The 57671-nt window shown below is 42.8% G+C and carries 42 protein-coding genes (1 of these 42 only partly in view); 29 read left to right on the top strand and 13 right to left on the bottom strand.

Going from position 1 to position 57671, the window contains the following annotated elements; genetic code table 11:
* Positions 1 to 32: 32 nt before the first annotated feature.
* The 4 genes from FAM09_RS18000 to FAM09_RS18015 all read right to left on the bottom strand — a co-directional run bounded on the left by FAM09_RS18000 (position 33) and on the right by FAM09_RS18015 (position 3612).
* A complete protein-coding gene (locus FAM09_RS18000; protein ID WP_136578534.1) occupies positions 33 to 788 on the bottom strand; it encodes a DUF6089 family protein in 756 nt (251 codons plus the stop codon).
* 501 nt (positions 789 to 1289) lie between these two features.
* A complete protein-coding gene (locus FAM09_RS18005; RefSeq protein WP_136578535.1) occupies positions 1290 to 1643 on the bottom strand; it encodes a hypothetical protein in 354 nt (117 codons plus the stop codon).
* A 239-nt stretch (positions 1644 to 1882) separates the two neighbouring features.
* Positions 1883 to 2581, bottom strand: a complete 699-nt coding sequence (locus FAM09_RS18010) for a LytR/AlgR family response regulator transcription factor (protein ID WP_136578536.1) — start codon at positions 2579 to 2581, stop codon at positions 1883 to 1885.
* An 11-nt stretch (positions 2582 to 2592) separates the two neighbouring features.
* Positions 2593 to 3612 carry a sensor histidine kinase gene (locus FAM09_RS18015; RefSeq protein ID WP_166437195.1) on the bottom strand — a complete coding sequence of 340 codons (1020 nt, stop codon included), beginning with the start codon at positions 3610 to 3612 and terminating at the stop codon, positions 2593 to 2595.
* Positions 3613 to 3986: 374 nt separating this feature from the next.
* On the opposite strand from FAM09_RS18015, the gene FAM09_RS18020 reads away from it, so the two are divergent.
* The 7 genes from FAM09_RS18020 to FAM09_RS18050 all read left to right on the top strand — a co-directional run bounded on the left by FAM09_RS18020 (position 3987) and on the right by FAM09_RS18050 (position 12340).
* Entirely contained in the window at positions 3987 to 4379 is a 393-nt protein-coding gene (locus FAM09_RS18020; RefSeq protein WP_136578538.1) for an HYC_CC_PP family protein, read from the top strand.
* 185 nt (positions 4380 to 4564) lie between these two features.
* Positions 4565 to 5176: a DUF3347 domain-containing protein gene (locus FAM09_RS18025; RefSeq protein WP_136578539.1), complete on the top strand. Its 612-nt coding sequence runs from the start codon at positions 4565 to 4567 to the stop codon at positions 5174 to 5176.
* A gap of 57 nt (positions 5177 to 5233) precedes the next feature.
* Positions 5234 to 6514: an efflux RND transporter permease subunit gene (locus FAM09_RS31425; RefSeq protein ID WP_136578540.1), complete on the top strand. Its 1281-nt coding sequence runs from the start codon at positions 5234 to 5236 to the stop codon at positions 6512 to 6514.
* 4 nt (positions 6515 to 6518) lie between these two features.
* The gene (locus tag FAM09_RS31430) at positions 6519 to 8456 is read left to right on the top strand and encodes an efflux RND transporter permease subunit (protein WP_136578541.1); all 1938 of its coding nucleotides are present in this window, start codon (positions 6519 to 6521) and stop codon (positions 8454 to 8456) included.
* A gap of 76 nt (positions 8457 to 8532) precedes the next feature.
* Entirely contained in the window at positions 8533 to 9792 is a 1260-nt protein-coding gene (locus tag FAM09_RS18040) for a TolC family protein (RefSeq protein WP_136578542.1), read from the top strand.
* 8 nt (positions 9793 to 9800) lie between these two features.
* Positions 9801 to 11060, top strand: coding sequence for an efflux RND transporter periplasmic adaptor subunit (locus FAM09_RS18045; RefSeq protein ID WP_243751709.1), 1260 nt, complete (start codon positions 9801 to 9803; stop codon positions 11058 to 11060).
* An 8-nt stretch (positions 11061 to 11068) separates the two neighbouring features.
* Positions 11069 to 12340, top strand: coding sequence for an efflux RND transporter periplasmic adaptor subunit (locus FAM09_RS18050; RefSeq protein ID WP_136578544.1), 1272 nt, complete (start codon positions 11069 to 11071; stop codon positions 12338 to 12340).
* Between the two features lie 125 nt (positions 12341 to 12465).
* Here FAM09_RS18050 and FAM09_RS18055 read toward each other — a convergent pair whose 3' ends face one another.
* Positions 12466 to 12873, bottom strand: a complete 408-nt coding sequence (locus FAM09_RS18055; protein ID WP_243751710.1) for a hypothetical protein — start codon at positions 12871 to 12873, stop codon at positions 12466 to 12468.
* A 434-nt stretch (positions 12874 to 13307) separates the two neighbouring features.
* On the opposite strand from FAM09_RS18055, the gene paaA reads away from it, so the two are divergent.
* The 6 genes from paaA to paaI all read left to right on the top strand — a co-directional run bounded on the left by paaA (position 13308) and on the right by paaI (position 17485).
* Positions 13308 to 14279 (top strand): 1,2-phenylacetyl-CoA epoxidase subunit PaaA, encoded by a 972-nt coding sequence (paaA, locus tag FAM09_RS18060; protein WP_243751711.1) that lies wholly within the window; start codon positions 13308 to 13310, stop codon positions 14277 to 14279.
* Positions 14280 to 14385: 106 nt separating this feature from the next.
* Entirely contained in the window at positions 14386 to 14781 is a 396-nt protein-coding gene (gene paaB, locus FAM09_RS18065) for a 1,2-phenylacetyl-CoA epoxidase subunit PaaB (RefSeq protein WP_136578545.1), read from the top strand.
* 32 nt (positions 14782 to 14813) lie between these two features.
* Positions 14814 to 15605, top strand: a complete 792-nt coding sequence (paaC, locus tag FAM09_RS18070; RefSeq protein ID WP_136578546.1) for a 1,2-phenylacetyl-CoA epoxidase subunit PaaC — start codon at positions 14814 to 14816, stop codon at positions 15603 to 15605.
* A gap of 37 nt (positions 15606 to 15642) precedes the next feature.
* The gene (gene paaD / locus FAM09_RS18075; protein ID WP_136578547.1) at positions 15643 to 16158 is read left to right on the top strand and encodes a 1,2-phenylacetyl-CoA epoxidase subunit PaaD; all 516 of its coding nucleotides are present in this window, start codon (positions 15643 to 15645) and stop codon (positions 16156 to 16158) included.
* Positions 16159 to 16202: 44 nt separating this feature from the next.
* The gene (locus tag FAM09_RS18080; RefSeq protein WP_136578548.1) at positions 16203 to 16979 is read left to right on the top strand and encodes an enoyl-CoA hydratase-related protein; all 777 of its coding nucleotides are present in this window, start codon (positions 16203 to 16205) and stop codon (positions 16977 to 16979) included.
* Between the two features lie 83 nt (positions 16980 to 17062).
* A complete protein-coding gene (gene paaI, locus FAM09_RS18085) occupies positions 17063 to 17485 on the top strand; it encodes a hydroxyphenylacetyl-CoA thioesterase PaaI (RefSeq protein WP_166437196.1) in 423 nt (140 codons plus the stop codon).
* A gap of 22 nt (positions 17486 to 17507) precedes the next feature.
* Here paaI and FAM09_RS18090 read toward each other — a convergent pair whose 3' ends face one another.
* Positions 17508 to 18515: an aldo/keto reductase gene (locus FAM09_RS18090; RefSeq protein ID WP_136578550.1), complete on the bottom strand. Its 1008-nt coding sequence runs from the start codon at positions 18513 to 18515 to the stop codon at positions 17508 to 17510.
* A gap of 189 nt (positions 18516 to 18704) precedes the next feature.
* Between FAM09_RS18090 and FAM09_RS18095 the strand changes: the two genes are divergently transcribed.
* From FAM09_RS18095 to FAM09_RS18115, 5 genes are all read left to right on the top strand, one after another.
* Entirely contained in the window at positions 18705 to 19304 is a 600-nt protein-coding gene (locus FAM09_RS18095; protein ID WP_136578551.1) for an acyltransferase, read from the top strand.
* Between the two features lie 57 nt (positions 19305 to 19361).
* Positions 19362 to 20375, top strand: a complete 1014-nt coding sequence (gene obgE, locus FAM09_RS18100; protein WP_136578552.1) for a GTPase ObgE — start codon at positions 19362 to 19364, stop codon at positions 20373 to 20375.
* A gap of 136 nt (positions 20376 to 20511) precedes the next feature.
* Positions 20512 to 22788, top strand: coding sequence for a patatin-like phospholipase family protein (locus FAM09_RS18105; protein WP_136578553.1), 2277 nt, complete (start codon positions 20512 to 20514; stop codon positions 22786 to 22788).
* Between the two features lie 149 nt (positions 22789 to 22937).
* Positions 22938 to 25103, top strand: coding sequence for a S46 family peptidase (locus FAM09_RS18110; protein ID WP_136578554.1), 2166 nt, complete (start codon positions 22938 to 22940; stop codon positions 25101 to 25103).
* A gap of 148 nt (positions 25104 to 25251) precedes the next feature.
* Positions 25252 to 25728 (top strand): RDD family protein, encoded by a 477-nt coding sequence (locus FAM09_RS18115; RefSeq protein WP_136578555.1) that lies wholly within the window; start codon positions 25252 to 25254, stop codon positions 25726 to 25728.
* 127 nt (positions 25729 to 25855) lie between these two features.
* Here the strand turns inward: FAM09_RS18115 and FAM09_RS18120 are convergent, their stop codons facing one another.
* The 4 genes from FAM09_RS18120 to FAM09_RS18135 all read right to left on the bottom strand — a co-directional run bounded on the left by FAM09_RS18120 (position 25856) and on the right by FAM09_RS18135 (position 32662).
* Entirely contained in the window at positions 25856 to 27130 is a 1275-nt protein-coding gene (locus tag FAM09_RS18120; RefSeq protein ID WP_136578556.1) for an NAD(P)/FAD-dependent oxidoreductase, read from the bottom strand.
* Positions 27131 to 27348: 218 nt separating this feature from the next.
* On the bottom strand, positions 27349 to 30399 hold the full coding sequence (locus tag FAM09_RS18125) for a PAS domain S-box protein (RefSeq protein ID WP_136578557.1): 3051 nt from the start codon (positions 30397 to 30399) through the stop codon (positions 27349 to 27351).
* Positions 30400 to 30406: 7 nt separating this feature from the next.
* Positions 30407 to 31546 (bottom strand): FIST signal transduction protein, encoded by a 1140-nt coding sequence (locus tag FAM09_RS18130; RefSeq protein ID WP_136578558.1) that lies wholly within the window; start codon positions 31544 to 31546, stop codon positions 30407 to 30409.
* Between the two features lie 348 nt (positions 31547 to 31894).
* Positions 31895 to 32662, bottom strand: coding sequence for a patatin-like phospholipase family protein (locus tag FAM09_RS18135; RefSeq protein ID WP_243751734.1), 768 nt, complete (start codon positions 32660 to 32662; stop codon positions 31895 to 31897).
* 1101 nt (positions 32663 to 33763) lie between these two features.
* Here FAM09_RS18135 and FAM09_RS18140 point away from each other — a divergent pair.
* From FAM09_RS18140 to FAM09_RS18170, 7 genes are all read left to right on the top strand, one after another.
* A complete protein-coding gene (locus FAM09_RS18140; protein WP_136578560.1) occupies positions 33764 to 34861 on the top strand; it encodes a pectate lyase family protein in 1098 nt (365 codons plus the stop codon).
* A 104-nt stretch (positions 34862 to 34965) separates the two neighbouring features.
* Positions 34966 to 35772, top strand: a complete 807-nt coding sequence (locus tag FAM09_RS18145) for a polysaccharide deacetylase family protein (RefSeq protein ID WP_136578561.1) — start codon at positions 34966 to 34968, stop codon at positions 35770 to 35772.
* 104 nt (positions 35773 to 35876) lie between these two features.
* Positions 35877 to 37718: a type I restriction-modification system subunit M gene (locus FAM09_RS18150; protein WP_208025601.1), complete on the top strand. Its 1842-nt coding sequence runs from the start codon at positions 35877 to 35879 to the stop codon at positions 37716 to 37718.
* Positions 37718 to 38998: a restriction endonuclease subunit S gene (locus FAM09_RS18155; protein WP_136578562.1), complete on the top strand. Its 1281-nt coding sequence runs from the start codon at positions 37718 to 37720 to the stop codon at positions 38996 to 38998. Before FAM09_RS18150 ends, FAM09_RS18155 begins: the two co-directional genes overlap by 1 nt.
* A gap of 132 nt (positions 38999 to 39130) precedes the next feature.
* Entirely contained in the window at positions 39131 to 39382 is a 252-nt protein-coding gene (locus FAM09_RS18160) for a hypothetical protein (RefSeq protein WP_136578563.1), read from the top strand.
* A gap of 343 nt (positions 39383 to 39725) precedes the next feature.
* Positions 39726 to 42854, top strand: a complete 3129-nt coding sequence (locus FAM09_RS18165) for a SusC/RagA family TonB-linked outer membrane protein (protein ID WP_136578564.1) — start codon at positions 39726 to 39728, stop codon at positions 42852 to 42854.
* A gap of 19 nt (positions 42855 to 42873) precedes the next feature.
* Complete coding sequence (locus tag FAM09_RS18170; RefSeq protein WP_136578565.1) at positions 42874 to 44421, top strand: RagB/SusD family nutrient uptake outer membrane protein; 1548 nt, start codon at positions 42874 to 42876, stop codon at positions 44419 to 44421.
* Positions 44422 to 44557: 136 nt separating this feature from the next.
* On the opposite strand, the gene FAM09_RS18175 is transcribed toward FAM09_RS18170, so the two are convergent.
* Complete coding sequence (locus tag FAM09_RS18175) at positions 44558 to 47509, bottom strand: ligand-binding sensor domain-containing protein (RefSeq protein ID WP_136578566.1); 2952 nt, start codon at positions 47507 to 47509, stop codon at positions 44558 to 44560.
* 349 nt (positions 47510 to 47858) lie between these two features.
* Here FAM09_RS18175 and FAM09_RS18180 point away from each other — a divergent pair, with 349 nt between their 5' ends.
* From FAM09_RS18180 to FAM09_RS18195, 4 genes are all read left to right on the top strand, one after another.
* Positions 47859 to 49604: a cellulase family glycosylhydrolase gene (locus tag FAM09_RS18180; RefSeq protein ID WP_136578567.1), complete on the top strand. Its 1746-nt coding sequence runs from the start codon at positions 47859 to 47861 to the stop codon at positions 49602 to 49604.
* Positions 49605 to 49860: 256 nt separating this feature from the next.
* Positions 49861 to 52983, top strand: a complete 3123-nt coding sequence (locus FAM09_RS18185; RefSeq protein WP_136578568.1) for a SusC/RagA family TonB-linked outer membrane protein — start codon at positions 49861 to 49863, stop codon at positions 52981 to 52983.
* A gap of 25 nt (positions 52984 to 53008) precedes the next feature.
* Positions 53009 to 54523, top strand: coding sequence for a RagB/SusD family nutrient uptake outer membrane protein (locus FAM09_RS18190; protein ID WP_136578569.1), 1515 nt, complete (start codon positions 53009 to 53011; stop codon positions 54521 to 54523).
* A gap of 28 nt (positions 54524 to 54551) precedes the next feature.
* Positions 54552 to 56015 carry a glycoside hydrolase family 30 protein gene (locus FAM09_RS18195; protein ID WP_136578570.1) on the top strand — a complete coding sequence of 488 codons (1464 nt, stop codon included), beginning with the start codon at positions 54552 to 54554 and terminating at the stop codon, positions 56013 to 56015.
* 250 nt (positions 56016 to 56265) lie between these two features.
* Here FAM09_RS18195 and FAM09_RS18200 read toward each other — a convergent pair whose 3' ends face one another.
* Positions 56266 to 56550: a hypothetical protein gene (locus FAM09_RS18200; RefSeq protein WP_136578571.1), complete on the bottom strand. Its 285-nt coding sequence runs from the start codon at positions 56548 to 56550 to the stop codon at positions 56266 to 56268.
* A 338-nt stretch (positions 56551 to 56888) separates the two neighbouring features.
* A protein-coding gene (locus FAM09_RS18205) for an XRE family transcriptional regulator (protein WP_136578572.1) crosses the window boundary here: on the bottom strand, positions 56889 to 57671 show its 3' portion. It continues 117 nt past the right edge of the window; 783 of the gene's 900 nt are visible here — the last part of the coding sequence; its start codon lies off the right edge, out of view; it ends in the stop codon at positions 56889 to 56891.

The raw sequence follows: 57671 nt of genomic DNA on the forward strand, positions 1-57671 counted from the left end.
AGTGTATGGTTCTCATCACTAACAATATCTTATCAATAGCGCATAGGCGGGCAGTCGAGTGTGTTCTTTCTTCCAAAGGTGTATATTAAGCCAATAGAATAATTTGTATAGTAATCGTTTTTATCCGGATTGGATGCCTTGCTGAATCCATCAATATAATCGTTGAAGGTGAACCGGTGCGAAGCTTCGGCCATGATGGAGAGTTTACTTGAAATAGCATATCGTACGCCAACACCTACTGGAATAACAGCTATGGTACCGGGTATGGAATGCGCTGTATCTGCGGCTAATCCTTCAAGCGTTTTGGTTTCGCTGGCAAAATAATCATAGTTGAACTGGCTCCAGTCGCGCGTTATACGCAATGAACTAAGTCCTACCCCGCTAAAAATGTAAGGAGAAATTATTTTCCTGTTGCCATAGTTATTACCTAAAATATTCCAAACCAGTAGTTCAGAAATTTCTGTATTCCGCGCAGCAAACCTGAAATTGCGCTGTTGGCGCCAGGCGGGATTATCATAATTGCCATCATCGGCTCTTAGTTTGCCATAGGCCAGGTTAGTTCGTAATGAAAAAAAGCGGGAAAGAATGCGGTTGTAAAATACATTGATCGCAATGCCGGGTGATTTAAATGCACCTGCGGCTTCAGGTGTTAAATCGCCCTGGTAAACAAATAGGCCTGCGCTAAATCCTATTTCATGTTTAGGAACAGTTAACTGTGCGCGTGCCGAACTAAAATAGCTGCATAATACAAACGAAATTGCAATGGCCTTTCCGGGATTCACTTTCATGTAAAGGATGTTTAATCAAGTAGAAAGAGGCCATGCGATTGGTTTTTGCTTTGGGTTTTGTAAATGTTGACTTAAGTGGAAGTGGTATTCTATAGCTTATATTTTAACGTAAAGAAGTAAATAGTATGTGAATAAGAATTGTTAAAAAATATCAGTTCCGGCATCAATAAAATATCATCAGATAAAAATCCGGTTTGCAGGTTTGATCAGCAATTGTTTGGTTTCGCTGTTTCGCCTTGTAATTATGTAGGAAGGAGTTTGTAGGTTAAAGTTTAATAGAAGAGCAAAATTTAGGGCCTGTTTTTTTGTGTTCTGAAACTGAATGGACATGAAAAAAGCCCTGTAGAAACAGAGCTTTGCACTTTAAAAGTAACACCCATGAAAAACGAGTTATGATAATATCTTTATTCTGATTGGACGATGTTTGGCAGCGAATATTGTGCTTGTCGGTATTTTTTACTATTTCACTCACACCATACGATGCCGTATTGCACCTGTTTATTAGTTATTAGGCGCACCAGCATCGATCCAGCAGGTAATAATGGCTTTTTGGTTTGCGGAAAAAGTTGCGTCCTGTGGCATTTGCCCACTTGCTACAACTGTTCGGATTTGTGCCCGCGCATTAAAGATCTGTGTGTAATTGGTTAGCGCACCCGGACCATTGGTACTTCCGGATGCATGACAATCGGGTTTTGCACAACTCGACGCCATCAAAGGTCTTACAGTGCCCGAAAACGTTGTAGTAATGGTGCTGCAATCTACAGGCGGAGTGTCATTTTCGCTGTCTTTTTTACAAGCATTTACCAACACTACAAGTAATAGGACACAGGCTGACAGACTAAGCATTTTCTTCATGCAGGAAATTTTTATTGGATGTATTTTTGACCTAACTTCTACTACGATACAACGGGTAATCAGGTTGCCGGATCTTACATGTCGTTGCTACCGAAAAGAAGATTTTATAAAATTAATCCATAGAACTACTCTGTATAAACAAAAATTGCTTGAGACCTAAAATTAGGTCCAATATTAGTGAATGCAATAATGTTATAGACGAAACCGGCAAATGTATCGGGGAAATGGCCTTTTTGATGTCAATTCTTCTTCCAGGTGTTAATGAAACTAACATAGCTATCGCTGATGGGCAGTTCTACGCTAGCGGCTAATTGTACTTTTCTATTTTGAATAGCGTTTACTTTGGCCACAGATACAATATAACTGCGATGTATTCTTTGAAATTTATCAGCGGGCAATTTCTCCAACACTTTTTTCATCGACATCAGGGTTAATACAGGCTTTGCCCCGGCTATATGTATTTTAATATAATCTTCCAGGCTCTCGATATATTCAATATCATTCAACTGTATTTTCACCAATCTGTATTCGGCATGTACAAACAGGCAGTCGTTTTCTTCCTGAGCGGGCGTGGTTTTATACTTATAATAATCGATTGCTTTATGTACCGCCCTGGTAAACCGGTCGATATTGATTGGCTTCAGGAGGTAATCCACGGCATTCAGTTCAAACCCTTCAATGGCAAATTGTTTATGCGCTGTGGTGAAGATGATCAGTGGCTTTTCTTGCAAAGAGCGTACCAGATCAATGCCTGTAATATCAGGCATATTGATGTCAATAAACAGCAGATCTACCTTTGTATTTCGTAATAGTTCAACGGCCGAAATAGCATCATCAAACGTATGCATCAATTTTAACTGCGGAAATCGCGAGATGTATTCCTGTAAAAGTTCTAATGCCAAAGGTTCATCGTCGATGGCAACGCATTTCAATTGCATAACGAAACTGTTTAAGCCAGTAAGATCAGTTCTACGGAAAAGTAACCGTTTTCGTTGGTAATATTCAATAAATGTTTGTTAGGATACAAATGATCGAGTCTTTTTTTGGCATTGGCAATGCCAATACCGGTACGTTGTGGATTGCCGGCCGCCTTGAAGATCTTATTGTGACAGTAAAAAGTAATGCTTCGTTCGTCGGCGGTTAATAGAATGGTGATCGTAGCGTTTTCATGATTGCTGATCCCATACTTAAATACATTCTCCACAAAAGTGATCAGCAATAAAGGTACAATGGTTTTATTTTCCAGTTTGCCTTTTACGGTAAAATCCACTTTTACCTTTTTACTCAGTCGCAGGCGCTGCAATTCAATAAAATCATTGATACACTCAACTTCCAACTGTAATGGAACAAAATGCTGCATTACATCATCTGTAACATACCGCATAATGTTCGATAGCGTCATAATACTGTCGGCCGTTTTTTCATTTTTGGTAACGGCGAGCGAGTAAATATTGTTCAGGGTATTGAATAAGAAATGCGGATTGATCTGTGCTTTTAAAAAGGATAATTCAGCCTGTGCTTTGTCTGCCTCGGCACGGGCAATCTGCTGCAGGGACGTGCGCCACTGGCGGGTAACCTGTAACGCCATGCCCAGTGCAATGGTCATGATGTATAAAAATATGCTTACAATATCGATGCGCATGTTTCTTGGCCCGGGATCCTGTGGCGGGCCGCCGTTACCAGGTTCATCATATACCCCGCGTTCAGGCATAAACATTTCAGAGGGAGGCGGTGCATGATTTGGGCCGTGGTTTTGCAAAAGCAATTCAAATGGCCTGCCATAAGAAACCAGGGCAAACAATACCAGCACAATGGCGATATAGAATAAATATTTCCGCTTAAAGTACAGTTGAGGGATCAGTACATAAGTATTCAAATAGAAAATGAAGATATAGGTGAGGCAAAATACCCAGTACCCGATCGACAACACAATGGTGATGATCCCATAGTTGCCAGTTTGGCCGCTCATAAAAAGCAAGGGCAGGGTCAAAAAGGTCAACCCCGCAAACAGATGTATAAATACGTCGGATATCCTTGAATAAGGCATTGTACAAAGAAATAAAGTGGAATTTACATATTCTTCATTGTATCGGCAGGCGAACAGAATGTATAGACGGGGGAGCGGAACCGGAATGGATATGGGCTATTGAGAAGGCGGATATTAATAAACATCAAGATAAGCCTGAGGTTGCCGGATGATTTGCTACAAGCGCAATCTTATTAAAAACAATTGATATTTAATGAATTAGCCGCTGAATATGCAAGGGTTTTCCTTGAATTCTGTAATCTTTTTTCGGAATTTTATAAATCTCTTTCCGAAAAAACGGTATATTTTTACAGCGAATGAAAAAGTTCCTGGTTTCCATATTAGCCATCTTTTACCTGGGCACCTCGGTTGGCGCCACGGTAAACCTGCATTATTGCATGGGCAAGCTGGTAAATTGGGATTTTTCCGTAAAAGAAACGCATACCTGTGGCGAGTGCGGCATGGAAAAGTTGAAAACCAAAAAGAACGGCTGCTGCGAAGATAAACACCAGGTGCTGCAGGTAGAAAAAGATCAAAAAGGCGAAAAACGGTATCAGCCCGAAGCGCCGGTTAGTATAGCCGTTGTCACTACTTATCCTTCTTTTATAACTCCGGTTGCCGCAGCTATCAGCGAAGCATATCCTGTATCGAATGGGCCACCGCGAAGTTTGGTCCCGCTCCGTATTCGCCATTGTATTTTCCGTATTTGATTTACTTTCTTTTCGTGAAGCCCGGCAACCTGTTGGGCCAGGGGCATATTCTATATTGATGCCACCTTATTTTCCATTTAGTATTTATTATAAAAATTTATAGCATAGAAAAGCGCCCTGTTGTACGCAATAGCCTGCTTTTCTATATACCGGTATTAAAAATCAACACAACAAAAATTACGCAAATGAAACACCTATTTCTCGGGTTATTGACAACCTTATCAGTTATTATTTATTCTTGTGGCGATAACGCTTCAACTGCAAAAAAAGAAGAAACCTCACATGCTGATCATGCTGAGGCTGAAGAAAATACCGAAGTGAAAGTAGTGAAAGCTTCGTTCAGCAATGTAGATGCAGCGGTGGCTGCCCATACCAAAAAGATAACTGATAATTACCTGCAGATAAAGAACGCGCTTACCAGTGGGAATGCCAATGAAGCTGGCAGCGCTGCTAAAAATATGTTTGAAGCCTTAAAGGGTTTTGACAAGTCATTGCTTAGCGCCGATCAGAAAAAAGTATACGATCAGCAGGAAGCCGGGTTAAAAGAAAATGCCGAACATATTTCAAAAAGTACCGGTGATATTGAACACCAGCGGGAACATTTTTCATCGATTAGTGAAGGCATGTATGCATTGGTGAAAGCCTTTGGTGGCGGCAAAACACTGTACCACGATCATTGCCCAATGGCTAATGACAATAAAGGTGCTATGTGGTTAAGCGAAACCAAAGAAATAAAGAACCCTTACTTCGGCGATAAAATGATGACGTGCGGCAGTGTGGAAGAAGAGTTACAATAATAATGAATATCGAATGATGGCCCCCCGCATTCAATATTCTACATTCAATATTTATCCATGATTTCATCATTAATAACCTGGTCGTTAAAGAACCGGTACATTGTATTGGCGATGGCAGCGGCGTTGTTGGTATGGGGTTTTATCAATGTGCAGAAGAACCCCATTGATGCCATTCCCGATCTTTCAGAAAACCAGGTGATCGTTTTTACCGAATGGATGGGCCGCAGTCCGCAAATTATAGAAGACCAGGTCACCTATCCACTGGTAAGCAATCTGCAGGGAATTCCCAAGGTGAAGAACGTGCGGGCCACCTCCATGTTCGGGATGAGTTTTGTGTACGTGATCTTCGAAGATAATACCGACATCTATTGGGCGCGCACCCGGGTGCTGGAGCGCCTGAACTATGCGCAACGATTATTGCCCGAAGGCATCACCCCAACGTTGGGCCCCGATGGTACCGGCGTAGGGCATGTTTTCTGGTATACGCTCGATGCCAAACAAATGGACCTGGGTGAACAGCGTGCTTTGCAGGACTGGTACATTAAACTGGCCTTGCAAACCGTGCCCGGCGTGGCTGAAGTGTCTTCCTTTGGCGGGTTTGAAAAACAATATCAACTGGTGCTCGACCCTGTTAAGCTGCAGTTTTACAATGTTTCGTTGATGGATGTAATGAACAAAGTAAAAGCAGCCAATAATGATGTAGGCGGTCGCAAGTTCGAAATGAGCGATATGGCTTATATCATTCGGGGACTGGGATATATCAAAAACAAGGAAGACCTCGAAAGCATTGCCGTAGGCAATTACAATGGCATTCCTGTTCGGGTTAAAGATATTGGCGCTGTTCAAATGGGTGGCGATCTTCGGTTAGGCATCTTTGATGAAAACGGACAGGGCGAAGTAGTGGGCGGCATTGTAGTAATGCGCTATGGTGAAAACGCCGATAAAGTTATCACCGGTATAAAAGAAAAAATGAAAGAGGTGGAGAAAGGCTTACCCAATGGCGTAACCTTTAAAACCGGGTACGATCGCAGCGAGCTGATACAAGCCGCTATCGGAAATGTGAAGAATAAGCTCATAGAAGAAATGGCGGTGGTATGTGTGATCGTGATCATTTTCCTGTTCCACTGGCGAAGCGCTTTAAGCATCATCATACAAATACCCATCACCATTGCTGTAAGTTTTATTTTATTAAATGCTATTGGTCTGTCATCAAATATCATGTCGTTAACCGGTATTGCGCTGGCAATCGGGGTTATTGTTGACAACGGTATTATTATGAGTGAGAATGCGTATCGACACCTGGCCGAATACCAGCAGCAGCAAAGCGAAAAATCATGATCCAATGACGAAACTATTTAACAAAATAACCGGAAAGGATAAATACAGGATCCCTGAACTGGTGCGGATGCAGATAATAGAAAAAGCTTGTAAGCAGGTTTCACGGGGCGTTTTCTTTTCAACCATCATTATCATTACGTCGTTCTTGCCGGTGTTCTTGCTAACGGGGCAGGAAGGAAAATTGTTCCACCCGCTGGCCTACACCAAAACATTCATCATGGTGGTAGATGCCCTGCTTGTAGTGACGCTAGCACCTGTACTGATCACTTTCTTCATGAAAGGACGCTTCCGGCCAGAAACCGCTAACCCGGTAAACCGGCTGTTGGAGCGGGTATATGAACCTGTGATACGGGGTTGTATAAAATGGCGCAAGACAACTATTGCAGTGAACATTATCGCGCTGGCCATTAGTATTCCCCTCCTGCTGAGCCTGGGACGCGAATTTATGCCGCCGCTCGATGAGGGGTCCCTGTTGTTTATGCCGGTTACTTTGCCCGATGTATCGAACAGTGAAGTAAAGCGAATACTACAGGTGCAGGACAAGATCATTAAAACAGTACCGGAAGTAAAGAATGTATTGGGAAAAGCAGGTCGCGCCAATACCGCAACAGATAATTCGCCCATCAGCATGATTGAAACCATAATACTGCTGAAGCCACAAGCAGAATGGCGACCCGGCATAACAAAGAACGATATCATTAATGAACTGAATAATAAACTGCAAATACCTGGTGTAACCAATGGCTGGACACAACCCATCATCAACCGCATCAATATGTTATCGACCGGTATTCGTACGGATGTGGGCGTAAAAGTATATGGACAAAATCTGGATACCATTTATGCATTCGCCGAAACCATCAAAAAGCAACTGCAAGGCATCGACGGCATTAAAGACCTGTATGTTGAGCCCATTACCGGTGGCAAATACATCGATATTCATATTAAACGCGATGAGATAAGCCGGTATGGATTAAGCGTTGATGATGTAAACCGGGTTATTGAAATTGCTTTAGGCGGTATGAAGTTGACCACTACCGTGGAGGGCCGGCAACGTTTCTCGGTTAATGCCCGGTTTGGTCAGGACTTTCGAAATAACCTCACCGCATTAAAACGATTGCAGGTGCAAACGATGAATTATGGTCCTGTTCCTTTGGAGGCAGTAGCCGATGTAACCATTGCGGAAGGGCCGCCGATGATCAATTCAGAAAATGCCATGTTACGCGGTACGGTATTGTTCAATGTGCGCGAAAGAGATTTAGGAAGCACCGTAACCGAGGCACGCGAAAAGTTGAATGCCATGATCAGCAAACTTCCCAAAGGGTATTATTTGGAATGGAGCGGTCAATACGAAAACCTGATCCGTAGTGAACGTACTTTAAAACTGATCTTACCGGTGGTGCTGCTGATAATTTTTATTTCAATGTATTTCGCTTTTAATTCTGCACGCGAAGCATTTCTCAGCCTTATCACTATCCCTTTCGCCTTGATTGGTGGCGCATATATGATCTGGATCTGGGATGTGAATTTATCAGTTGCGGTTGCCGTTGGGTTCATCGCTTTGTTTGGACTTGCCGTAGAAACGGGAATTGTAATGGTTATCTATTTGAATGATGCCATGCAGCAACTGGTTGCCAGGAAAGGAAACTCCAGGGAGGTCATCACCCGGGACGACTTGCGGGAATATGTGATTGCCGGCGCTGCAAAAAGGCTGCGACCAAAAATAATGACCGTGTGTGTGTCGCTATTTGCGCTGGTTCCCATTTTATGGAGTCACGGTGTTGGCAGTGATGTAATGAAGCCGATCGTATTGCCAATGGTGGGCGGCGTGCTCACTTCTGCAACACACATTTTATTGGTTACTCCGTTGATTTTTTTAATGGCGAAGGAATATGAGTTACGCAAGCATGGTAAGATCGATGTGTTAGAGGCAAAGCATTGATGGCAATCATGAAGTGAAACGAGAAAAGGTTATTTCACGTTTGCTGTTTCACGATAATAAATCGGAGGATATTATTATGATTAAAGAACTATTATCAACTGGAATATCGCTTGGTTTATTGATAACCTTGCAGGCGCAAACTCCCATGTCGTTGCACGATATTTTAACAACGGTTGAGAAAAACAACCCGGGGTTAAAAATGTATGAGTCAGAAGCACGCGCTATTAATGAAGCTGCCAAAGGCGCTTACAGTTGGATGCCGCCGGAGGGGGGCGCCGGTTTGTTTATGACGCCGTATAACACGAAAGAGATAAAAGCCGATAAGGCTATGATGAAGGAAGGCATGGGCTTTTTCATGATCTCTGCGCAGCAGATGTTCCCTAATCGAAAAAAACAGGATGCAGAAGCCGCCTGGATGCGATCTATGTCGAAGGTAGAAACCGAAAAGCGGAACGTGGTATTGAATGAGTTGTTATACGCTGCCAAAAAGAATTACTATGAATGGGTACTGTTGCTTAAAAAGCAATCGGTGCTGGATGAAGGCAGCCGCATTTTGGATTTTATGATCAAAAGCGCTGAAATACGATATAAGAACGGCTTGGGAAAGATCAGCGCCTATTATAAAGCCAAAGCAGCGCTGGCCAATATAGAAAACATGAAGTTGATGCTCGAAAACGATATGCGACAAAAGCGCATCCTGCTGAACAACCTTATGTACCGGAAAACCGACCAGCCATTGGCTGTTGACACGCTCTATACCTGGAAAGACTTCCCGGCTTCTATGCTCGATTCTGTTTCCCTCATAAGCAGGCGCAGCGACATTCAGGTGCTGCAACGAAATATTGAAGTGAACAACCTGCAACGAAATGCAGAGCTGGCCAAGCTGAAACCGGAGTTTGGTATTAGGTACGACCACATGATCGGGCTTAGCACACAACCCAGTCAGTTTACAGTAATGGGCATGGTAAAGTTGCCATTGGCAAAATGGTCTTCGAAAATGAACAAGGCAAAAGCCGAAAGCCTGGTATGGCAAAATGAATCATTGAGAAGCCAACAGCAAATGATCCTGAACGAGGCAGCGGGAATGGCAGGTTCAGCCAAGGCAGAGCTTGAAACAAAAAAGAAACAGATGCGATTATATGAAACGCAGATTGTACCGGCCTTGCGAAAGAATTTCCAAACCATGCAGTTGGGCTACGAGCAAAACACCGAAGAACTATTTGAATTGTTCGATGCCTGGGAAGCATTAAACATGACACAATTAGAATACCTGGACCAAATAAAGACAGCACTGTTATTACAAGCTGAATTGGAGAAGGTCCTTGAGATTAAATGATATTAGTTATGCATGATATTAAAAGTCGATGGTTTTTAATTGCCGCCTGGATGCTACTTGTTGTTGCTTTGGGATGCAAAGAGTCTGGTAAGCATCAACCCACTCAGCAGGCTGTTGTTCAGGAAACATACACCTGTCCCATGCACCCTCAAATTATTAAAGACAAACCGGGCAGTTGTCCTGTTTGTGGTATGGACCTGGTGAAGAAATCGGCAACCGGCGAAAAAGTAAATGATGTTACATTAAACGATCTGTTGCGCCCTTCGAACCAGTATGTGCTTTCGTCTATACCTACGGTACATATTCAGGAGCGTGATGAACCGGTAGAGATAACCACCTACGGATTTATTACCTATGATACACGGCAGGCAGGAACGGTTTCTTCAAACGTTTCGGGCCGTATTGAAAAGTTGTATGTAAAGTACCGGTTTCAGAAAGTAAATAAAGGGCAAAAAATAATGGACTTATACAGCCCTGAACTGTTAACAGCGCAACAAAACCTGCTCTTCCTGTTACAACATGATGCTGATAACCAGGTGCTCATTGCCGCCGCGCGCCAAAAGCTGGCATTGCTTGGTATGAGTAATCAGCAATTGGAGCAAGTTATAAGAAGCGGGAAGCCTGTACTTACTGTATCTATCTTCAGCGCATACAGCGGTCACATTCATGAAAGCAGTGCTGCAGAAGCCATGCAACCCCAGGCGCAAACGGGAATGAAAGACGTTTCGCTGATCACGGAAGAATTGCCATTAAAAGAAGGGATGTATGTAACAAAAGGGCAGAATTTGTTTGTCATTTACAATCCTTCCAAAGCATGGGCCGTGCTGAATGTGTTTTCTGGACAGGCGGGCATGGTTAAAGTGGGCGATAAAGTGCGTATAACACCGGAAACCGCTCCCGACAAGGATTTCAGGGCGGCCATTAATTTTATTGAACCGTTTTACAGGCCAGATAGCAAAACGGCTACAGCCCGGGTGTATTTTGATAACCCGAATATGGGCATACCCATCGGCAGCCAGGTAAAGGCTACCATTTTTGCCGGCGCCCGCTCAGCCCGATGGTTACCCGAAGAAGCTGTTTTAACGTTGGGCCTCGATAAAGCTGTTTTTATAAAAAAGGATGATGCATTCATTGCCCATAAAATTGAAGCAGGTATTGTAAATAATCATTTGATACAGGTATTAAATGGCTTGTCAGAAGAAGATGAAGTGGCTGCCAATGCCCAATACCTGGTAGATAGTGAGAGTTTTATTAAAGTGAAACAATAGAAGAAATTATGCAACAGAATAATTTTAATTATGGTGCCGGCAGCAGGAATACGGTTCAACTTCCGTTGCGTCGCACCCTTCAACGTCTTGTTCTCTATTCAGCATATTTCGCTTTGCTGATGCTGGCTGCCTGCAAAGGAAAAAAGCCAGCCGACACAGCAAAGTCCGATACGTATTATACCTGCTCCATGCACCCGCAGATCATGCAGGAAAAACCTGGCACCTGTCCTATTTGTCACATGGATTTAATTCCCGTAAATAAATCAAACCAACCTAAAGACGAAATCATGCTCAGCGATGAGCAGATACAATTGGGCAATATTCAAACCGATACCCTTGGCCGCGCTTTAATGGGCGATAAAGTGGTACTGACGGCCACCCTCAATTTTGATGAAATGAAAGTGAATACGGTGAGTGCTCGTGTTACCGGTCGCATCGACAGGTTATATTATAAAAATGCCGGGGACTTTGTAAAAAAAGGCGATCACTTATTTGATCTGTATAGTGAAGAATTGAACACCGCCAAACAGGAATACCTCGCGGCACTGGAACGGCAACAAACGCTTGACAATTCCATCATCGACTTCAAACAATTATTGCAAAGCGCCAAAAACAAACTGATGCTCTGGGGCGTAAGCGAATCGCAGATTGATGCACTTGCAAAGACAAAGCAGTATTCACCATTAACTGCATTTTACAGTACGGCTACAGGATATGTTACCGAGTTACCGGTAAAAGAAGGGCAATATGTAATGGAAGGTGGCGTGGTTGTAAAACTGGCCGATCTGTCGACACTATGGGCGGAGGCACAGGTGTATGCATCACAACTGTCTTCTATAGATTACAAGGGGGTGGCCACCGTGCAACTACCCGATATGCCGGGAAAAGAAATAACAGGTAAGGTAACATTTGCCAATCCTGAAATAAGCGCCGATACCCGCATCAATTTGTTGCGTGTATCAATACCGAATACGGGCAATCAGTTAAAACCCGGGATGCCTGCTTATGTACTATTAAAAGGCGGCAACACTGGCAATACCACTACGCTACCCGTTGATGCCGTATTGCGCGATGGACAAATGGCTATGGTATGGGTGCAAACGGGCAATAATACTTATAAAAGAAAGATGGTGGAGACTGGCTTGGAAAGTGGTGATCGTATTGAAATTAAATCGGGATTGCAAAATGGAGATGTGGTGGTAGTAACCGGCGCTTATCTGCTGAACAGTGAGTACATCTTCAAAAATGGATCAGAGCCTATGGAAGGACACAAGCATTAGAGAGAATTTTTAGCCGGTGTACTTTTTTGAGATTTGTGTACCCGAATAAAAAGAGGCTGCATCATTGATGCAGCCTCTTTATTGTGAAAACACTATTAAATTGTTGAATGGCTGGACGTAGTTGCTTATTTTACTTTGTTTACTACAGTTTCTTCAACATAGCTGTGGCTTCTGTTGATCTTATAAACTTCAGTAGAATTGCTGTTTTTCGATTTTACTACTACATTCAGAGAAGTATCACCAAAGTCTTCAGCTTTTAATAAGAACTTTTTAGAAAGGTTAGCTCCTTTGAATCTTTCAGTGTACAGAACATTACCATACTCATCGCGGAAAGTAATTGTGTACTCATCCACTATGGTATTGGTCAGGTTCAGTTGAAATACAGGCTGATTTTCTTTATTTCCGATGAATTTTAATTCTGTAACGTGATTGGTTGGTGCATCTTCATTAGCTAAGGTAGCGTTAGAGAATGCGAAGGTAAAAGCGATTAAAGCGATAGCGATAATTCCGTAATTCCTCATTGCCTTTTTCATAAACGTGTATTTTATAGATTTTTTGATAATTCTGTTCTAATAATTACTATGGGATCGCAATCGTGGCAGGCAGGCAATTCGTACGTCTTTTCGAAAGAGGGAGCAACTTCTTTTTTAAGGTAACACCTCATTTGGTGTTTGTTGCGTTTCGTAATGCAAACATATAGCGGAATTCACTGCTGCAAAAATCAACTCTACTGCATTTATAGGATGCTAAAACCCTGTATGAAATGTTAAACCCCCCAACAGGAGCGGGTTTCATAAAAACAGGCGCATGATGCCCAACCCATTTTCAGGCAGTGTAAAAGGCATGTAGTTAATAATTTAGTAACACTTTCCTGGGTGATTATCTCCTTTTTCACACCTTCCGGCTGAAAATATACTTTAATAAGTGCGCTAACGATTGTTAGCTTTTATGACAAATATAATTATCTTTGGTACCACTAAAAATGTATCCCATGTCGGTGCAGGAATTAGAAAAAATCTTTCTATCTAAAATTGAACAGGAAATCAAGATCGAACCAAAGGATTGGATGCCTGATGCGTATCGGAAAACCCTGGTCAGGCAGATCTCCCAGCATGCCCACAGCGAAATTGTTGGTATGTTGCCCGAAGGCAACTGGATCAGCCGGGCGCCCAGCCTGAAACGGAAGGCTATTTTGCTGGCCAAGGTGCAGGACGAGGCTGGTCATGGCCTGTACCTGTATTCGGCTGCGGAAACGCTTGGTACTACCCGCGAACAAACCATAAACGATCTGCATAGCGGAAAAGCAAAATATTCTTCAATTTTTAATTATCCCACGCTTACCTGGGGCGACATTGGCGCTATTGGCTGGCTGGTTGACGGAGCTGCTATTTTAAACCAGGTGATGTTGTGCCGTACTTCTTATGGTCCGTATGCACGCGCAATGGTGCGCATATGTAAAGAAGAAAGTTTTCACCAACGGCAGGGATTCGATATCTTATTAGCCTTATCGAAAGGTACGGCTGAACAGCGAGCCATGTGCCAGGATTCCATCAATCGCTGGTGGTGGCCTTCGCTCATGATGTTTGGTCCGCACGATAGCGAATCAACACACAGCGAGCAAAGCACCCAATGGAAAATAAAGCGCATGAGCAACGATGAACTGCGACAAAAGTTTGTTGATATGATCGCAGAGCAGGTGAAAGTGTTGAATATGACGTTGCCCGATCCTCATTTGAAATGGAATGAGCAAGCCAAACATTACGACTTTGGTGAAATTAACTGGACGGAATTCTGGAACGTAGTGAAAGGGAATGGACCTTGTAATAAACAGCGCCTCGATGCGCGGCGGAAAGCCTGGGATGAAGGCGCCTGGGTTAGAGAAGCCGCCAGTGTATATGCAGAGAAAAGAAAGGCGAGGCAGGAGAAACAAATCGCGTGAGGTAATGAAAGGGAAGTAAGAAGCAGGATGTAAGAAAAATACACGCGAAAAAAACAGTTGAAGCAAGAATGGCAAAGAATTTCAGGAAATTTTAAAACGATTGTACATGAATATACGGCTGACAAAATATTATTACGGTGATATACCCGAAGACCAGGGCGGCGGTGGAGTGAAAAATAATCAACGCAAAACCGGTGCTAATAAAGAGGAGCAGGGGGCCGGTGCAGACTGGCCATTATGGGAAGTGTTCATCCGCAGCAAACAAGGCATCGATCATAAACATGTAGGCAGCCTGCATGCCGCCGATGCGCAAATGGCCATTGAAAATGCACGCGATGTTTATACCCGTCGCATGGAAGGCATAAGCATTTGGGTGGTGGAAAGTAAATACATTCATGCTTCCAGCCCCGATGAAGCCGCTTCGTTATATGAACCGGCCAATGACAAAGTATACCGGCATCCCACGTTTTATGATTTACCCGATGAGTTGACGCATATGTAATTCCTGATCCCAAATTCCTAACTCCTTTTATAATGACAAACGAAATTACATATAACTACACCCTCCATCTCGCCGACAATGCCCTCATTCTGGCGCAACGCAACAGTGAGTGGTGCGGGCATGGACCGGTGCTGGAACAGGATATTGCCATCACCAACATTTCGCTTGACCTCATTGGCCAGGCAAGGAGTTTATATCAATACGCCGCCGAGTTGATCAATGGTTCTGGTTCCCCTGCCAGCGAGGGAAAGCAAGCGGCCTCCGAAGATACCCTCGCTTACCTGCGCGACAGTCGCGAATATAAAAATTGTTTGTTGGCCGAACAGCCAAATGGCGATTGGGCGCAAACTATTTTGCGGCAATTCTTTTTTAGCACCTATCAATTTTTATTATACCAACGCTTACAACAATCACCCGATGCCACGCTGGCAGCCATTGCAGAAAAGTCGTTGAAAGAAGTGACCTACCATGTTCGATGGAGCAGTGAATGGGTGATACGATTAGGCGATGGAACGGAAGAAAGTCATGACCGCCTATTGAATGCACTTGATGAATTGTGGATGTTCACCGGTGAATTATTTATGCCCGCCGGGTACGAACTGGAAGCAGCCAAAGCAGGTATTGGCGTTGACGTAAGCACATTAAAAACCGAATGGGAACAACGGGTAAATGAAATTTTTGCAGAAGCCACCATTCCAACCAGTGGTCGCGAAGGCGGCTGGATGCAAAGCGGCGGAAAAGAAGGCGTGCATACTGAACAATTGGGTTTTATATTAGCTGAATTGCAATCTATGCAACGTGCTTACCCCGGTTCTGAATGGTAGCCCTTCGACTCCGCTCAGGACCAATAGGCAATAGACAATGAATACAACAGAAAACATATCGGTACAGAAAATATGGTCAATACTGGAAGAGGTATGTGATCCGGAAGTGCCTGTGTTATCTGTTATTGACCTGGGAATAATAAGGGACGTTAAAATAACCAGGAAAGATGGAGAAGAAGAAGTTGAAGTGGTTGTTACCCCAACATATTCCGGCTGCCCGGCCATGGATGTAATTCGCATGAATATCCGCATGGTATTGTTACAACATGATTATAAAAATGTGCAGATCACTACCGTACTATCACCTGCCTGGACAACCGACTGGATGACCGAATCTGGAAAGCAAAAATTAAAAGCTTATGGTATTGCACCGCCAAATCCGAAACAACAGGTTTGCAATACCCAGCTATTTGCCGAAGACGAAGCGGTTCAATGTCCGCATTGCAACTCGTACAATACCCGCCGGATCAGTGAATTTGGATCAACCGCCTGCAAGGCGCTGTTCCAGTGTAATGATTGCCAGGAACCGTTCGACTATTTTAAATGCTATTAATAACTTTCCGATCATACATTATTCTGCTTAAATAATTGAATTATATGCTGCCTATTCTTTTTACGATTGAAGGAGGAATTGCCACTATTACGTTGAACCGGCCCGACAAGTTGAATTCTTTTAACCGCGAAATGGCTTTGCTGTTGCAACAAAAGCTCGATGAATGCGCTTCCACAAAAAATATCCGTTGTGTGTATATCACTGGCGCCGGTAAAGGATTTTGTGCAGGGCAAGACCTGGCAGAGGTAGTTGATCCGCAAGGCCCCGGTATGCAACGGATCCTGAGCGAACATTACAATCCCATCATTGCCCGTATACGCAATTTGCAAAAACCCGTAGTGGCAGCAGTTAATGGGGTGGCTGCAGGCGCTGGCGCTAATATTGCATTGGCTTGCGATATAGTGGTAGCAACACAGTCGGCATCGTTCATTCAGGCATTTTCAAAGCTGGGTTTGGTTCCCGACAGTGGTGGTACGTATATGCTACCCCGGTTGATCGGCTGGCAAAAAGCAAGCGCTTTGATGATGCTGGGTGATAAGATCGCCGCTCCGCAGGCCGAGCAAATGGGTATGATATATAAAGTGTTCCCGGACGATGATTTTGTGAATGAAAGTAAAAAGATAGCTGTTACATTGGCTCAAATGCCAACAAAAGGATTGGCCTATATCAAACATGTACTCGGCAATTCCATGACCAATAACCTGGAGCAGCAATTACAACTGGAAGACGAGTTTCAGCAAAAGGCGGCAAATACCAACGATTTCAAAGAAGGTATTCAATCCTTCCTGGAAAAACGGGCGCCGCAATTTAAAGGCGAGTAAAAATGATATCGCCTCAACAACGGCTACTTTACAATAAAGGAGTAAGCTTCGCCCTTGCGCATGACCCTACTTAAATTATAATTATGTCAGCTAAATCAAAAGCCACAGCCATTATTGATACCATGATGCACAAAGACTATTTCAGCCAATGGCTGGGCATTGAAAGGCTGGAAGAAAAAGATGGCTTTTGTAAGTTAAAGATGACCATCCGCCCTGAAATGTGCAATGGTTTTGAGATCGCTCATGGCGGCATCAGTTATTCCCTGGCCGACAGCGCACTTGCATTTGCTTCAAACAGTCATGGCCGACAGGCTGTTTCGGTTGAAACAGCTATTTCTCACATTAAACCGCTAAAAGCGGGCGAGGTTATTATTGCAACGGCAGAAGAAAAAAGTCGCGGTAATAAAATTGCTATTTACGATGTGCGTATTGAAAAAGAAAGTGGTGAACTGGCCGCGCTTTTCAAAGGCACTGTATTCAGGAAAGAAACCGAATGGAACGTTTGATGATCCATTCGGTTTGTAGCTATTAATGATTAACCAGTTTTAAAGCGCCTTCGCTATACCGGTTCCCAATATTCGGATACTTGCTGATCAGGTTTTCAATGTTTTGTAATTCAACTTTACTTAAAATTATTTCTACTGCAGCAGCATTTTCTTCGAGGTACTTTCTTTTTTTCGTACCGGGAATAGGAATGATGTCATCGCCTTGCGCTAATACCCAGGCCAACGCCAGTTGAGCCGGCGTGCAATTTTTCTGCGCAGCCAGATCAGCAAACTCGTTTACCAATTGCTGGTTGTTTTCCCAGTGTTCGGCATTAAACCGGGGTAAGGTTCTGCGGTAATCGTCGCTGGGCAAACTGTCTTTATCAGGTACAGTTGCGGTAACCAACCCTCTTGCCAATGGGCTATAAGGCACAAACGTAATACCGAGTTCGCGAACCGTATTCAGGATCTCGCCTTCAACTTCGCGGGTAAGCAAGGAGTATTCGCTTTGCAAAGCCGTTATGGGATGTACGGCATGTGCTTTACGAATGGTTTGGGCAGAAGCTTCGGATAATCCCAGGTAACGAACTTTGCCTTCTTTCACCAGGCCGGCCATGGCGCCTACCATATCCTCAACGGGAACTTTGGGATCAATGCGATGCGCATAATACAGATCGATGGTATCTATGCCCAGGCGTTGTAAACTTTTTTCAACGGCTGTCTTCAGGTAAGCAGGCGAGCCATCGAAATAAGTAGCGGAAGTACCGGCAAAATTAGAAGTTGCTCCTTCCGTTTGTCTGAAACCAAATTTAGTAGCGATAAATACTTTACTTCTATTAGGCACCAACACTTTTGAGATCAGTTCTTCATTATGACCAAAACCATACATGTCAGCCGTGTCCCAAAAATTTATTCCTAAATCCAATGCCTTATTCAAAGTTGCGATAGATTCTTCATCATTACGTGGGCCATAGGCAAAACTCATTCCCATACAGCCGAGTCCGATAGCCGAAAGCTGAACACCTGTATTGCCAAGATTTCTGTATTTCATAAAGATTATGTTTAAGAAACAAATTTAACCCGAACAAACAACCGCCTGATTGTCTATTTCAAACCATTAATTGTAAAATTCAAACAAAGCGGATTATATTAATTTAATGATATATTAATTTTTCCAAACGATAAATAAGGTTGTTTCATTACTGCCAACCCAACTATCTTTGGTAAAAGACTCAGGCGTATGATCTATTCATTTAAAGGTTTTATACCTGTAATTCATCCGTCATCCTTTATTCATCCGCAAGCTGCAGTTACCGGTAATGTTATTATTGGAAAAAACGTGTATGTGGGACCAGGAGCCGCTATTCGTGGTGATTGGGGCGGTATTGTTATTGAAGATGGCTGTAATGTGCAGGAGAATTGCACCATTCATATGTTTCCGGGTGTTACGGTTTTGTTGAAAGAAAGTGCGCATATTGGTCATGGCGCGGTGATCCATGGTGCAACGATTGGCCGGAATTGCCTGGTAGGAATGAACAGCGTGATCATGGATAATGTAGAGTTGGGTGATGAATGTATCGTAGGCGCACTTAGTTTTATAAAAGCCGATGAAAAGGTCCCTGCGCGTAGTTTACTGGTTGGCAATCCGGCAAAGATCATAAAAGAGGTATCGGATGAAATGATACAATGGAAAACGGATGGCACGCGATTGTACCAGATGTTGCCGGGAGAAATGAATGGGGATTGGGGGCCTTGTGAGCCTTTGAGAGAAATACCTGCCGACAGGCCTGAACAGAGCGCGCTTTATAAGACGTGGAAGGAGATTAAGGGGAGTTACTGACTCGTCAACTGAACACCTTATCTTTGCACCCCAATAACAAGGGTTAATAAACAAGTAGTGGAAAAGTCAAACTTTGTAGATCAGATAAGGATATTTTGCCGTAGCGGACATGGCGGCGCCGGTAGTAAGCATTTTATGCGTACTAAATTCAATCCCCAGGCCGGTCCCGATGGCGGCGATGGCGGCCGGGGCGGGCATATTATCCTGCGCGGTAATAAAAACATGTGGACCTTACTTCACCTTCGCTATTATAAAAATGTGCTGGCCGAAAACGGTCAGGGTGGAAATAAAAATAATATGAAGGGCCGCGATGGCAAAGACATTGTCATTGAAGTCCCGCTTGGCACCGTTGCCCGTGATGAGGAAACTGAAGAAAATGAAGCCGAAATACTGGAGCACGGACAGGAAATCGTGTGGATAAAGGGGGGCCGTGGCGGTTTGGGAAATGCCCAATTTGCTACTCCTACCAACCAGGCGCCCGAGCATGCTCAACCCGGTGAACCGGGCGAGGAGGGCTGGAAAGTGCTGGAATTAAAGGTGTTGGCCGATGTAGGGCTTGTTGGTTTCCCCAATGCCGGTAAATCAACCTTACTTTCGGTTATCACGGCTGCCAAACCAAAGATCGCCGATTACGCATTTACCACTATCAATCCGAATTTAGGCATTGTAGCCTATCGCGACGGCAAAAGCTTCTGCGTAGCTGATTTGCCCGGGATTATTGAAGGAGCGGCTGAAGGCAGAGGACTGGGCCATCGGTTCCTGCGCCATATTGAACGCAATTCCGTATTGCTATTTGTTATTCCTGCCGATAGTAACGATCACAAAAAAGAATTCGCCATCCTTGTAAATGAGCTGGAGCAATATAATCCGGAACTGTTACATAAGCAATTCCTCATTGCTATCAGTAAAAGCGAAATGCTGGATGATGAATTAAAGGCAGCTATTGTAAAGGAATTACCAGCTAATATCCCCCATATTTTTATCTCGTCAATGACACAACAGGGCCTCAACGATCTGAAAGACCTGTTATGGAAAGCATTAAATGAAGGACAGGAAGTTACCAACAATTAGCATGTGAAAAATAGCTGATATGATGTTTGGCTGAGAGTAAGCCATATCATTACATGCAGATTTAATCTATACAACTATCGGGGTATTGTAATTGCCGGCGATATAGCTATCTTAGGTTCCCCTAAAACTGTTAGCTATGTTGGCTATAACCGGTATCTTAAAACGCCTGGCAACCCTGCTGCGCAATGTTTTTCGTGCACTATGGGTATTTTTTCCCGGTATTCTATTCCTCGCACTTACCCTCATTTGTTTCTGGAACCTTGCGCAAGGTAAAGACCTGATGGTGCTCGCTACCGAGCACAGGGGCTTTTTTCTGTTGTTCCAGTCTTTCCTTGGTTTCCTGGTGTTAGTAAGCTGGTATGCTGCCCGTACCGTAGCCACTGCAAAAAAGCAAAGCGTACATACAACACCGGGGTATTTGCAGGAAGGATATTATAAACACATGCCCCGCTTTATCGGCTTTTCATTAATTACAATCATTATACTTGCTTTTATACAAACCCCGCTGTTCAGCAACGGCATTGAAGAAGACAGTAAGATCTATTTTGTTCTGCTGGCCGCTTCCGTTCCCTATTATTTTTGGTTGAATAATTTTTTCGAACGCCGGTTTAAAGTGATCCGGATGAACCGCTTGTTTTTGATAACGCTGTTGATCATATTTACCGGTTCCACTTTAATTACACTTAATATCAGCCGATATTCCTGGCTGGTAATAGTAATGCTGCTGATATTACAGGCATGTTTTATAGTGTTGGTGGTTACCCGGCGGGAAATATTGCAGCAGGAGAAAAGAAATCTGAAAAATTCGCCAACGGTTGCATTGAGCAGATCACAAAGGCTGGCCAAATTCCTGGGCATACCACCCGAAGAAGTTCGCTTTCATATTATTTTTCTAATGATAAGCCTGGTAGCGTTAAACATTTACCTGGCATGTACGCTTAACGTGGCATTTGCAGTAAGCCTGGGCTCTTTTCCATTTGTTTTGCTTGCCTTTGCGGTATTTATGGGGTTTGGTTTTATCCTTTCGTTTATCTCTATCCGTGTTGGTATAAACATTCATCTTATTTTTCTGATCATAGTTTTTCTATTTGGTCAATGGACGGAACGGCACCATGTGGCTTTGGTTAAAAAAGATCCAGCCATAAAAGAAAACTTTGCCAATAGAGCCAGTGTGCGTGATTATTTTATACAATGGGTAAAAGACCGGGACACGCTGATCAGGAAATCGAAAGAGTTCCCGGTATATTTTGTTTTATCCGATGGCGGCGCATCACGTTCAGGTTACTGGGTGGCATCGGTATTGGGAAAGCTTGAAGACACATCGAAACGCGACTTTTCAAAACACCTGTTTTGCCTGTCAGGCGCTTCAGGTGGTAGCGTAGGCAATGCCGCCTTCTTTGCTTTATTAAAAAATGCGGCTGACCGGCCCGACAAAAATTTGCCAAATAACCAATTATTCTACCAGGCAGGGAAAGAATACCTGCGGAGCGATTTCCTTACGTATACCCTCAGCCGGATGTTAGGCCATGATTTTTTTGTGAATATGCTCCCTTTCAATACCAATGCCGACAGGGCCAAAGCTTTAACCGATGCGTTGGAAGAGGCGCCCAAAGACAGCGTGTTGTTGAAACACCAGTTACAGGTGCCATTTTCAGAACTGGCGGTGTATAAGAACCGGGTGAATACAAAATTGCCGATCCTTTGTGTGAATACTACCCGTATGCAGGATGGAGCGCCATCGGTGATCAGTACAATAGGAATCGATCAACTTACATTCAATAACCGCGTTGATGTGCTGGCCCGGCTTAATCATAACCGCGATATGAAATTGAGTACTGCGGTGGTATTAGGCGCCAGCTTTCCATATGTAAGTCCGGCAGGCCGAATAGATGGATTGAAGTTTCACAAAGATGGGCCCAAAGAATACCCTTTTTATTTTGTAGATGGCGGCTATGTAGATAATTCCGGCGCCGGTGTTGTTCATGAAATGATCATAAAATTGAATTCCCTGCGTGAGTCTTTCTGTAGTTCAAACACAGATACTTTATTGCGGAATAATTGCCAGAAAATTTCATTCTACGTAATACACATCAGCAACGGGCCCGAAGGCGAGATATTATTAAAAAAAGTAAATCCTTTTGTAAACGACCTGGCATCGCCGCTGCAAACATTGATGGGCGCTTACGGCGTACAAACGAGTATTAATGATAGTCGTCTGAAGAACTACCTGCGTAACCTGTATGGTAATGAACTGCATTACAAACCCATTAACTTATACCGGCCCCGGGAACCGTTGAAATATTCCATGAACTGGGTTATTTCGGGTCGAACGCTGGATAGCATGGACCAGCGGTTATATTCACCGGATGTGTGCGCCTATATGGCTAAAATATTACAGGAGTTAAAAAGGTAAAATGGTTTGATTGTTAGAGGGCTGGATGGCTGCAGTGGCCGATCGTTCGGCATCTTGCATTTTATTGAGTATCCCCAGGCAGGAAGTGTAACCATCAAACTATTTTAGAAAATTTTCAATAGGTTTGCCCCCACAAAAGCTATCATTATATGAAGAAAATTCTTTTAACGGTTGTGTTAGCCGTTACTATGGCGCGCAGCTTCGCCGATGAGGGTATGTGGCTGCCGCTATTGCTTGGCCAACAAGTGTATAACGATATGGTGAAGCGCGGTTTAAAGCTAACCAAGGAACAGTTATACAGTATGAACAAGGCCTCTATTAAAGACGCCATTATCATTTTCGGTGGGTTTTGTACCGGCGAAATTGTAAGTAACGAAGGGCTCATTTTTACCAATCACCACTGTGGTTACGATGCGGTGGCTACTGCCAGCTCGGTAACCAACAACTATCTCAAAAATGGTTTCTGGGCAAAAAGCAAAGCGGAAGAAATTCCTTCGGCCGGATTATATGCAGAATTCTTAACCAAAATTGAAGACGTTACTGCCGAAGTACTTGATTCTGCCAAAGGATTAAGCGGATTGGAGCGCGTGGCTAAAGTTACTGCCGCTACAACTGCCATCAACAAGCGTTACTCCGATGAATCAACCAGCACCATCGCCCGTGTAAGTTCTCTGTTCAAGGGCAATCAATACCTGGTATTTGTTTACCGCCGTTATTCTGATGTAAGGCTGGCAGGTGCTCCGCCCGAAAGCATTGGTAAATACGGCGGCGATACTGATAACTGGGAGTGGCCTCGTCATACCGGCGACTTTTCTGTATTCCGTGTTTATATGAGCAAGGATGCAAAACCAGCAGCTTATTCTCCTGAGAATGTTCCTTTAAAACCTAAACATTTTCTGCCGGTTTCTATCAAAGGCATTAAAGATGGTGACTATGCCATGATCTATGGTTATCCGGGCGGCACCAATCGCTACGAAACTTCATATGGCATCAAACAAAAAATCGACATTGACAATCCCACGCTGGTAAAGCTGCGCGATATGCGATTGAAGTATATGTTTGAGCAGATGAAAAACGATCCATCTATCAAATTGCAACTGGCTGCTGATTATGCTTCTATCGCCAACTACTGGAAGTTCTTTGACGGCGAAAGCAAACAACTGATCAAATACAATGTATACGATCAGAAAAAAGCAGCAGAAGAGAAGTTCCAGGCATGGGCAAATGGCAAACCGGAATTTGAAAATATTTTTAAAGAATGGGGAACTGCCTATGACCAATGGCGTCCTTATTCAAAACATCGCATGTATATAAACGAGGGCATTTTCGGATCACCGTTGTTAGCCTTTGCGGCTTCACTACAACAGGTTGAGAATGCCATTGTGAAAAAAGGAAGCTCAGCAGATATTAAAAAAGCATTGGAAGTAGCTAAAGAAGCAAGAGCTGAATTGTTGAAAAGCGAGAACAAAGCATCTGATCAGAATATTGTGGCAGCTGTGCTGATGATGTATTACAATGATGTTGATAAAGCCCAACACCCCATTGGTTTTTATGATGGCGTTAAAGCTAATTACGGTGATCTGAAAGACGAGCTTACCTATAAAAAATACGCCGCCAGTATTTTCGCCAACACCATGATACTGGATAATGCCAAATGGGATGCTTTCAATAGTAATCCTGATGCTACGGTATTGCAAGCTGATCCGGCATATGCAGTAGCCAGCGCTTTTTTGAAGAACTGGCAAGGCAAGTTTATGCAGAATTACCAGCAATTCAATACAAAGAACAATGAGTTCGGCCGTTTGTACCTGAAAGGAATCATGCAAAAGGATACGGTAAAAGCTAAGAAAATGTATCCCGATGCCACTTTCACTATGCGTGTTAGTTTTGGTAATGTGAAAAGTTATAATCCCCGCGATGCCGTTCATTACGACTATGTAACTACCATGAAGGGCATTTTGGAAAAATACAAACCCGGCGATTATGAGTTTGATCTGCCTGAAAAATTACTGGAAGTTGCCCGGAAAAAAGATTTCGGACAATACATCGATAAACAACGCAATGACCTGGTGATCGGGTTTATTACAACCAACGATATCACCGGTGGTAACTCCGGTTCGCCCGTAATTGATGGCAGCGGTAACCTTATTGGTTTGGCGTTCGATGGTAATTATGAAGCATTGAGCCATAAAATCTCATTCGATCCTGTTTATAACCGCACCATTTGTGTTGACGTTCGCTATGTGTTGTGGTGCATTGATAAATTGGGTGGGGCTACTAATCTTATTAACGAGTTGAAGCTGGTAAGGCAATAACCAACGACTAAAAGATTAAAAGGGTGATCCGCTAACTTACGGGTCACCCTTTTTATGTTTATGCATTGTTATTTTCATTCTGCCTTCGTAATTGTATTCGCGGGAATGCAATTCTTTCGTTTATTTTGCACTTCAACACAAGTTATAAATGGAAGAACAAAACAGTTCAGATTTATTAAATGAGGTTCAGAAGGAAATGTATGTTGACCCGGTGCCACGGGGTGTACGGTTTGTCAATTACGTCGTTGACCAGGTTGTTATGGGCGCCATTATTAATGCCGGTACGTATGCTTTTAAATATGTAGTAACCAGCAGAGGTGAAAACTATAAGAACTATGTAATTTTTCAGGAAACCATGTCGGGATTAATGGCCCAGTTTGCACTTTCGCTTGTGGTTATATTTTTTTATTATTTGATTTTTGAGGCTGTTACCAAAGGCAGAACATTTGGTAAAATATTAACCGGAACAATTGCTATTACCCAGGATGGCAGTCCATTTACATTTAAGCATGCGCTAATGCGTACATTATGCAGGTTAATACCGTTTGAAGCATTTAGTGCGTTTGGCTACCTGCCCTGGCACGATAGCTTATCAAAAACAGCCGTGGTAAGAAAGACCTGGTAATAATAAAGATAAAGGCTTCAAGCCAAAAGCTAAAAGCAAAAGGCATAACGCAAAATATCCCGCGTTATGCCTTTTGCTTTTAAACCCGATTTGCTTTCAGCATTAGGCTTATAGTTTTCAGCTTTTCTCAATGCACATCCTCTTTCCTGGGTCTTATAATTAACCGCAATGTTGGGTCGTTGGTCATAAACGACCAGAACCAGCTAAAGGCAAGTTTTACTTTATTGCGGAAACCAATTAATGGAATGATGTGAATGAACAACCAAACCAACCAGGCGCCGAAACCTTTGAAGAACAATTTAGGAAGGTCTACCACCGCCTTGAATTTAGAAATGATGGCCATGCTGCCCTTATCGTTATATGCGAAGGGTTTCAGCGGGTTGTTATTTGCCTGCCTGATTAAGTTTTCTGCCAGCAATTGTCCCTGCTGAATAGCTACCTGCGCTAACTGCGGATGTCCATTGGGGAAATTCTTATCCGTAGATTGAAAGCAAATATCACCCAACGCAAAAATATTTTTCATGCCCTGTACTGTATTGAATTCATCAACCAGTATCCTTCTGCCGCGGGTAATAGCTGTAGCTGGTAATCCGGGTACTTCCCTGCCGGTTACACCAGAGGCCCAGATCAGCACATTGGTCTTTATAGTTTGTCCGTCAGATAAGTAAACGGTATCATCTACATAATCTTTAACGGCGGTATTGGTGATCACATGCACGCCCAGCTTTTTCAGTACGTTAGTGGCTTCCTGCTGCGATTTTTCGCTCATGGGTCCCAGCAATACCTTACCGGCATCGATGAGGTACAGGTATGTACGGAGGTTTTTTATTTCGGGATATTCTTTCAACGCAATGTTACGTCCCAGCTCGGCCAGCATACCGGCTAATTCAACACCGGTTGGCCCTCCTCCGGCAATCACGATATTCAAATGCTTTTCTTTTTCTTTAAGATCGTCGGTGCGTACTGCCTGTTCCATATTCAGCAGTAAATGGTTGCGCAGGTTAAGGGCGTCATCGATGGTTTTCATGGGCAACGAATTTTCTTTTACGCGCTCCATGCCAAAATAATTGGTCTCAGTGCCCAGGGATAATACCAGGTAATCATAATCCACTACGCCGGTATCTGTTTCAATATTATTTTTGTCGGCATTCACTTTCAGCAAAGCGCCCATGTGAAACCGCAGGTTGGTTTTCTTTTGAAATAACCGGCGAAATGGGTAGCTGATATTCGAGGGCTCAATAAAAGCAGTAGCTACCTGGTATAACAGCGGTGGAAAAAAGTGATAATTATTCTTATCTACCAGGGTGATGTGAAAACGGCTGTCTTTTGAAAGTTTTTTGATAAGGTTAATGCCGGCAAAACCGCCGCCGACAATAACGACTTTTTTTACTGGTTGTTCCATAACTCATTCTTCTTATTAACTTTAATAAACAATTATGCTCCTTATTTGTATAATGAGCACCTATTCGCCTAACTAATTTTTCTGGTTATGGCAAGTATTGATAAAGCAGGGATGGAGATTGATAGACTACGCAAAGGTCGTTACTATTCCTGAAATAGCATAAAAAACATGCCCGCTTTATACCCCATTTTTCAACCGGTTATTGGGTATAACAGGCTTTAGCTTTGAAGTTCAGTATAATTTGATTTGATCAGGGGGATCACCTCTTCTATAATTTGCTTAAATGCATGGATCTGGTTTGCCAGAATCGGGTATTCCGGTTCCGTCCATTCGGCTTTCTCTATTTGTTCTGCAATACGGGCTGCAGTAAAGATGTTCAAATTATTGAGGGATGATTTCATGCGATGCGCCACGAATTTCACTTGTTTAATATTCTTTTCCTCAAATGCCTGATCCAGGTTCGCAACACCTGTCATGGTTTCGTTGATGAATACCTGCAGCATCTTTGCGATGAACTTCTCATCACCGCGCGTGATTTGTTTCAGTTTTTCCAGGTCGTATAACGGCGTATCATTAACAGTCGTAGTTTTTGGAGGGGCGAAATGGGTTTCGCGGCCAAGCCATTTGGCTATCAATCGTATCAGGTCTTCTTCTTCAAAAGGCTTACTTAAGTAATCGTTCATGCCTGCTTGAATACACTTTTCCATTTCGCCTTTTACAGCATTTGCCGTTAGTGCAATGATGGGAATATTCGATTGTATCTCCTTTCGAATAATCCGGGTGGCTTCCAGGCCATCCATAACCGGCATTTGAATATCCATTAATACAATATCGTACTTGTTGTTTCGGATGGCGTCTACGGCTTCAACGCCGTTCACCGCTTCTGAAATGGTTGCGCCATATTGATTCAATATGGTTTCTGCCACTACCCGGTTCATTTCATTATCTTCTACCAGTAAGATTTTTTTATCGGTCAGAATGTGGGCCTCCACATTGCTGTTATCTTTTTTGGGCAGATCGGTATCTGTTCCTTTTGCAAACGACAATAGAATGTTTACCTGCGTGCCTTCGCCCTTTTTACTTTTTACGGTTATCGATCCGTTCATCAGTTCAACCAGTTGTTTTACGATGCTCATGCCGAGGCCTGTTCCGCCGTAGCTCCGGGCAATGCTTTCATCTTCCTGACTGAATTTATTAAATAGGTTTTTTAAATAAGCTTCATCCATGCCCTTGCCCGTATCACTGATGATGATTTCCAGTTCCTGTGCTTCAGGCTGGTTTTTCTTGATCTGGCATTGTAAAGTAACTCTGCCGCGTTTGGTGAATTTTATAGAGTTGCTTAACAGGTTTATCAATACCTGGTTTATGCGGAAAGGATCGCCTTTTAATACTTTGTTTACTTCAGGCGCCACCGAAACCTGAAATATTAATCCTTTTTCCTCTGCTTTTAATTTCAGTACGCGGCTGGTATTGGTTATCAGGTCATGCATATTGAAGCCGATTTCTTCGAGGGTCACTTTTCCGGCTTCTAATTTAGAAAAGTCGAGAATATCGTTAATGATCACCAGCAGGTTTTCTGCGGCGGTGCCTACGATCTCTAAAAAGGATTGTTGTTGTTGATTGAGCGTTGTTTTTTGTAATTGTTTGCTCATGCCCAGGATAGCGTTCATGGGCGTTCTTATTTCATGGCTCATATTGGCCAGGAAAAGATCTTTGGCATGGACTGATTTTTCGGCTATCTGTTTCGCTTCCATCAGTTGCCGTTCGAGTATTTTTTGCTGCGTAATATCCAGGTGAATGCCAATAGAGCCTATATGTTGTTGTTTGTCGTTATATAATGGAGCGCCGCAAACCAGCCACCAGTTGGCATCGCTGTGTTTGGTTTTTACATTCATTTCATATGCATCAGACAATCCCTTTTGCCGTAAACTGTTCTTTTCATCTATTATTTCTTTATACTCATCTTTCACAAAAAGGTCGGCTGCGTGTTTGCCAATAATCTCATGTTCTTCATAACCGCTCATTAAACAAAAACTCTGGTTCACATACCGGATCTTTTCTTCCAGGTCAACCTCTATGAGCCCCAGGTTCATATTGGCAATGATGCTCCGGTATTTTTCTTCCTGTTTTTTGAGTTTGATCTCCGAACGCTTTCTTTCGGTAATGTCGTTATATGTCCATAAGTGTCCGCGATAAATATCATCAATAAATAAAGGAATGTAATTTCTTTCAAGTACCCGGCCATCGGCCATTTTCAGTTCTTCGTTATTAACAGGCTTTCGTTCTTTTAAATAGGTAGCAGTATTGCTTAAAAATTCATCAGGATATTTAAAACACTGGGCACTGCTTTCGTACAGTTCAGTACATTCAATGCCAACCAGTGTTTCAGGGGAGCCAGGGTAAGCAAAGAAATCGGTAAATTTTTTATTGGTGAGCACTACCTTTCCATCTTCATCTTCCAGCAATACCCCGGTTTGCAGGTTAATGAGCAGATGCGAGAGCCGGTTGGCTGTAGCTGTTAATTCGTTCTGGGTGTTTTTGAAGTTCTGAATATCTGTAAGTGTGCCAATGATGGTAAGAGGTTTTCCATTTTTGGTTTTACTGATCACGCCGCCACGGTTGAGGATCCATTTCGTTTTTCCATCTTTAAGTTTAACGCGATATTCAACACAGTGCCTGGTGATTTCGCCACTCATGTATTGGCGGAAAGTTTCAATTGCTATATGCCGGTCCTCTTCCAGAATAGTACTCCACCAGATCATATTTTCTTTGCCTTCAAATACATTGGCGTTCAGGTCGAGGATCGATTTTTCATTGATAGCAAAGGTCATGGTCCTTGTAGTGAAATTATATTCCCATACATTATCGTCAATGGTCGATAATGCCATGCGCAATCGCTTCTCAGATTGTTGCAGCAGATCGTCGGCTTTCTTTTTTTCCTGCAATTCGTGTTCAAGGTAATTAATAACGTCCGACAGATCATCTGTATCGTTATAAAAGGCATTAGTGCCCTTGAATTTATTGATGGTTTCTTTTAATTGCTGAATGGAAGCGTGTTTAAGCTTTGCCTCTTTTTTTAGTTTTTCGTTAATGTGCATGTATTCATTTTCACTGCAGGCAAAAGCATGATTGAATAGCTTTTTATCCCTTTCATATTCTTCATAGGAGTCATGCACTGCCTGAATAAACCGGGCAAGATTTTCCTGCAGAATATAATCTTCAGGAAGGTACTTTTTGATTTGCCGTTCAAGCAATTTATTGAAACCCATATCACAATTATAACTCGTCAAAGGTGGTAATAGTCATTGTTTGGTTATGTAATTCGCATTTCGCGTTTTCATTAAAGGGGGAAATTTCTCCATAAGAGTAAAATCCGGTCAATAATGTTTTGTTGCCAAATGTTTCGGCAACTGCTTCCACTTCTTCCTCTGTGCGTTTGCCTAAAACAGCTTTTCTGCCTACACAACTAATCAACAGGGCCAACTGAGGTGCTGACGTTAATTTTTGAAAAGCCTGGCCCGCAGCGTGGGTAGCAGCGTCAACCAGTTTATCAAAATTGGCTTTCATGAACCGTACTTTTGATCCATTGGGAATATCCCCTGCAAACACCATACTGCCAGTTTCCTGGTCAATGGAGAGTATGGTTCTAACAATAGGAGCATCGTCATCATTTATTTTAATACCCAGTGGAAACAGTAAGGCCGAGCCTGGTAATTCATCCGCATACGGACCGAGGTAGGTCTTGTACAGGTCCAACGCTTTTTGCCCTTCTATTTCAAACAACTGGTTGTCGACTGCTTTGGTAACCGTACGTTCGGGACCAAAAATTTCCCAGCCGCCCATGGATGCATGAGAAACTACAAAGTGTTTACCGTAAAAAGGAATGGCGACAATGTTGCCGTTAGAAGGTTTTTCATTAAGGCCAACAACGGTTGATTGAAAATTAGTGCCGTCCCCGGCAAGGCCACCCGTAACCGGCACCCGGTTATTCACCAGCTCATTAATGCCACGAACCAGCTCACTGCCGTTTACATTGCTGCCGTCTGATATGATCAGAATGTATGAAAGGTTTGTAAAATTGATCAGCCGGATCAACGCTTTACCAGCCTCATAGCTGTTTTCGTAATCACGAATATTTACAGCAACGGGGTGAATGGATGTTTTCTCCAATTCAATGGCTGCAACTGACACGGAATTATCGTTCACCCGGTTGTTTATTATTTCTCCTGCCGTGGAGCATAAGACGATATGCGCGCCTGGAAATTGCGATTTAAGCTCTTCGTATACAGGTTGAGTACTGATAATCTCTCTTTCGCCAAAGCCCAATACCAGCTGTGTTTTAGTAAGATCGGCCATAGCGTTTTTACTTTGCGGTTGCAATTTATTGTCGTCGAATAAAAAGAGAGTCGTTTGCATATGGAAAGCGTTTAAAGGTTAAATAATCATTTAAATGTGTTGGTTATATGATTAATATTTGCGCAGGCAATTAGAAAATTGCCTCGTAACAAAACGTAAGGTGAAACATTTTATTCACATACAAATGCAGGCCATATGGGTTAACCCTTATTTAATTTAGGCTAAATATTTAAAACAGCAACTTTGTTGTTTTACTAAGTTATCCTGAATTGATGGTTCTGGAAAGGATATACAGTATAACCGTGAGTTTATTGACATATGTCAATAAGGATATGGGTTTGAGTTATATGGAAACTATTAATTAATGACTGTAGTTAGTACGTGCCAGACGGTATTTAAGAAGGGAAATTATTCCATAAGGCTTAGTAGTTTGTTTTTATGCTTCATGGCCGCACGATAGCCAGCCTCATAAATTTGATCAGCTTTATTAACATCGAACATCCCGAACTCGTGCAACTCCGGTTCAATAAATACATGCAGGCTGGGTACTTTGCTGTACACCGTTGGTGCAATGGCCATGTGAAAACATTTTTCGATCATATTCATTTTACCGATGCGTTTTCCATTGCCGAGGCCTTTGGGAATTTTATTCACGTTACAACCGATGAGCACATCGCATTTTTTCTCGAGGGGTTCAACCGGGAAGTTATTAAGCAGGCCACCGTCGACCAACACGTGATCGTCTATTTTCACCGGTTCAAAGATGGCGGGTACAGAAGCGGACGCGATCACCGTGTCAATGAGATTGCCTTTGGAAAAAGTGATGGCTTCATTATTGGCAAAATCGGTAGCGGTAATAAACAGTTTTTTGTTCAGGCTTTCAAATGAGTTCTCTGGTATGTACGTTTGTAAAACTTTGCGTAGCACCTTCATGGAAAAAAGGCCGTCTTTATTCAATAAAAAGCTCGACCAGCCAAAGTAGGAATTCTTTTTAAGGATATCCCGGATCTTTTCGGGAGAATGGCCGGCAGCATAGAAAGCGCCCACGATAGCGCCCGCGCTTACGCCTGAGATGGCATATGGTTGAATTTGTAATTCTTCCAAAACCTGCAATAAACCCAAATGTGCAAACCCACGAACCCCGCCACCGCTTAATACAATACCTGTTTTTACCATCAAATTGAATATTTATGACCGGGGCCTAAAGTATGCGCTTTTGACGTTAATTGCAAGAACGGGGTTGAATATTTTATACTTCGGGATTTGTAATGCCTGTTGAGCGAATTTCCCGGTGATAAAGCGATCTGAACAATTGAGACAGTAGTAAAAAGAATAAAAAGGAAGTAAAAAATGTAAATGGATCGCGAGAAAAGTTAAATAATGACAGAGGAATTTTTACTGATGCACAAAATAATTTTTGATGGTGGCAGAAAAAATTAAATGGGGTCGCAAAAAAATAAACCGGTAGCAAAAGTTTTTTTCTGGTGCAGTAAAAAATAGAAGTGGGTCAGAAAAATTTTAAGCGATAGCAGAAGAATTTTATTGATGCGCAGGAAAAATTTTGTGATGGCAAAAAAAATTAAATGGGGTCACAAAAAAATAAACCGATAGCAAAAAGTTTTTTTCTGGTGCAGTAAAAAATAGAAGTGGGTCAGAAAAATTTTAAGCGATAGCAGAAGAATTTTATTGATGCGCAAGAAAAATTTTGGTGGTGGCAAAAAAAATTAAATGGGGTCGCATAAAAATAAACCGGTAGCAAAAAGTTTTTTCTGGTGCAGTAAAAAATAGAAGTGGGTCAGAAAAAATTTAAGCGATAGCAGAAGAATTTTATTGATGCGCAAGAAAAATTTTGGTGGTGGCAAAAAAAATTAAATGGGGTCACAAAAAAATAAACCGATAGCAAAAATATTTAATGCTTTATTTTATAATTTCTATAATAAGACATATGTACAAATTAGTTGCTTTATTCGATTTGTGATCGATAGGAGTCCGATATAAATAATCCTGATCGTATTTGCTTGCAAACGTTGTCGGGAACGATTGCACAGAAAAAAGCGGTTTCCCCAGCTCGTTTTATTTTTAACTGTTACTATCTTACATACACGATATTTAATAGGTTCTAACGATTGCTTGTTTATTTTTTTTGCCCATTTTAATTTGTACCCACCCTTTTTAATACCATCCCCCCTTTATCCATTTTCTTTAATCAACCGGGATGTATGTCCTGTTGATTTGCCATTTACGATTGCTATTTATTAACGACAAACATGCTTCCAAATGAAAAAAACAACCATTTGCATGGCGGTACTTGCCATTGCAATTTGTACCTGCACAATTTCATGTTCCAAATCGGTCAGCTCTGACAAAGCTTCTACATCCCATGAAACCGGCGATGACCGGGTTATAACCACTGAAGCCGCTTTCGGCATTGCCGGCTTTGCTACACAAAACGGTAACACAACCGGCGGACAAGGCGGTTCCACCGTTACTGCTACCACCTATGCTCAGTTAAAAAGTTATCTCGAAAGTTCTACCACGTATATTGTACGGGTAGACGGACGAATTTATAACGGGGTAAAAGGCGGACGCATTAATATAAATTCAAACAAAACCCTGTTGGGTGTTGGTACTGCAGGGTTTTTAGATGGTGTTGGTTTGAATATTTCCAGCAAAAGAAATATTATTATCCAAAACATTAAGGTCACGCTCACTTCTATTACCGATCGCAGCGATCCAGCAGTTTATGATCCGGATGGTGATGAAGGTCTTCCCCAGATCATTGTAAATGGCGGCGACTGTATTTCCATCCAGGGTAGCAGTTCAAACGTTTGGATTGATCATTGTGAACTGTATAATACAGACCCAACAGTTCAAACCAACAAAGACCTGTATGACGGACTGATAGATATTAAAAATACCAGCCAGTACATTACTATTTCCTGGAATTATTTCCATGACAACCACAAAACCCATTTGATCGGTTCTTCTGATTCAGATATTTCTGATCGGAAATTGACTTTCCATCACAATTATTACCGGAACATAGGCTCACGGCTGCCGCTGAACCGGGGCGGCGTGGCACATGTGTATAATAACTATTATAATGTGATCAGGGGCTCAGGCATTGACTCCCGCATGGGCGCCTGTGTTCGCGTAGAGAACAATGTATTTGAGACCGCGAAGAGTCCAATTATCGCAAGCGGATCTACCCTGGGTAAATACCAGGTGCTTGGTAATACATTCTCTGGCATTACCGGTACCGCAGCGCCAACTTCTTCTACCTGCACCTTTACACCGCCCTACTCTTATTCACTGGATGCAGCCAGTGCGGTAAAGTCGGGTGTAATGTCTGGCGCGGGCATTGGAAAAATATGATCGGGGAGGTAAAGCTTTTAGCTTAAATTTATGTGTCAGCGTAGTTGCGGACAGGCGTGTGCCTGCACGCAGCTATGCTTTTTATTTTAATAGAAAAATACAACATGACCACCTTTAAGACATTTGGTTTATTACTGTTATTTACTGCATATACAGGTAGTACAATTGCCCAATCCGGTCTGCCCTGGAAAGGGAAAAAATGCGCCGTAGTGTTAACTTATGACGATGGACTGGATGTGCATATTACAAACGCCCTTCCTGCATTGGATTCACTGGGTTTAAAAGGGACCTTTTTTATTGCCAATTACAATGGTGGGTTGCAAAAGCAAATACCAGCATGGCGGGCAGCCGCAGCACGTGGTCATGAACTGGCCAATCATACCCTGTTTCATCCTTGTGAAGGCGGGCGGCCCGGAAGGGAATTTGTCTCTGCCGATTATGACCTGAACAACTATTCGATGCGAAGAATAACGAATGAGATCCTGGCCATGAATGCTGTTCTTACCGCCATCGATGGAAAAACCAACAGGACCTTTGCCTTCCCCTGTGGTGATAATAAAGTGCACGATACTGCCTATATTGATTCTTTGCAAAAAGACTTTGTGGCGGCACGCGGTGTAGCCGGTATGATACCTACGATCGATAAAGTAAATATGTACGATTTTCCTGCTTATGGGGTATTCAATCATTCAGGCGAAGCCATGATCCAATGGGTAAAAGAAGCTGAAGCAAAACAGGGGTTGCTGGTGATCCTGTTTCATGGCGTGGGTGGTGGTCATGGTTTGAACGTTTCACTACCAGCTCATAGTCAATTGTTACATTATTTAAAGCAGCATGAAAAGGATATCTGGGTAGCACCCATGATAGAAGTAGCAACGTTAATTAAGGACCAACAAAAGAAAGGTAAATAGCGTAAACCTGCTCCTATGTACAGGTAGTGAATAACTGATGCGATACAAACTTGTTATAATTTTCAGCAATTCGTAACATTACATAGATTTTACAAGCACACCTTGTGCCTCGTACATTATTAATGACTGCGAACCAACTGAAAATATTAGAAGTAAAGCTATGGCAGGCGGCAGATAAGCTGCGGGTAGATAGTAGCCTGAAAGCAAGCGAATATGCCACGCCTATTTTGGGTTTGATCTTTTTGCGATTTGCATCTATCCGGTATAAAAAAGTTAAGCCTGAAATTGATGCTGAATTAAAGGCCCCGAAGAACAAACTACTTCAACGTAACGAACATGAAATAGCCATTGAGAAATGTGGATTTTATTTACCTCCTGAAGCTGAATATGAATATCTGCTAGCGCTGCCCGAACAAAAAGATATCGCAAAAGCTATTAAGCAGGCGATGGAAAAAATTGAGCTCTACAAGCCGGAATTGAAAGGGAACTTGCCAAAAGATGAATATTTTAAATTGGTAAGTCAGCATGATAAAAGCCTGCCTAAATCGTTACTGAAGATCTTTGCTGATATTCCTGAAGACGCTACCGGCGATGTGTTTGGAAAAGTATATGAATATTTTCTGGCCGAATTTGCTTTGAGCGAAGGTCAGGGTGGCGGAGAATTTTTTACGCCTACTTCGGTTGTAAAATTGATGGTTGAAATTATTGAACCTTATAAAGGAACCATTTTTGATCCGGCATGTGGTTCGGGAGGTATGTTTGTGCAAAGCAACCAGTTTATTGATCGCCGAAGAGAAGAGTTGCACGAAACCGATGCCAAAGATTTAATGGTATATGGTTGCGAGCGAACCCCTGAAACGGTGAAGCTGGCCAGAATGAACCTGGCGGTAAACGGATTGCGTGGTGAAATAGTAGCTGCCAACAGTTATTATGATGACTGCTTTAACAGTTATCAGAAGTTTGACTATATAATGGCCAACCCCCCATTTAATGTAGATGATGTAAACCTCGATAGGGTAAAAGGCCAACAACGCTTTAGTGAATATGGCATACCGCAAAATAAAAGCAAGGGCGCCGGCAAAAAAAGTGAGGCTGTTACTATTGTTCCTAATGCCAATTATCTATGGATAAATTTGTTTGCTACTTCGCTGAAACCTAAAGGTCGTGCCGCGCTGGTAATGGCTAACAGCGCCAGCGACGCAAAAAACAGTGAAGCTGAAATAAGGCAAAAAATAATTCAAAGCGGGGTTATTGATTGCATGCTCACTTTACCCAAAAATATGTTTTACACAGTTACCTTGCCGGCTACGCTGTGGTTCTTTGATAAGGGTAAATCGGATGCTAGACCTACGATTTTATTTATAGACGCAAGAAATATCTTCAGGCAGGTTACAAGAGCGTTAAGAGAATTCACTGACGAACATATACAAAATATCGCAACTATTGTCAGGCTATACCGGGGAGAAACAACGCGGTTGACAGAACTTATAGCGAAATATAAACAGCAGGCTGCTGAATTTGAAAAGCGAGCCGCCATACAATACGAGGTAGTCAAAAAAGTAAAAGCACAAAAACCCGAAAATGAAAAGGAGATAAAGCGTTGGGAAAAAGGGGTGCAGGAGGAAGAAAAAAATTATGAGACTTTACAAGCCAGGCATATGTATTTTGAAGGTCATATAGCGTGGTTGAATGAACGGTTCCCAAACGGTGTATATGAAGATGTAACCGGTTTGTGCAAGGCAACTACCTTACAAGAAATTGAAGAACAGGATTGGAGCCTGAACCCCGGTCGTTATGTAGGGGTGGTGATGGAAGAAGATGGAATTACGGAAGATGAGTTTTTGGAAGAAATGCAGAAAAGGCATCATGCTTTACAGGCTTTAAATAAAAAGGCAGTTGATTTGGAAAACCAGATTGCGGTAAACTTCAAATCGATTTGTAGTTAATGCCCGGCTCAATACAATTATATCAAACCGCTATTGAAATTATTGATGGGGATCGGGGAGCGAACTATCCAAAACAGCAGGACTTTTCTGGAAATGGGTTTTGTATTTTTTTAAATACCGGGAATGTAACAAAGGAAGGCTTTGATCTGGCAAAATGCGTTTTTATTTCAAAAGAGCAGGATCAGCTTTTAAGAAAAGGTAAGTTAAACAGAAACGATCTGGTACTTACCACAAGGGGAACGGTAGGAAATATCGGGTATTATAAAAAAGAAATAGATTATGAGCATATCCGTATTAATTCGGGAATGGTAATTATCAGGTCAGATGAGCAGGAATACGATAGCCATTTTTTATATTATGTTTTTAAGAGTTCCTATATACAGGAGCAGTTGCAGCTTTTTTCGAGTGGAACTGCACAACCCCAATTGCCCATTACTGACCTTAGGAGGATTAGCATTCCAATAATTCCTTTAACTATTCAAAAGCACATTGCTTCCATCCTAAGTGTATATGATGAATTAATAGAAGCAAATAATAAGCGTATTAAACTACTGCAGGAAACAGCATGTGAGTTGTACAAGGAATGGTTTATACGAATGCGCTTTCCGGGGTACAAAAAAAAGAAGTTTGTAAAAGGTATTCCAAATGAGTGGAAACATGTTCCCATTGGAAAAGTGATTGACTATACTATTGGTGGCGGGTGGGGTAAAGAAAAAGGAGATAATCAATTTCCGGTTCCTGGTTATGTTATTCGTGGTACCGATATTCCTTCTATCCGTTCAGGCGTTGTTAATCATGAAGTGTACAGATTTCATAAAGCTTCCAGGGTGCAATCGAGAGTATTAAAAGAAGGGGATATTGTTTTTGAAGCAGCAGGCGGTAGTGAAGGCCAGGCGTTGGGAAGAACCTGTTATATTTCAAATGAAATTTTGGAAGCCTATGGCGATAAGGTACTTTGTGCCAGTTTTTGTAAACTAATTAGAACAGAAGCAATCCCATCTCTTTATTTATATTACTTTCTCAATTATCTCTATGATACTGGCATGATCGAAACATTTCAAACTCAATCCACCGGAATTAGTAATTATCAATTTGAACCCTTCCTTAAATTCCAGGAGATCTTGCTGCCCGATGAAGAGTTAATGAACGACTTTCATAAAAAAACATTGCCTATTCAAAAGCAAATAGCCTTGTTAGGAACACAAAACACCCAGCTACGACAAATAAGGGATAGATTGTTGGTGAGGTTTTTAAGTGGGAAGTTGGTGATTAATGGGTAAGGGTTACTGAAGCTTAAAGGTGTTTGCTGATGCAAAGATTTAATCTCACTTGCGGGATTATTTTGAAGTAGTATATTACATCAAATCTGAATTAGATTATAATATTGATAATCATATCATTATAATTTGTTTTTGGAAGGCAGACCAGATAAATCAAAGATTAAGACTGAAAGAATGTCCAGGCATTTGTATGATTACCAAACCCTGAAACATGCTACTTTATCATTTATTCCTCCTGATGAAATACTTGATATTTACCGACAAGATTATGAACATATGCAGGAACAGATGATCTACGGCGATACCTTAACCTTTGATGATTTAATAGATCAATTAAAAAATATTGCAGGGGGAATTCAGAAAAATCAGTCGGATATAACCTAATAAGCCAATGACCGATAATACCCGCACTACATTTTTTGTTATATTTTCAAATTCAAATCGGAAAATTTCCGATTAGTGGTTGATAATTTGACATTCTAGTAAAAACTATTTTTTATTTTTCACTTTCTCTTTATAGTTCCTTCCCCGAAATTATCCTGCTTACCCCTTCCCACGCCTTAATGATAATATTGTTTATTAAAAAGATAATTCCAGAAAAAACAACGGCTTAAATCGGCGTTAGCTTTATTGTACTGATTATACACCCACCCGTATAAATTTTTTATTAACTAATGCCAGCTTCTTTCATTCTTTGAAAGAAGCTGTAGCCAATTATTGCCTTTTTATGAAAAAGATGTTTGACTGCAGTAGGATGTTCTCCGGCTGTTTTATTTTTTCTGTTCTTTTCCTTGTAACGGTTCTTCAATCCGCATTCTCTAACTCGGCATATGCGCAATCTATAATGGTGAACGGCACCATAAAAGATGATAAGGGAACTGCCCTGGAAGGAGCCGTAGTAAGAGTGAAAGGATCTAACAAATCGGTCGTAGCAGATAACAACGGCAATTACTCGATACCGGTAGCAGGTCCCGAAGCCGTGTTGGTGTTTTCTTTTGTAGGCTATGTGAGCGTTGAGGAAACGGTGGGGCAGCGAAAACAAATTGATGTTACCATGGCCTCAACCGGTGGCAAGCTCGACGATGTTGTAGTCGTGGGATATGGCACGCAAAAGAAGAAAGATCTTACGGGCGCCATTGCTACGGTGGGCAGTGCCGAATTAAATAAGCGGGTAGCTACCGACCCCACACAATTATTACAGGGAAAACTGCCGGGTCTTTCCTTAACCCAGGCATCAGGCGAAGCAGGTAACGAAAACTTTGTGTTGCGGATAAGGGGATTAGGTACCAATAGCTCCGCTGGTAGCAGTCCTTTAATTATTGTTGATGGTTTGCCGGGAAGTCTTACTAACCTCGATCCACAGAATATTGAATCCGTTACGATCTTGAAAGATGCCGCTTCGGCTGCTATTTATGGTACTCGGGCTGCCAATGGCGTTATACTGGTTACCACCAAGCAAGGCTCCAACGGAAAGTTCCAGTTGAGTTATGACCTTAATGTCGGCATCACCAGGCCTACGGCCCTGCCTGATAACCTGGTATATAATTCGGCCACTTATATGGAGATGTGGAACCAGGCTGCCATCAACTCCAACTCCTCGAACCGGTATACCCAGGCACAGATCGATAGGTATATAAATCCATCGGATCCCAATTTATATCCCAATGTGAACTGGCTCGATATTCTGATGCGCACCGTGACTACGCAAACTCATCATATAGGAATGACAGGTGGCCGCAATGGTACTACTTACAATATTGGATTGGGGTACGTAGATCAACCCGACATCATGATCGGTTTTTCATATAAAAAATATAACCTCCAGTTTAACCTTAATTCAAAAATAAATGATTGGGCTACGGTGGGTGGTAGTATGACCTTCAACTATGGCAAAAGGTTGTATGCATCGCGCGGCAGCCAGGACCAGTTTTTATCTACCCTGTCGCAACAACCCATGTATGGTCCCAAATTGCCGGATGGCAGTGGCCGCTATGTAAACTCTGCTTATCCCAATGTACAGGGACCAAACAAAAACGCGGTGGCCATTGCCGAAAACGCGTTGGTAAATAATACGGATTATTATTTTCAAAATAATGTGTATATAAACATTCGCCTTTTGAAAGGGCTTGAATGGAGAACAAGCGGTGGCTTCAACTATGATTTTCAAAAAACGAAAGATTTTAAACCGGTTATAAATCAGTATAACTGGTTTGCCGGCCCTAATGATGCGCCTGAACGCACACTCGACGTAAACGGACAGGGCATGACGGTAACCGACAACAATTATATTTACCCGGTTGGTTATACGCAGTTAACATATGCCAAAGAGATCGGCTATCATAATTTCAAAGTGTTAGCTGGTACACAGGCTGAGTATAATAAAGCGGAAGTGCTAACGGGCAGCCGTAATACGCCCTATTCTACTAATGAACAGGAAGAGTTAATTGCCGGTCCTACCGCTTCCCAACTGGCCACTGGAAATTCAACTGAATGGTCATTACGCTCTTATTATGGCCGCCTGAACTACGATTACGATGGCAAATATTTGTTTGAAGCCAACGGGCGCCGGGATGCTTCTTCCCGTTTTCCGCCTGGTGGCAAATGGGCTTTTTTCCCATCTTTCTCAGTCGGCTGGGTGATCACCCGCGAAAAATTCATGGAAACTATTTCCTGGTTAAATATGCTGAAGCTGCGTGGTTCATGGGGAACATTAGGCAACCAGAATATCGGTACTTATCCCTATCAACGGGTGTATTCGAATCTAAATGCTTATAATACTAATATACAATATGCGTATTCTTTTTCAGGTAACTCATTAAACGCCGGGGCTGCGTTAAATGCGTTGACAGATGAAACTATTCACTGGGAAAACACGCGTGTGGTAGATGTTGGTTTAGACGTAACCTTGTTTAGAAACTTAAATGTTACCGTTGACTGGTATGATAAATTCACATACGATATTCTGGCACAGCCATCCATTCCGGCTTATGTTGGACTTACCGCTCCTACCATTAATAACGGGGAAATGAGGAACAGGGGGTTTGAAGCATCGGCTCAATATACAGGTAAGGTGGCTGATGTGAATTATTCAGTAGGTGGTACTTTCCAGGCCAATAAAAATACGCTCCTGAAATTTGGCGCTCCACAGATCAATACCGGTAACAACACTATTAATATTGAAGGAGAACCATATGGCAGTTTTTATATGTATAAGTTTGCCGGCATATTCCAGAGCACTGAAGAAATAGCCAAATCGCCAAAACAACAATTCAATCCCAAGCCGGGCTATTTAAAGTTTGAAGATATAGTTGATGATGGAGTAATAGATGCAAAGGACCGCGTAATTGTGCCGGGTGTATTTCCCAAATTCGATTATTCTTTTAATGCCAGCGCTTCCTGGAAAAATTTTGACATGACCATTTTCCTGTATGGGTCATATGGTCAGAAGATCTATGCCAATGGCTGGGGCGTACAACCTTTCAACCAGGGTTCGCCACCAACATCTGATTGGTTAAATGCCTGGACGCCTTCAAACCCAAGTACTACTATGCCCTTGATATATATAACAGGTCAGGGTGATGCCAGCAGTAATATTGGGACTGCCTCTACCTTTTATTTAAAAGACGGTTCGTTTTTACGTATCAAGAACCTCCAGGTTGGATATACGCTTCCGGCTTCCGTTGTAAAGCGAATTGCAATGAGCAGCTTGCGTGTGTTTGCCTCCGGCGATAACCTGGCAACCTTCACCAAATTTAAAGGGCTTGATCCGGAAAGAGTTCCCAGCAGCAGCAATACGCGGTATGTTGTGCATCCGCAGAACCAGGTATTTTCTTTTGGATTAAAAGCTGTTTTTTAAAATTTAAAATTTCAGGGAAATGAAAAGTTTCATCCGATATAGTATTGTCTTTTTTAGCGTGTTGTTTCTTATGGTAAGTTGTAAGAAGGATTTTTTAGAAAAGAACCCACCAGATCAGATTCCTGATAAAAATTTCTGGAAAACACAAGCCGATGCCGATATAGCGCTTACCGCGATTTATAGCTACCTTATTCAGGGATATAATTACACCAATGCAAACAATACGGGGCAGGGCTGGGGTGCGGGCACGCCTTATTGGGAAACGCTTACTGATAATGCATACAGTGGTGCATTCACAAACGTAGCCAATGGCGCCATTGAAGCTACTACAGGCACTATTCAGTCAGACGCATATAATACTTCCTATAAAGCGATCCAGGCGTGTAATATTTTTCTGGCCAATATTGGCAATGTGCCATTGACAACAGCGGCAATGAACCAGTATATTGGTGAAGTACGCTTCATGCGCGCGTATTACTATTTCCTGCTTGCGCAGTTATATGGCGATGTAGTGTATTATACGCGGCCTATTGGCAATGCAGCAGCCGACCCTGAAAGTTATCAATTGGGAAGAACGCCCAAGGCCCAGGTGATTGATTCAGTAATAAGCGATCTGAATTTTGCAGTGAGCAATTTGCCCGATAATGCATATGTTGGCCATGTGGTAAAGGGTACTGCGTTGGGTTACCTTACTAAAGTGTATATAACGCAGGGCAATTGGCAAATGGCGGCCACCACTGCTAAAACTATTATGAACAGTAATAAGTTCAGTTTGTTTACAGGCGGGTACCGGGGTTTGTTTCTGAAACCTTCGCAAACTAATAATCCCGAGATCATGTTATCAGGTCGCTACCAGGTGCCTAATGCATACAGTCCGGCCGATTACCTGTATACGTACAGCGCCAGTTTTCAGCCAATGAAGTACCTGGTAGATGATTATGAGTGTACCGATGGACTGCCAATCACTGCTTCGCCTCTGTATAATTCCAATACACCTTACAACAACCGCGACCCGCGTTTGCTCGCTACCGTACTCACGCCTGGTGTATTATTTAGAGGTGGTATTGTGTTTGTTCCTAATCAGGTTGGTGCAAACTCAGGCTTTTTGAATAAGAAAGGCGTAGACAGTACCCGCGCAACCGTGATTGGCACCCAAAGCGATCAGGACTGGGTTTATTTGCGGTATGCTGATATTTTATTGATGTATGCCGAAGCGCAAAATGAACTCACCGGCCCGGATGCTACGGTTTATAACGCCATAAATGCCATCCGTACCCGCCCAGGTGTAAATATGCCGCCATTACCAGCTGGATTATCGCAGGCAGATATGCGTACCCGCATTCGTCATGAAAGAAGGATAGAGCTGGCGTTGGAAGGTCAGCGGTATTTCGATCTTAAGCGATGGAAGCTCGACAGAACAATTATACCCACCATCAGAGACCCGAATGGTAATAACAACAGAACATTTCCGTTGCGTGATACATTATGGCCTGTTCCGCAATCGGAGATGGACATAGCCAAAACGTATGGTAATACCAATTTTAAACAAACGCCGGGATGGCAATGAGGAATAAAATTAAAATAGAATGTATCGAAAATAAACGTGGGCGCTGATGATCACTTAATCAAATACCTGTTTTCCCGGTACCCGATAAAGAGGGTGTATCTGAAATCGATACGCCCTTTTTTATTGAAGCCTCTGTCTAATTTATTTCAGAATGAAAATTCAGTAAGAAGTTAACCAGGTTCACTTCCGGTTGAATGCCTAATTTTTTTCTTAAGCGGTGCCGGCCTAATTCTACTCCTTTAATTGTAATGTTCATGATCTGCGCTATTTCCTTGCTGGTCAAATTCAGTCGTAAATAAGCGCATAGTTTCAGATCACTGGCTGTTAAATATGGGTAAGTGTCTTTTAAAGAAACAAGGAAGTTGCTGTGAACCTTATCGAAATGCAACGCAAATTGTTCCCAGTTCCTTTTCATTTTGTCATCGCCCAACATGCGCAATATCTTTCTATAATCATCAGTATCCTTATCTATCTCGCTTGATTTTTTCATCCGCACAAATTCTTCTTTCACTTTCATCAGCATTTCACCTTTCTGTACCAGGTTAAAAGTGGTAGAAGCCAGTTCAGTATTTTTCAGTTGTATTTCCGATTGCAGTTTTTCATTTTGCAAACGGATAATTTCCTTTTCATTGCGTTCCAGTTCCAGTTGATGTAAATAGGTCAATTGTTTTTGTTCCTCCTGGTGCTTCTCAATTTCTAACTGGTGCAGGTATTCCAGGCGCTTGCGTTCTTCATCATGCTTTTGCTGCTGAACAATGAATTTTTTCTTTTGCCACTTGTATATAGCGTAAATGAACAACAAGGCCAGCAGACCATATACAAAATATGCCCGGGAGGTACGATACCAGGGAGCTAAAATGGTAAACCGGTACGAGGCAACTACAGACTCCTGCCCTTCGTGCGTTCTGGCCTTTACCCTGAATGTATAAGTGCCTGGTGAAAGGTAGGTATAGTCTTTCTCAGTTTTCTTTGTCCAGGCCGACCAGCCATTATCAAAATCCTCGAGGTAGTAAGCGTATTCAATGCTCGATTGCTTTCCGTACAACGGTGATGAATAGTCAAAGTGTATAGAGTTCCAGGCGTATTGTATTTCAGGGACCGCATCATTTATTAACTGCTGCTGCTCTCCTTCTTTAATAAAATAACCCCCGAAGATGGTGCTGTCTCTTTTATTCACGATGCGCACATCGCTTATCTGAATAGGTATTTCTTCCTTGAATTGTTTATATAGCGCATAATTCACGAGATAGAAACCTTCTTCAGCCGCAATAAAAATATTGTTGCTGTTATAAGGATAAATATATTCCAGGCCGTTCCCGGATATCTTGCCATTAAGCTCGGGAAAATAAATGATGCGGGGCTGTTGGCCGCTCAGGTCACAAACACCCAGTTGCCGGTCGTGCACAAACCAGATATTCCCATTGCTATCTTCCTTCATATACCTGATGGGCACTTTGGGCAATATCTTTTGCAAAAACGTGGAAGGGTCAAATTCACCCGTTTTTGAATTGTATTCATATAATCCCTTGTCATTCGAAAGAACAACGCGGCTTTTTATTTTAAAAATATGATTGTTGTTGTTGGAGAGTATACCCTTCGTGTCTTTGTATGGAACGTTAGTGGGATTTACACCGCCGTTCAAAGTTATTTTGTATAAGCCTTTGTAGGGGTGCGATGCCCAGGCAATGGTGTTGTCAAGCGCAACAAACCGGGCCGATTCAAAATGAGAATGAATTTCAGGATTGGTGAACCGGCCATTCTCATAATTGTAAAAATTCAATCCATTATAAGTGCCCGCCAATACAACCGATGAAGGCGCAACGTTACTTAAGGGCAGGAAGGTCCAGAAACCCGAACTGCTGTCAACCATTTTGGTAGCCCCGTTTTCAATAATGAAAAAACCATCGTTATGTCCCATGGCCAGTTGACCATTTAATTCTGACAGGTTCCACACCTGTCCCTTGGGACCGCGTATCAATTCGAATGTGCTTTTAATGAAACCTATATCTTGTTGGGAAGAAATGGGCGCCTGGTACACCCCGTTAGAAGTACCTATGAATAAATTGTTTTTGTAGATAATGGCTGCTTTGCCGGCGCTGTGTTCCTGGTAATCGGGGTAAATATGTTTGATGGCATTATTATAGGCGATGAAATCAATTCCATTGTCTAACCCCAGCCAGAGATTTTTTTTCTGGTCTACATAAAGGCTCAGGATATTATTGCTTTGCAATCCGTCCAGCTTGGAAAGTCGTTGCGTTATCTCTCCTTTTTCATTTATGATGAAGCAGCCCGCCAGGTTGGTAATAATGGCGATTTGATTATTATCGATCACTGTGGCACTGTAAGGATTCTTTTCATTGATCAACCGCATATCCGGCGTGTCGAATGGTGTGATCTTTTCTCCGAATAAAATATAAGAGCCATGATGTTTGGTAAGCAGCAACGAGCTGTCTCCTGCAAGCGGCACGATAGCTGTGATCTCTGCTTTTTCCGGAAAAAAATCGGGTTTTGAAAATGGCGTCCAGGTTCCGTTCTTAAATTGTAACAACCCTTTTTGCCATGCTTTGCTGATGAGTTTGTGATGGTGTAATCCCAAAAAACTCCAGGCCGGATTACCGAAGACGGTGATCTTTTCGTTTTGTAATTGAAAGATCTTCCGGTAAGCGCGAAAAAAAACTTCATTTCCTACCGGAATTACATCCCAGATGTCGGTAAAGTCTTTTTCATTTTCGGGGATCAGGTCATTCAGCGAAATGTATTGCAGCGTACCATTCTTACCAGGTTCAAAAAAACCAATTTCGCCCTGCGAGCCGATATAAATCCGGCCGTCATGACCCATAGCCAGCGAACGTACACCCGTGCCGCCAGGTAAGGTATATTTCTTCCAGAAACTTCCGTCAAAACTTAACAGCCCTTCATCATTGGCTGCGTATATAATTCCTTTTTTATCCTGCACGATCTTCCAGTTCTGCGTTCCGGCATTATAGATCTGTTTGGAATAATTGATGATCTCAGGCAGTGCGATGGTATTTTGGGTAAACCCATTCAACCAACCAACGCAAAAAATGGTAAGTAACAATTTTCTCATCGTGACAGCAATTGAGGGCGCTCGAATACTAAGTTAGGCAAATACCCATTAAGAAAAAGGGGGTGGATAAGGCGTTAATGGGGTAAAGTGCCTGTTATTTAACCATTTAGATCCTTTATGATGTGGTATTGATGGGGTGTCTGATCGAAGATTTATTTTATATAATTCTAATTTAGTGGTGAATGGTGAGTGGTCAATATTGCTGTTACCGGTTACCAGTTCCCTGTCACCGGGCAAAAAATTTAGAGAGCCCGATTACTAGTCGATTGATCGAAATTAAAATCCTGGCAACCGGAAACCGGGAACTGCCAACTGGCACCCCAATAAATAAAACTCAAACTTATCCCCCATGCTACATTTCAGAATGATCTTGCTTCTACTCCTTATTATAATTGTTCCTCCGCAAACCGAAGCCCAGGGTTTTTTAAAGGTCAGCGGCCAACAGATCGTTAATGACCAGGGCCAAAATGTTTTACTGCGGGGAGTTGGTTTGGGTGGATGGATGTTGCAGGAGGGCTACATGCTACAATTACATGGTGAAGGAATGCAGCATAAGATCCGGGAAAAAATTGCAGACCTGATCGGAGAAGAAAAGACGAACGAATTCTACAACGCCTGGCTTTCAAACCATACCCGGAAAATTGATATCGATTCGCTAAAAGCATGGGGGTTCAATTCTGTTCGACTGCCCATGCACTATAATTTATATACGTTGCCGGTTGACAAGGAGCGCGAAGCGGGAAAACAAACCTGGCTCGAAAAAGGCTTTCGCCTCACCGACAGCCTGCTCGCCTGGTGTAAGGCCAACAACCTCTATCTCATTCTTGATCTGCATGCGGCCCCCGGCGGACAAGGTAACGACCTGAACATTTCTGACCGCGACCCTTCAAAGCCATCGCTTTGGGAAAGTGAGGCCAACCGTCAAAAAACCATCGCGCTTTGGAAAAAGCTGGCCGAACGATATGCAAACGAACCTTTCATTGGCGGCTACGATATTTTGAATGAACCTAACTGGGGCTTTGAAGACCCGGTGAATGATAAGAACGGGTTGAAAGAAACCGGTAACCAGCCACTCAAACAATTGATGATGGATATTACCAAAGCCATACGCGAAGTAGATAACAAACATATGATCATTATCGAAGGAAATGGCTGGGGTAATAATTATAATGGTATTCTGCCACCCTGGGACAACAACATGGTGCTGAGCTTTCATAAATACTGGAATTTTAATACGACGGAATCTATTCAGCACATACTGAATACAAGGAATAAATACAATGTGCCTGTATGGCTAGGTGAAACGGGCGAAAACTCCAATGTATGGTTTACAGAAGCGGTTCAATTGTTGGAAGCAAACAACATTGGCTGGGCTTGGTGGCCATTAAAAAAATTAGGGAATAATAACCCTATGCAGGTGAAGTTGAACAAGGAATATGATAAAGTGCTTGCACACTGGTTGGGTAATGGACCACGGCCTTCAGCAGCGGAAGCATATAACGGGGTAATGCAACTGGCAGCGGCTACCAGGTTGGAAAATACGATTATAAAACGGGATGTGTTGGATGCGCTTATCAGGCAGCCCTTTTCACAGGCGACTATTCCGTATAAAGCGCATATAATTGTAAATGGCACGGTAGTAAATGCTGTGGAGTATGACCTGGGCAGGAACGGCGCAGCTTATTTCGACACAGATACGGCGGATTATCATATTTCAAATGGTACGCACGGTGGAAATAAGGGCCGCGTATATCGTAATGATGGGGTGGATATTGAAACAGACCCTACCGCAACAGATAAGTATTTTGTAACGCATACTGAACGGGGTGAATGGCTTCAATACACCATCGATGTGGTAAAAGCCGGCCACTACAATATTATTTTAAATTATAACACTACAAAGGAAGACGGAAAATTGTCTTTATCTGTGAATAATAATACCACTGCAAAAAGTATAACGGCGCCAAAAACAACCGGATGGCAAGCACTGGACATTCAGAAAATAGCACTGAAAAAAGGACCGAATACCCTTCGTTTGTATTTTAATTCAGGCGGCATTCACCTTCGTTCCATTCAGTTTACTGCAATCAAGTAATATGATCGATCGATAAATAGAAAGGCCCCCGCACGCAGCGGGGTTTTTTATTTCTGAGCGAAGGAGAAGCATACCAAAAATCCTGAGCGTAGTCGAATACCCCATGATGTGGTAAAGAGGGGGTAAAACCACGTACACATCGTATAAGCGTGCTGTTTTGATGGGGTATTGATAGGGCGCCTTATTAGGCCAGGGCTCATCAACAGTTTACTTTAGATTTTGATTTGAACATTATTAACTAACAATTGACTTGCATATGAAAATTCTGCGTTTTGTCCTCGTATTGCTGGTATTACAGGCTTTCTTCGCGCCTGTGCTGGCACAGGATCTTGTAGTAACCGGTAAGGTCAACGATAAAAACGGTGAGCCATTAACGGGCGCTACCGTAACTGTTAAAGGTACCAATCTGGCTACTACAACCGATGCCAGCGGCAACTTCACCATCCGTGTTCCCAACAGGAAAATCCTGTTGATTGTTTCTTATGTTGGTATGGCCCGTCAGGAGCTAACCATTCCTGAAAGTGGTACTCTTTCTGTACAACTGCAAGATGTAGGGTCAATGGGTCTCGATGAAGTGGTGGTAATAGGGTATGGAACCCAAAGTAAAAAGGTGGTTACCGGTGCTATTTCCAGTGTAAAAGCCAAAGACCTGGAAAATGTACCCAGTAACAGAATTGAACAGGCCCTGCAGGGAAGGGTGGCCGGTGTAACTATTGCCCAAAACAATGGACAACCTGGTTCTGCCTCTACCATCAGGGTACGGGGTATTACCACTTTTGGCGAGGGCGGTAATAATCCGCTGTGGGTGGTAGATGGTGTTGTAGTTGATCAGGGTGGAATTGGTTTCCTGAACCAAAGCGACATTGAGTCAATTGAAGTATTGAAAGATGCCGCTTCTGCCGCTATTTATGGAACCCGTGCCGCAACCGGTGTAATTCTGGTAACAACCAAAAAGGGGAAAAACGGTCAGCTAACGGTTAACTACAATGGATTCTATGGTATATCCCGGGCAAACAAAAAGCTTGACCTGTTGAATGCCACTCAATATGCTGCAATTATAAATGAAAAATCGGCGAATGGCGGCGGTGCGAATGTTTTTCCTGATCCTGGTGCACTGGGTGCAGGAACAGATTGGCAGGATGCGCTTTTTAATGATAAGGCAGCCCGTTATTCACATGAAGTTAGTATGAGCGGTGGTAATGAAAGATCAACTTTCTATTTGTCGTTTGGTTACCAGGACCAGGAAGGGATTGTAGCCGGACCGATCTCAAACTATACCCGGAAAAATATCCGCATCAATTCTACGCATAAGCTCTCCAAAATTTTTACAGTTGGGCAAACGGTAGGGTATTCGCACCAGAAAACGGTTGGTATCGGCAATACCAACAGCGAATTTGGCGGACCGTTAGCTTCGGCTATTAATCTTGATCCTGTTACGCCATTGGTGATTACTGATCCGGCAATAGCCAATGCCAACCCGTACAGCAACAACCCGGTAATAAAAGATGGAGCTGGTAATCCGTATGGCATCTCCTCGCTGGTGGGTCAGGAAATGAGCAATCCGGTTGCTTATATTCAAACGCGGCTGGGACAGTTTGGCTGGTCAGATGATTTTGTAGGCAATGCCTACCTGGAAGCAGCCATCGGCAAACATCTTAAAGTAAGATCAACGCTGGGTGGCAAATTGGCTTATTGGGGCGGACAGGGTTTTACACCTTTTTATTACCTGAGCGCTACGGTGAAAACTTCACAGAATAATTTTAATAAATCGGATAACAACAGCTTCAACTGGAATATCGAAAATACGGTAACCTATACCAACAGTTTCGATAAACATAATGTAACGGTGTTGTTGGGCCAGGGCGCCTATGTGGAAAATATTGGCGGTGGTTCAAGTGTTACGCTGTTCAATTTGCCCATCAGTAGTTATAAAGATGCGTCCTTTAATTTCGATATTCCCCAGGCAAACAGGAACTCTTCTTCATCTGACTTAACCAGGCACAAATTGTCGTCGCTGTTTGCGCGGGTTAATTATAATTATGAAGAAAAGTACCTGTTCACGGGTATTATCAGAAGAGATGGTTCATCGAGATTTGGTTTGAATAATAAATATGGGGTATTCCCTTCTTTTTCTTTGGGATGGAATGTGTCGAATGAAGAATTCTGGCCAGGCAACAACATTGTTGACAGGCTGAAGCTTAGAGGCGGTTATGGTGTAGTAGGAAATGATGCCATCAGGAACTTTGGTTACCTGTCGGTAGTATCAGGCGGGTTTAACTATACACTTGGTACATCAGATGATATTACTACCGGTTATGCACCCGAATCGCTCGACAATCCTGATTTGCGTTGGGAAGAAACTTCACAAACCAATATTGGTTTTGAAGCGCAACTGATCAAAGCACTTACGTTGAATGTAGACTACTTCAGCAAAAAGACATCCGGCATTTTACGTCCGATCACCATACCAGGGTACGTAGGCGTATCTACCTCACCGGTAGCAAACATTGCCGATATGGAAAACAATGGTTTGGATGTGGAATTGGGTTATCGGAAAAGCTTTGGCGATCTCAACCTGGGCGTGAATGCCAATTTCTCTTACCTGAAAAATAAAGTTACCTATGTAGCGGCCGATGCCGATTTCATAACCGGTGAAGCCAGCTTCCAAACAATGGGGGCTATAACCCGTATACAGAAAGGACAATCGTACAATACCTTCTTCGGATTTCAAACCGCCGGCATTTTCCAGAACCAGGCCGAGATCAATGCCTATAAAAATAAGAACGGCGACTTATTGCAACCGGATGCTAAACCTGGCGATTTCCGTTGGGTAGATATCAATGGCGATGGCAGGATCACCAATGATAATCTGGATAAAACTTTCCTGGGCAGCAGCATTCCTAAATACACCTTTGGATTAACAATCAATACCAGTTATAAGGATTTCGACTTTATGGTATTTATACAAGGTACTGCAGGCAGTAAGATCTTTCAGGGATTGCGTCGCCTCGATATTGGTAATGCCAATTATCAAACAGCCGTGCTGGGCCGCTGGACCGGCGAAGGAACTACGAACGATTATCCACGCCTGTCGACCAATGATGCCAATGGCAACTTTACCCGAATGTCTGATTTCTATCTGGAAAAAGGTGATTATGCCCGGTTCAAACTGGTGCAGTTGGGCTATACATTACCCCAAAGAATTGTAAGTAAGATAAAGGCTAACAGACTGCGGGTGTATGTAACATCTGAGAACCTGTTCACCATAACAGGCTATACCGGGTATGATCCTGAGATAGGCGGTGTCGTTTTTGGCGTTGACAGAGGCGTATATCCGCAAGCCCGGTCAATTATTGGCGGTGTTCAGTTGCAATTTTAATTATTCATCCATCCAATTACAGATCATGCGAACAGTAAAAATAAACTACTTATTAATAGTTGTTATTATTATAAATACCCTGGCATCGTGTAAAAAAGGGTTTGTTGATGTAACACCACAGGGACAATTCCTATCAGACTTTTATTATGCCAACCAGGACCAGGCCTATTCGGCATTGGTTGCCGTATATGATCCATTGCGAAAAAATTCGGGCGGGTTTGAAAATATGCTTGCCCTGATGAATTCAGGTTCCGATGATCATTATACCGGTGGCGGCAACTCAACAGACGGCACGCAGTTGCAGGCTTTCTCAAACTATACCATGACCGCTAACCTGATGGCCGGCAGCTATTGGAACGATCCTTACCAGGGCATATTCAGGGCCAATGTGTTGTTGAAGAAACTGCCCAATGTGCCTATGGATGATAATTTAAAAGCAAGGTTCGCCGCAGAAGCAAAAGCATTGCGGGCATTTTATTATTTCAACCTGGTGCGCATGTTCAGAAATATTCCGCTGCTGCTGGAACCGTTAACGGCCAGCAACATGTACCAGGTAGAACAGGCAAAACCGGAAGATGTATATACGCAAATAGAAAAAGACCTCACGGAAGCGATTACCGACCTGCCTGCAACCATTGCTGCAGCAACAGAAGCCGGTCGTTTAACCAAAGGCGCCGCCAAAGCGCTGTTAGGGAAAGTATACCTGTATGAGAAAAAGAATACCCTGGCTGCTCAGCAACTGGCTGAAGTAAATGGTCCTGTACCTGGCGCAACAAGTCCCTTCGGTTATAAGCTGCTGACTAAATTCAGTGATCTGTGGGTAGTTTCGAATAAGTTTAACAGTGAGTCTATACTGGAAGAAACGCATAGTGCCGCCGGTAACTCCGACTGGGGCTTTTGGGGCAGCGGCCGCGATGAAGGCAATTCGTTGAATGTAATGGTTGGCCCAAGAAGTTATGAAAGAATAGATGCAACAGCGCCTGATCTGCCTTCAGGATGGAGTTTTTTTGTATTCACGCAAAACTTCTACGATTTTATAAAAACAGATCCCCGCGCTGAAGCTACTTTGCTCGATCTGAATGCGCTGCAGGCTGCAGGTAAAGTAAAATACATTGCGGGCTACATGAACACTGGTTATTTCCTGAATAAATTCTTACCTCGCAAACCCGATGTGTCGAAAGGCGGGGGCATTTCTGAACTAAACTATCGTCAGAATACCTATATCATTCGGCTGGCAGATACTTATTTAATGGAAGCTGAAGCATTGGGCGGAACCGGAGCAAGGGCGCAGGCATTATTGGATGCCGTTAGAGCCCGTGTGGGCTTGACGCCTGTGCCGGTTTCCCTGGCTGCTATTAAGAACGAACGCCGCGCTGAGCTGGCCGGTGAAGGCCACCGTTGGTTCGACCTGGTAAGATGGGGCGATGCGCCCGCTGTTTTGGGAAGCAGGGGGTTTGTACAGGGAAAACATGAAGTGTTTCCTATTCCTTTCAGAGAAACACAGGGTACTAAGATTCAGCAAAATCCCCTATACAATTAGTTTGTAGTTTATGGTTAAACAAACTTCAATGAAATCTTTTAAAAGAAATTACCCATTCATTATGTTCAATAGTGTTGGTTTATGGTTAGTATGGCTGATGCTGACCGGCAGTTGCAAAAAGAACAACGTTACCGAAAACCCACCACCTGTACAACCACCGCCGGTAGCAACTGATGTACAGTTTTATTTAACCCAGGGCGATCAGTTTGTTTTGTTTAAAAAGCAAAACGTTGCACTGGTATTTTCCGGCACGGGTAATGCAAGCACTACCATTGACGTTGATACAACACAAACTTTTCAGTCGATTGATGGCTTCGGGTATACGTTGACTGGGGGAAGCGCTACCCTGTTGAATTCACTGCCACCGGCTACATTGGATCCTTTATTGAAGGAGCTTTTTTTGTGGGACAGCACAAACATTGGGGTAAGTTATTTACGAATTAGTATCGGCGCATCTGATTTAAGTGCTACCACATTCACTTATGATGATATGCCTGCCGGTGATACCGATGCAACCCTGGCGCATTTCAGTATTGAAAAAGAAAAACAGGACCTGGTACCCATCCTGAAAAAGATCGTTGCATTGAATCCAGCTATAAAAATTTTAGGATCGCCCTGGTCGGCGCCGGTGTGGATGAAAACCAACGGCAGTTTTGTGGGTGGAAGTCTGAAACCTGAATATTATGCTGCCTATGCGAATTATTTTGTGAAATATATACAGGCCATGAAAGCAGAAGGCATTACCATCGATGCCATCACTCCGCAAAACGAACCATTGCATGGTGGCAATAACCCAAGCATGGTGATGCAGGCTGCTGAACAGGCTGCATTCATAAAAAATAATCTGGGACCAGCATTTGCGGCGGCCGGCATTTCTACCAAAATTATTACGTACGATCACAATGCCGACCGGCCAGATTATCCGCTGGCCATTCTGAATGATGCAGCAGCCAAACCTTTTGTTGATGGTTCTGCTTTTCACCTGTATGGCGGCAGCATTACGGCGCTTACGCAGGTACATAATGCACATCCCGACAAACATGTTTATTTCACTGAGCAATGGGTGGGTGGCCCCGGAAATTTCCCTGGCGATCTGCAATGGCATGTAGAAAACCTGATCATTGGCGCTACCCGTAACTGGAGCCGGAATGTATTGGAGTGGAACCTGGCGGCTGATCCCAATTACAACCCACATACGCCTGGCGGTTGTACAAGCTGTTTAGGAGCACTCACCATAGCTTCTACCGTAACAAGGAATGTATCATATTATATAATTGCCCATGCTTCCAAATTTGTTCGCCCCGGTTCGGTACGCATCGGCTCAAACAATGCAGGCTCAATTATAACAGTGGCCTTTAAAAATCCTGAGGGCAAAAAAGTATTGATAGCATTAAATAAAGGAACGAACTCAGAAAGCTTCAATATAAAATTCAATGGCAAAATGGTAACCACCAGCCTGAATGCAGGCGCTGTGGGAACCTATGTATGGTAAGCAAAACCGATACTAAAAGAATCCTGTCCCGTTTTTATTATCCTATATCCTTATTACCAGGGAGCAGGCTCAGCAAATTAGCTGTGCTTGTTCCAACACTTCTAACAAAGCAATTACAATAACCAAACAAAAAGGCCCATCCCGGTAAGCCGGGACAGGCCTGATTTGTCTTTGCGTGTATCGTGTACTTCTTTGCTTCTTTCTGATTCTTTTATCACGGGTGATGCCCTGTTATATTAACTGTCAGGTTCTATTTCTTTTGTTTAAGATGATTATCTTTTGCATATTGGTTGTAGATCAGGTCCATTATGGTTTGGTCATCTATATCAATCAGCGATGCGATCCTGAAAGCATCTTTAAAAGTGAATCTTTCAGGGCATTTAATAAGTTTATCAAACGTTTGGTGATGCATACCCAGATCATGGGTTACAACGGTCTTGGGCACTGTCTCTAATATTTCTGAAAAGCTTTTTATATGCCCACCTGCAATTAGTTTTTTTACCGTATTGTAGCGCTTATCCTTCGACTTCGCCATCTTACAAAGAAATAGGCAAATAGCTAAATATGCGTCAAACATGTCATATAACTACTGTTAATAGTTCAGTATATGACATACCGTAGTTCATTAAATGACATTTGCAGGTGTTAATTGTATTTTTTTAATACCGTTTGAACTTTCATGTATTGGGGGGCCGATAGCCTATATGATCATAACATTTGCAGTAGTAAGGAGAGTAAAACCAACCGTATAAATATGTGTGCAAGCAAAAAATGCTCAGCATGCGCTACAGTAAAGGGTTACAGGGAATTTAAGGCTGAACGGACAGGAAAAACGAAACGTTTCCGGTAGTTATAATTTATTAAAGAAAAAACCTAATCGCCCATCTTCTGTTTCAGCATAGCCAGTTCCGCTTCGATATTTACCAGTCGTTTATAAATTTCACCAGGTCCGGGCAGTTGTCTTGTCCATCGTTCAACTACATACCAGATCTCCGCCACTTCAGCCACATCCAAAACGATGGTTGGAAATTCACCCGCATGATTATTATCGCTTTTTACAATGATCTTTCCTTCATGATAACGGTTGATCAACCGCTTTATTAATATCCCCTGGCGGGTAACCAGCACATAAACACGATCATCGCGAACGTCTGAAATGTCGGCCCAGCGTGCAATTACGCGGTCTGCATCCTGTAAAGTAGGAAACATGGAATGCCCTTCAACTTCAAATATCCGGTAAGTGCCGTTCGTATAACCGGGTAACCGGTAAGCCGATAAAGATTGTATGAATTGCGGATCGCCAAAGCCTGCCATATAACCGGCCCTTGCTTTTATCGGAACATAAATGATATTCTCCTCGCCATGACTATCCATGGTAATGATCTTGGGCGCCAGGAACCGGCGATAAGGTTGCAGCGACTCAGCAACGATAGATACCGGCGTGTCTTCGTCACCCGGAGGTAAATATTGGCGGGTAATGTTGGTTAGGTTACCGCCTACGTTACCTTTTGGGTTACTGTTCTCCTTGTTTTCATCCTCTTCCCGGTATTCAATTAGGTTACCTTTCGACAAGTCGACGCTGACCAGTTCGTCGATCGAAATGTCGAAAAATGAGGCAATTTTCTCCAGGGTGCCCAAATCCGGCTCAGAATGGGT

It is taken from the genome of Niastella caeni (assembly GCF_004834005.1).
GTDB lineage: Bacteria > Bacteroidota > Bacteroidia > Chitinophagales > Chitinophagaceae > Niastella > Niastella caeni.

Coding starts and splice junctions, on each gene's coding strand:
- FAM09_RS31425 (WP_136578540.1), top strand. CDS start 5,234: ATGATTTCATCATTAATAACCTGGTCGTTAAAGAACCGGTACATTGTA.
- FAM09_RS18040 (WP_136578542.1), top strand. CDS start 8,533: ATGATTAAAGAACTATTATCAACTGGAATATCGCTTGGTTTATTGATA.
- FAM09_RS18165 (WP_136578564.1), top strand. CDS start 39,726: ATGAAAAAGATGTTTGACTGCAGTAGGATGTTCTCCGGCTGTTTTATT.
- FAM09_RS18105 (WP_136578553.1), top strand. CDS start 20,512: ATGTTGGCTATAACCGGTATCTTAAAACGCCTGGCAACCCTGCTGCGC.
- FAM09_RS18140 (WP_136578560.1), top strand. CDS start 33,764: ATGAAAAAAACAACCATTTGCATGGCGGTACTTGCCATTGCAATTTGT.
- FAM09_RS18090 (WP_136578550.1), bottom strand. CDS start 18,515: ATGAAATACAGAAATCTTGGCAATACAGGTGTTCAGCTTTCGGCTATC.
- paaC (WP_136578546.1), top strand. CDS start 14,814: ATGACAAACGAAATTACATATAACTACACCCTCCATCTCGCCGACAAT.
- FAM09_RS18170 (WP_136578565.1), top strand. CDS start 42,874: ATGAAAAGTTTCATCCGATATAGTATTGTCTTTTTTAGCGTGTTGTTT.
- FAM09_RS18050 (WP_136578544.1), top strand. CDS start 11,069: ATGCAACAGAATAATTTTAATTATGGTGCCGGCAGCAGGAATACGGTT.
- FAM09_RS18025 (WP_136578539.1), top strand. CDS start 4,565: ATGAAACACCTATTTCTCGGGTTATTGACAACCTTATCAGTTATTATT.
- FAM09_RS18000 (WP_136578534.1), bottom strand. CDS start 788: ATGAAAGTGAATCCCGGAAAGGCCATTGCAATTTCGTTTGTATTATGC.
- FAM09_RS18005 (WP_136578535.1), bottom strand. CDS start 1,643: ATGAAGAAAATGCTTAGTCTGTCAGCCTGTGTCCTATTACTTGTAGTG.
- FAM09_RS18135 (WP_243751734.1), bottom strand. CDS start 32,662: ATGGTAAAAACAGGTATTGTATTAAGCGGTGGCGGGGTTCGTGGGTTT.
- FAM09_RS18095 (WP_136578551.1), top strand. CDS start 18,705: ATGATCTATTCATTTAAAGGTTTTATACCTGTAATTCATCCGTCATCC.
- FAM09_RS18120 (WP_136578556.1), bottom strand. CDS start 27,130: ATGGAACAACCAGTAAAAAAAGTCGTTATTGTCGGCGGCGGTTTTGCC.
- FAM09_RS18185 (WP_136578568.1), top strand. CDS start 49,861: ATGAAAATTCTGCGTTTTGTCCTCGTATTGCTGGTATTACAGGCTTTC.
- FAM09_RS31430 (WP_136578541.1), top strand. CDS start 6,519: ATGACGAAACTATTTAACAAAATAACCGGAAAGGATAAATACAGGATC.
- FAM09_RS18155 (WP_136578562.1), top strand. CDS start 37,718: ATGCCCGGCTCAATACAATTATATCAAACCGCTATTGAAATTATTGAT.
- FAM09_RS18055 (WP_243751710.1), bottom strand. CDS start 12,873: ATGAAAAAGGCAATGAGGAATTACGGAATTATCGCTATCGCTTTAATC.
- FAM09_RS18200 (WP_136578571.1), bottom strand. CDS start 56,550: ATGGCGAAGTCGAAGGATAAGCGCTACAATACGGTAAAAAAACTAATT.
- FAM09_RS18175 (WP_136578566.1), bottom strand. CDS start 47,509: ATGAGAAAATTGTTACTTACCATTTTTTGCGTTGGTTGGTTGAATGGG.
- FAM09_RS18125 (WP_136578557.1), bottom strand. CDS start 30,399: ATGGGTTTCAATAAATTGCTTGAACGGCAAATCAAAAAGTACCTTCCT.
- FAM09_RS18195 (WP_136578570.1), top strand. CDS start 54,552: ATGAAATCTTTTAAAAGAAATTACCCATTCATTATGTTCAATAGTGTT.
- FAM09_RS18180 (WP_136578567.1), top strand. CDS start 47,859: ATGCTACATTTCAGAATGATCTTGCTTCTACTCCTTATTATAATTGTT.
- FAM09_RS18190 (WP_136578569.1), top strand. CDS start 53,009: ATGCGAACAGTAAAAATAAACTACTTATTAATAGTTGTTATTATTATA.
- FAM09_RS18080 (WP_136578548.1), top strand. CDS start 16,203: ATGCTGCCTATTCTTTTTACGATTGAAGGAGGAATTGCCACTATTACG.
- FAM09_RS18015 (WP_166437195.1), bottom strand. CDS start 3,612: ATGAGCGGCCAAACTGGCAACTATGGGATCATCACCATTGTGTTGTCG.
- FAM09_RS18020 (WP_136578538.1), top strand. CDS start 3,987: ATGAAAAAGTTCCTGGTTTCCATATTAGCCATCTTTTACCTGGGCACC.
- FAM09_RS18145 (WP_136578561.1), top strand. CDS start 34,966: ATGACCACCTTTAAGACATTTGGTTTATTACTGTTATTTACTGCATAT.
- paaD (WP_136578547.1), top strand. CDS start 15,643: ATGAATACAACAGAAAACATATCGGTACAGAAAATATGGTCAATACTG.
- FAM09_RS18110 (WP_136578554.1), top strand. CDS start 22,938: ATGAAGAAAATTCTTTTAACGGTTGTGTTAGCCGTTACTATGGCGCGC.
- FAM09_RS18010 (WP_136578536.1), bottom strand. CDS start 2,581: ATGCAATTGAAATGCGTTGCCATCGACGATGAACCTTTGGCATTAGAA.
- FAM09_RS18045 (WP_243751709.1), top strand. CDS start 9,801: ATGCATGATATTAAAAGTCGATGGTTTTTAATTGCCGCCTGGATGCTA.
- FAM09_RS18115 (WP_136578555.1), top strand. CDS start 25,252: ATGGAAGAACAAAACAGTTCAGATTTATTAAATGAGGTTCAGAAGGAA.
- FAM09_RS18130 (WP_136578558.1), bottom strand. CDS start 31,546: ATGCAAACGACTCTCTTTTTATTCGACGACAATAAATTGCAACCGCAA.
- paaB (WP_136578545.1), top strand. CDS start 14,386: ATGAATATACGGCTGACAAAATATTATTACGGTGATATACCCGAAGAC.
- paaI (WP_166437196.1), top strand. CDS start 17,063: ATGTCAGCTAAATCAAAAGCCACAGCCATTATTGATACCATGATGCAC.